55 protein-coding genes (1 of these 55 running past the window's edge) are annotated in these 57,671 nt (G+C 54.2%); 26 read left to right on the top strand and 29 right to left on the bottom strand.

Annotated features, from left to right (window positions below; genetic code table 11):
- From purL to HOL66_07235, 8 genes are all read right to left on the bottom strand, one after another.
- On the bottom strand, nucleotides 1-818 hold the 5' end (the start) of the coding sequence (purL, locus tag HOL66_07270; protein MBT5244028.1) for a phosphoribosylformylglycinamidine synthase subunit PurL. 1,366 nt of this gene lie to the left of the window's left edge; 818 of the gene's 2,184 nt are visible here — the first part of the coding sequence; it begins with the start codon at nucleotides 816-818; the stop codon falls past the left edge of the window.
- Between the two features lie 78 nt (nucleotides 819-896).
- A complete protein-coding gene (locus HOL66_07265; protein ID MBT5244027.1) occupies nucleotides 897-2,969 on the bottom strand; it encodes a molybdopterin-dependent oxidoreductase in 2,073 nt (690 codons plus the stop codon).
- Nucleotides 2,966-3,790 carry a rhomboid family intramembrane serine protease gene (locus HOL66_07260; protein ID MBT5244026.1) on the bottom strand — a complete coding sequence of 275 codons (825 nt, stop codon included), beginning with the start codon at nucleotides 3,788-3,790 and terminating at the stop codon, nucleotides 2,966-2,968. The genes HOL66_07265 and HOL66_07260 overlap by 4 nt, the downstream gene beginning before the upstream one ends.
- A gap of 39 nt (nucleotides 3,791-3,829) precedes the next feature.
- A complete protein-coding gene (locus HOL66_07255; protein ID MBT5244025.1) occupies nucleotides 3,830-5,320 on the bottom strand; it encodes a hypothetical protein in 1,491 nt (496 codons plus the stop codon).
- A gap of 43 nt (nucleotides 5,321-5,363) precedes the next feature.
- Nucleotides 5,364-6,056, bottom strand: coding sequence for a phosphoribosylformylglycinamidine synthase subunit PurQ (purQ, locus tag HOL66_07250; protein ID MBT5244024.1), 693 nt, complete (start codon nucleotides 6,054-6,056; stop codon nucleotides 5,364-5,366).
- Nucleotides 6,057-6,061: 5 nt separating this feature from the next.
- Complete coding sequence (purS, locus tag HOL66_07245) at nucleotides 6,062-6,304, bottom strand: phosphoribosylformylglycinamidine synthase subunit PurS (GenBank protein MBT5244023.1); 243 nt, start codon at nucleotides 6,302-6,304, stop codon at nucleotides 6,062-6,064.
- Nucleotides 6,301-7,065 carry a phosphoribosylaminoimidazolesuccinocarboxamide synthase gene (locus tag HOL66_07240; protein MBT5244022.1) on the bottom strand — a complete coding sequence of 255 codons (765 nt, stop codon included), beginning with the start codon at nucleotides 7,063-7,065 and terminating at the stop codon, nucleotides 6,301-6,303. The genes purS and HOL66_07240 overlap by 4 nt, the downstream gene beginning before the upstream one ends.
- An 89-nt stretch (nucleotides 7,066-7,154) precedes the next feature.
- On the bottom strand, nucleotides 7,155-7,913 hold the full coding sequence (locus HOL66_07235) for a hypothetical protein (protein MBT5244021.1): 759 nt from the start codon (nucleotides 7,911-7,913) through the stop codon (nucleotides 7,155-7,157).
- Between the two features lie 137 nt (nucleotides 7,914-8,050).
- On the opposite strand from HOL66_07235, the gene HOL66_07230 reads away from it, so the two are divergent.
- On the top strand, nucleotides 8,051-8,416 hold the full coding sequence (locus HOL66_07230; GenBank protein ID MBT5244020.1) for a DUF1476 domain-containing protein: 366 nt from the start codon (nucleotides 8,051-8,053) through the stop codon (nucleotides 8,414-8,416).
- Nucleotides 8,417-8,421: 5 nt separating this feature from the next.
- On the opposite strand, the gene HOL66_07225 is transcribed toward HOL66_07230, so the two are convergent.
- From HOL66_07225 to HOL66_07195, 7 genes are all read right to left on the bottom strand, one after another.
- On the bottom strand, nucleotides 8,422-9,813 hold the full coding sequence (locus tag HOL66_07225) for an adenylosuccinate lyase (GenBank protein MBT5244019.1): 1,392 nt from the start codon (nucleotides 9,811-9,813) through the stop codon (nucleotides 8,422-8,424).
- A 78-nt stretch (nucleotides 9,814-9,891) separates the two neighbouring features.
- Nucleotides 9,892-11,127 carry an MFS transporter gene (locus HOL66_07220; protein MBT5244018.1) on the bottom strand — a complete coding sequence of 412 codons (1,236 nt, stop codon included), beginning with the start codon at nucleotides 11,125-11,127 and terminating at the stop codon, nucleotides 9,892-9,894.
- Between the two features lie 18 nt (nucleotides 11,128-11,145).
- Nucleotides 11,146-11,826 carry a DNA repair protein RadC gene (radC, locus tag HOL66_07215; protein MBT5244017.1) on the bottom strand — a complete coding sequence of 227 codons (681 nt, stop codon included), beginning with the start codon at nucleotides 11,824-11,826 and terminating at the stop codon, nucleotides 11,146-11,148.
- The gene (gene map, locus HOL66_07210; GenBank protein ID MBT5244016.1) at nucleotides 11,826-12,650 is read right to left on the bottom strand and encodes a type I methionyl aminopeptidase; all 825 of its coding nucleotides are present in this window, start codon (nucleotides 12,648-12,650) and stop codon (nucleotides 11,826-11,828) included. The genes radC and map overlap by 1 nt, the downstream gene beginning before the upstream one ends.
- 16 nt (nucleotides 12,651-12,666) lie before the next feature.
- A complete protein-coding gene (gene sfsA, locus HOL66_07205) occupies nucleotides 12,667-13,377 on the bottom strand; it encodes a DNA/RNA nuclease SfsA (protein ID MBT5244015.1) in 711 nt (236 codons plus the stop codon).
- 19 nt (nucleotides 13,378-13,396) lie between these two features.
- A complete protein-coding gene (locus HOL66_07200; protein MBT5244014.1) occupies nucleotides 13,397-13,576 on the bottom strand; it encodes a DUF3012 domain-containing protein in 180 nt (59 codons plus the stop codon).
- A gap of 27 nt (nucleotides 13,577-13,603) precedes the next feature.
- Complete coding sequence (locus HOL66_07195; protein MBT5244013.1) at nucleotides 13,604-14,416, bottom strand: methyltransferase domain-containing protein; 813 nt, start codon at nucleotides 14,414-14,416, stop codon at nucleotides 13,604-13,606.
- 21 nt (nucleotides 14,417-14,437) lie between these two features.
- On the opposite strand from HOL66_07195, the gene HOL66_07190 reads away from it, so the two are divergent.
- Nucleotides 14,438-15,229, top strand: a complete 792-nt coding sequence (locus HOL66_07190) for a ComF family protein (GenBank protein ID MBT5244012.1) — start codon at nucleotides 14,438-14,440, stop codon at nucleotides 15,227-15,229.
- Nucleotides 15,230-15,232: 3 nt separating this feature from the next.
- Here HOL66_07190 and HOL66_07185 read toward each other — a convergent pair whose 3' ends face one another.
- Complete coding sequence (locus HOL66_07185; GenBank protein ID MBT5244011.1) at nucleotides 15,233-16,597, bottom strand: FAD-binding oxidoreductase; 1,365 nt, start codon at nucleotides 16,595-16,597, stop codon at nucleotides 15,233-15,235.
- Between the two features lie 239 nt (nucleotides 16,598-16,836).
- On the opposite strand from HOL66_07185, the gene HOL66_07180 reads away from it, so the two are divergent.
- The 3 genes from HOL66_07180 to HOL66_07170 all read left to right on the top strand — a co-directional run bounded on the left by HOL66_07180 (nucleotide 16,837) and on the right by HOL66_07170 (nucleotide 19,692).
- The gene (locus HOL66_07180) at nucleotides 16,837-18,399 is read left to right on the top strand and encodes a hypothetical protein (GenBank protein ID MBT5244010.1); all 1,563 of its coding nucleotides are present in this window, start codon (nucleotides 16,837-16,839) and stop codon (nucleotides 18,397-18,399) included.
- Between the two features lie 199 nt (nucleotides 18,400-18,598).
- Nucleotides 18,599-18,862, top strand: a complete 264-nt coding sequence (gene grxC, locus HOL66_07175) for a glutaredoxin 3 (protein MBT5244009.1) — start codon at nucleotides 18,599-18,601, stop codon at nucleotides 18,860-18,862.
- A complete protein-coding gene (locus HOL66_07170; protein MBT5244008.1) occupies nucleotides 18,859-19,692 on the top strand; it encodes a carbon-nitrogen hydrolase family protein in 834 nt (277 codons plus the stop codon). The genes grxC and HOL66_07170 overlap by 4 nt, the downstream gene beginning before the upstream one ends.
- Here the strand turns inward: HOL66_07170 and HOL66_07165 are convergent.
- Nucleotides 19,689-20,327, bottom strand: coding sequence for a class I SAM-dependent methyltransferase (locus tag HOL66_07165; protein ID MBT5244007.1), 639 nt, complete (start codon nucleotides 20,325-20,327; stop codon nucleotides 19,689-19,691). The two genes, HOL66_07170 and HOL66_07165, sit on opposite strands and share 4 nt — an antisense overlap.
- A gap of 80 nt (nucleotides 20,328-20,407) precedes the next feature.
- Between HOL66_07165 and HOL66_07160 the strand changes: the two genes are divergently transcribed.
- Nucleotides 20,408-20,848: a DUF1178 family protein gene (locus tag HOL66_07160; GenBank protein MBT5244006.1), complete on the top strand. Its 441-nt coding sequence runs from the start codon at nucleotides 20,408-20,410 to the stop codon at nucleotides 20,846-20,848.
- A gap of 17 nt (nucleotides 20,849-20,865) precedes the next feature.
- On the opposite strand, the gene HOL66_07155 is transcribed toward HOL66_07160, so the two are convergent.
- Nucleotides 20,866-21,354, bottom strand: a complete 489-nt coding sequence (locus HOL66_07155; protein MBT5244005.1) for a hypothetical protein — start codon at nucleotides 21,352-21,354, stop codon at nucleotides 20,866-20,868.
- 28 nt (nucleotides 21,355-21,382) lie between these two features.
- Nucleotides 21,383-22,132, bottom strand: coding sequence for a bifunctional 2-polyprenyl-6-hydroxyphenol methylase/3-demethylubiquinol 3-O-methyltransferase UbiG (gene ubiG / locus HOL66_07150; protein MBT5244004.1), 750 nt, complete (start codon nucleotides 22,130-22,132; stop codon nucleotides 21,383-21,385).
- A gap of 137 nt (nucleotides 22,133-22,269) precedes the next feature.
- Here ubiG and HOL66_07145 point away from each other — a divergent pair, with 137 nt between their 5' ends.
- The 10 genes from HOL66_07145 (at nucleotide 22,270) to HOL66_07100 (ending at nucleotide 35,028) form a co-directional block, all read left to right on the top strand.
- Nucleotides 22,270-23,490: an aspartate kinase gene (locus HOL66_07145; protein ID MBT5244003.1), complete on the top strand. Its 1,221-nt coding sequence runs from the start codon at nucleotides 22,270-22,272 to the stop codon at nucleotides 23,488-23,490.
- Nucleotides 23,491-23,494: 4 nt separating this feature from the next.
- The gene (locus HOL66_07140; GenBank protein MBT5244002.1) at nucleotides 23,495-24,520 is read left to right on the top strand and encodes a 2-nitropropane dioxygenase; all 1,026 of its coding nucleotides are present in this window, start codon (nucleotides 23,495-23,497) and stop codon (nucleotides 24,518-24,520) included.
- Nucleotides 24,521-24,595: 75 nt separating this feature from the next.
- Entirely contained in the window at nucleotides 24,596-26,869 is a 2,274-nt protein-coding gene (gene ptsP / locus HOL66_07135; GenBank protein MBT5244001.1) for a phosphoenolpyruvate--protein phosphotransferase, read from the top strand.
- A gap of 166 nt (nucleotides 26,870-27,035) precedes the next feature.
- Complete coding sequence (locus HOL66_07130) at nucleotides 27,036-28,424, top strand: DUF4115 domain-containing protein (protein ID MBT5244000.1); 1,389 nt, start codon at nucleotides 27,036-27,038, stop codon at nucleotides 28,422-28,424.
- Nucleotides 28,425-28,444: 20 nt separating this feature from the next.
- Nucleotides 28,445-29,677, top strand: a complete 1,233-nt coding sequence (gene ispG, locus HOL66_07125) for a flavodoxin-dependent (E)-4-hydroxy-3-methylbut-2-enyl-diphosphate synthase (protein MBT5243999.1) — start codon at nucleotides 28,445-28,447, stop codon at nucleotides 29,675-29,677.
- 17 nt (nucleotides 29,678-29,694) lie between these two features.
- On the top strand, nucleotides 29,695-30,939 hold the full coding sequence (locus HOL66_07120) for a histidine--tRNA ligase (GenBank protein ID MBT5243998.1): 1,245 nt from the start codon (nucleotides 29,695-29,697) through the stop codon (nucleotides 30,937-30,939).
- Between the two features lie 7 nt (nucleotides 30,940-30,946).
- Nucleotides 30,947-32,248 (top strand): glutamyl-tRNA reductase, encoded by a 1,302-nt coding sequence (locus HOL66_07115; GenBank protein MBT5243997.1) that lies wholly within the window; start codon nucleotides 30,947-30,949, stop codon nucleotides 32,246-32,248.
- A gap of 13 nt (nucleotides 32,249-32,261) precedes the next feature.
- Nucleotides 32,262-33,335, top strand: coding sequence for a peptide chain release factor 1 (gene prfA / locus HOL66_07110; GenBank protein MBT5243996.1), 1,074 nt, complete (start codon nucleotides 32,262-32,264; stop codon nucleotides 33,333-33,335).
- Entirely contained in the window at nucleotides 33,332-34,183 is an 852-nt protein-coding gene (gene prmC, locus HOL66_07105; protein MBT5243995.1) for a peptide chain release factor N(5)-glutamine methyltransferase, read from the top strand. The genes prfA and prmC overlap by 4 nt, the downstream gene beginning before the upstream one ends.
- Before the next feature lie 287 nt (nucleotides 34,184-34,470).
- Entirely contained in the window at nucleotides 34,471-35,028 is a 558-nt protein-coding gene (locus tag HOL66_07100; protein ID MBT5243994.1) for a DUF4167 domain-containing protein, read from the top strand.
- On the opposite strand, the gene HOL66_07095 is transcribed toward HOL66_07100, so the two are convergent.
- Nucleotides 35,025-35,789 (bottom strand): MOSC domain-containing protein, encoded by a 765-nt coding sequence (locus tag HOL66_07095; protein MBT5243993.1) that lies wholly within the window; start codon nucleotides 35,787-35,789, stop codon nucleotides 35,025-35,027. The genes HOL66_07100 and HOL66_07095 overlap by 4 nt on opposite strands.
- 159 nt (nucleotides 35,790-35,948) lie before the next feature.
- Between HOL66_07095 and clpB the strand changes: the two genes are divergently transcribed.
- The 3 genes from clpB to flaF all read left to right on the top strand — a co-directional run bounded on the left by clpB (nucleotide 35,949) and on the right by flaF (nucleotide 39,812).
- Nucleotides 35,949-38,540, top strand: coding sequence for an ATP-dependent chaperone ClpB (gene clpB / locus HOL66_07090; protein ID MBT5243992.1), 2,592 nt, complete (start codon nucleotides 35,949-35,951; stop codon nucleotides 38,538-38,540).
- Between the two features lie 78 nt (nucleotides 38,541-38,618).
- Nucleotides 38,619-39,440 (top strand): hypothetical protein, encoded by an 822-nt coding sequence (locus HOL66_07085; GenBank protein MBT5243991.1) that lies wholly within the window; start codon nucleotides 38,619-38,621, stop codon nucleotides 39,438-39,440.
- A complete protein-coding gene (flaF, locus tag HOL66_07080) occupies nucleotides 39,441-39,812 on the top strand; it encodes a flagellar biosynthesis regulator FlaF (GenBank protein MBT5243990.1) in 372 nt (123 codons plus the stop codon).
- Here flaF and HOL66_07075 read toward each other — a convergent pair whose 3' ends face one another.
- The 8 genes from HOL66_07075 to HOL66_07040 all read right to left on the bottom strand — a co-directional run bounded on the left by HOL66_07075 (nucleotide 39,813) and on the right by HOL66_07040 (nucleotide 49,316).
- Complete coding sequence (locus HOL66_07075; protein ID MBT5243989.1) at nucleotides 39,813-41,288, bottom strand: peptidoglycan DD-metalloendopeptidase family protein; 1,476 nt, start codon at nucleotides 41,286-41,288, stop codon at nucleotides 39,813-39,815.
- A 73-nt stretch (nucleotides 41,289-41,361) separates the two neighbouring features.
- Nucleotides 41,362-43,140 carry an SLC13 family permease gene (locus tag HOL66_07070; GenBank protein ID MBT5243988.1) on the bottom strand — a complete coding sequence of 593 codons (1,779 nt, stop codon included), beginning with the start codon at nucleotides 43,138-43,140 and terminating at the stop codon, nucleotides 41,362-41,364.
- Nucleotides 43,141-43,228: 88 nt separating this feature from the next.
- Nucleotides 43,229-44,653: a hypothetical protein gene (locus HOL66_07065; GenBank protein MBT5243987.1), complete on the bottom strand. Its 1,425-nt coding sequence runs from the start codon at nucleotides 44,651-44,653 to the stop codon at nucleotides 43,229-43,231.
- Between the two features lie 5 nt (nucleotides 44,654-44,658).
- Complete coding sequence (locus HOL66_07060; protein MBT5243986.1) at nucleotides 44,659-45,090, bottom strand: DUF420 domain-containing protein; 432 nt, start codon at nucleotides 45,088-45,090, stop codon at nucleotides 44,659-44,661.
- A 244-nt stretch (nucleotides 45,091-45,334) separates the two neighbouring features.
- Nucleotides 45,335-46,942, bottom strand: coding sequence for a cytochrome C oxidase subunit I (locus tag HOL66_07055; protein MBT5243985.1), 1,608 nt, complete (start codon nucleotides 46,940-46,942; stop codon nucleotides 45,335-45,337).
- A 28-nt stretch (nucleotides 46,943-46,970) separates the two neighbouring features.
- Complete coding sequence (gene coxB / locus HOL66_07050) at nucleotides 46,971-47,666, bottom strand: cytochrome c oxidase subunit II (protein ID MBT5243984.1); 696 nt, start codon at nucleotides 47,664-47,666, stop codon at nucleotides 46,971-46,973.
- Entirely contained in the window at nucleotides 47,656-48,495 is an 840-nt protein-coding gene (locus HOL66_07045) for an SCO family protein (protein ID MBT5243983.1), read from the bottom strand. Before HOL66_07045 ends, coxB begins: the two co-directional genes overlap by 11 nt.
- Nucleotides 48,496-48,521: 26 nt before the next feature.
- Complete coding sequence (locus HOL66_07040; GenBank protein ID MBT5243982.1) at nucleotides 48,522-49,316, bottom strand: heme-copper oxidase subunit III; 795 nt, start codon at nucleotides 49,314-49,316, stop codon at nucleotides 48,522-48,524.
- A gap of 613 nt (nucleotides 49,317-49,929) precedes the next feature.
- Between HOL66_07040 and phaC the strand changes: the two genes are divergently transcribed.
- The 7 genes from phaC (at nucleotide 49,930) to HOL66_07005 (ending at nucleotide 57,091) form a co-directional block, all read left to right on the top strand.
- Nucleotides 49,930-51,672, top strand: coding sequence for a class I poly(R)-hydroxyalkanoic acid synthase (phaC, locus tag HOL66_07035; GenBank protein ID MBT5243981.1), 1,743 nt, complete (start codon nucleotides 49,930-49,932; stop codon nucleotides 51,670-51,672).
- A gap of 73 nt (nucleotides 51,673-51,745) precedes the next feature.
- The gene (locus HOL66_07030) at nucleotides 51,746-53,491 is read left to right on the top strand and encodes a SpoIIE family protein phosphatase (protein MBT5243980.1); all 1,746 of its coding nucleotides are present in this window, start codon (nucleotides 51,746-51,748) and stop codon (nucleotides 53,489-53,491) included.
- A gap of 17 nt (nucleotides 53,492-53,508) precedes the next feature.
- Nucleotides 53,509-53,838 carry an STAS domain-containing protein gene (locus HOL66_07025; GenBank protein MBT5243979.1) on the top strand — a complete coding sequence of 110 codons (330 nt, stop codon included), beginning with the start codon at nucleotides 53,509-53,511 and terminating at the stop codon, nucleotides 53,836-53,838.
- Nucleotides 53,839-53,841: 3 nt separating this feature from the next.
- Nucleotides 53,842-54,657, top strand: coding sequence for an ABC transporter permease (locus HOL66_07020; protein ID MBT5243978.1), 816 nt, complete (start codon nucleotides 53,842-53,844; stop codon nucleotides 54,655-54,657).
- A 3-nt stretch (nucleotides 54,658-54,660) separates the two neighbouring features.
- On the top strand, nucleotides 54,661-55,485 hold the full coding sequence (locus HOL66_07015; protein ID MBT5243977.1) for an ATP-binding cassette domain-containing protein: 825 nt from the start codon (nucleotides 54,661-54,663) through the stop codon (nucleotides 55,483-55,485).
- Entirely contained in the window at nucleotides 55,482-56,480 is a 999-nt protein-coding gene (locus tag HOL66_07010) for an MCE family protein (GenBank protein MBT5243976.1), read from the top strand. The genes HOL66_07015 and HOL66_07010 overlap by 4 nt, the downstream gene beginning before the upstream one ends.
- Nucleotides 56,481-56,494: 14 nt before the next feature.
- Nucleotides 56,495-57,091 (top strand): hypothetical protein, encoded by a 597-nt coding sequence (locus HOL66_07005; protein ID MBT5243975.1) that lies wholly within the window; start codon nucleotides 56,495-56,497, stop codon nucleotides 57,089-57,091.
- A gap of 130 nt (nucleotides 57,092-57,221) precedes the next feature.
- Here the strand turns inward: HOL66_07005 and HOL66_07000 are convergent, their stop codons facing one another.
- Nucleotides 57,222-57,644: a hypothetical protein gene (locus HOL66_07000; GenBank protein ID MBT5243974.1), complete on the bottom strand. Its 423-nt coding sequence runs from the start codon at nucleotides 57,642-57,644 to the stop codon at nucleotides 57,222-57,224.
- Between the last annotated feature and the right edge of the window lie 27 nt (nucleotides 57,645-57,671).

Below are 57,671 nucleotides of genomic sequence, written 5' to 3'. Positions count from 1 at the left end.
GAAGATGTCAATCCCGCAGCGCCCATGTCCTGAATGGCGACAATGGCGTCGGTCGCCATCAGTTCCAGGCAGGCCTCAAGCAGCAGTTTTTCAGTGAACGGATCGCCGACCTGGACAGTCGGGCGTTTGGCGTCGGAATCTTCGGAAAATTCGGTCGAGGCCATGGTCGCGCCGTGGATGCCGTCACGGCCGGTCTTGGAGCCAACGTAGACCACCGGGTTACCGATGCCTGCGGCGGCGGAATAGAAAATGTTGTCGGTGTCGGCAAGACCAATGGTCATGGCGTTTACCAGAATGTTGCCATCGTACGAGGTGTGGAATTCACACTCACCGCCGACGGTCGGAACCCCCATGCAGTTGCCGTATCCCGCGATCCCGGCGACGACACCTGAAACCAGATGTTTGGTCTTGGGATGATCGGTTCTGCCGAAACGAAGCGCATTCAGGTTGGCAATCGGCCTGGCGCCCATGGTGAAGACATCACGCATGATGCCGCCAACACCTGTCGTCGCCCCCTGATAAGGTTCAATGAACGATGGGTGGTTGTGGCTTTCCATCTTGAAGATGATGGCGTGGTTGTCCCCGATATCGATGATGCCGGCATTCTCGCCGGGTCCGCAAATCACCCATGGAGCCTCTGTCGGTAAGGTTTTCAGCCATTTTTTTGATGATTTGTAGGAGCAATGCTCGGACCACATGACCGAAAAAATGCCCAGCTCCGTCAGGTTCGGCTCGCGTCCCATGATCTCCAGGACCTGGCTGTATTCATCTTTACTGAGGCCATGGCTGGCGACGATTTCAGGGGTAATTTCGCTCATGATTTCCGTTTTTGACTGATCCGTTGATGATGGGGGTTTTCATACCCGATTCTTCGGGTCAATACCAAGGAATAGGAGCTAAATTTTACGAATCCAAATGGCGTTGTCATGGAAGGGTACCCCGCCGTTAGGTGCTGTCGGGTCGGCCCCGGTCAGGGCGTTGACACCGATGCCTTCCTCGAAGGCGGCGTTGGGCCAGACGCTTTCAACAACAACGACACCCGGGACAGCGCCTTCTTCAAGTTTTGCCTTGACGACAATGGTGCCGCGTTCGTTACCAAGGCGGACCCTGTCCCCGTCGGAAATGGCAAGTGTACCAGCATCTTGGGCGCTGATTTTGACGTGCGGTTCACCTTCCTTCTTTATCGAGGTTTTGGTCTCGGTGAAGGTGGAATTCAGGTAATTCCTGGCCGGTGCGGTGACCAGTTTATAGGGCATTTCGTCACTGGTTTGTTCGATAACCGCCCAGTGGTCGGGCAGGGCGGGCATGGTCTCCATAAGCTTTGCGGGTCCAAACCCCTGACGTCCCGCTTTTGCCCAGTCGGCCTTGAAATGGAATTTCCCGTCGGGGTGGGCAAAACCATTCCGGTAATGGGATGTATCAAAGTCCGGTTGAACATCAATCCAGCAATCTTTCTTAATCGCGTCGGTATCGGGATATTCTGATTTTTTAAGACAGTCGTTGATCAGCTGCAACGGCGTCATCTCGAAGCCTGGGTGACTGGCCCCCAGTCGCTTGGCCAGTTCGCAAATAACAAAGTGGTTGGTTCGGCAGCCTTCGGGGGCATCGATGACTTTTGGCCCCAGTGATAAATGTTGGTGACCGCCACCCCGGTACAGGTCGTCATGTTCCATGAACATCGTCGCCGGCAGGACGATGTCGGCCATCTTCGCCGTTTCGGTCATGAATTGCTCGTGCACACAAACGAACAGGTCTTCGCGGGCAAAACCCTGACGGACCTTGTTCAGGTCGGGGGCGACGTTCATGGGGTTGGTGTTTTGAATCAGCATGGCGGTGATCGGCGGGCCATCGCCCAGATCCTGCGGGTCACCGATCAGGGCTGGGCCAATGCGCGACATGTCGATAACCCGAACGGTGGGATCGCGCACATCGAGCCCTTCGATCATCGTTTTGTTGAGTTTGAAAATATCGCCATTGCTGTGAAAAGCGCCGCCGCCTGCGTGCGCCCACGCGCCGCAAACGGTGGCGACGCAAAAGGCAGAATGCATGGCGACCGCGCCGTTGCGGTTACGGGTGAAGCCAAAACCCAAACGGAAATAGGTTTTTGCTGTGGCCCCGATCATCGCCGCCAGTTCTTCAATGCGGGCAGCCGGAACGCCGCTGATGGCTTCAGCCCACTCAGGCGTTTTGTCTTTCAGGTGGGCTTCCAGTTGATCCGGCGCGTCGGCGTATTGGTGCATAAATTCCCGGTCCGCCAAGTCATCGCGGAACAGCACATGCATCAGGGCGCAAGCCAGCGCACCGTCGGTGCCCGGACGTACACAAATAAAATTGTCGGCCTGTTTGGCGGTTGGTGTGTTGTAGGTGTCGATGACGATGATTTTAGTACCGCGGTTTTTGCGCGCTTTAATGGCGTGGGTCATGACGTTGACCTGGGTCGAAACCGGGTTGGTGCCCCAGATGATAACCAGGTCCGAAACAGCCATTTCGCGCGGGTCCGGCCCCATCGTCTTGCCGGTTCCGGCGCGCGAGGCGATGTTTGCGACCATGCTGCACAGGGTCGAATGCTGGCCACTGTATTTTTTGACGTGGCGAAGCCGATTGATGCCGTCGCGCATGACCTGTCCCATTGTCCCGGCATAGAAGTACGGCCAGACGGTTTCGGGGCCGTATTGTTCTTCTGCCTTCAGAAAGGTTTCTGCAGTGGTATCAAGCGCCTCTTCCCATGATATTTCTTCAAATCCTCCCGAACCCTTCTTGCCGGTTCGGCGCAGCGGCGCAGTCAACCGGTCCGGATGATGCACCCGTTCAGCATAGCGGGCGACCTTGGCGCAGATGACGCCGTCCGTATAGGTGTTGCTCTTGGAGCCGTGCACGCGACCGATCTCGGTAGGGCTCAGGACCTCCACCTCAAGCGAACAGGCGGACGGACAATCGTGGGGGCAGGTGGTTTTGGCGAAGTGAGTCATTTGTTTCCTGAGTCTGGAATAAAAGAGCGTCTTGCGCGTCGTTTCTTATGGTCCTTGGCTTGCCCGAGAGTCAACCGTCCCCATGGGCCGCTCGGTGGGGCCTCCTCGGGTTCGGGTTCAACAGTATTTTTTCCGAAGCCTGCGAGCAGCGGCACTGATTTGTGGCGCATGGGCGCGATCAGGATGCATCCTGCAATCAGGCCGCCAATATGGGCCCACCAGGCAACACCCCCGCCGCCTGTGTTCGTCGCCATGGAGACATTGATAACCTGCATGGCGATCCAGATCCCCAACATGATGTAGGCCGGGATGTGGATGAAAAAGCGGAAGGCCAGAGTCAGGATTTGCGCCTTCGGGTGCAAAATCAGGTAGGCCCCGATGACACCCGATATAGCGCCGCTGGCGCCGATCATCGGGGTCGTCGAATCCGGGTCGAGCCCGGCGTGGGTCAGGGCGGCGGCGATACCGCACAAAATATAGAAGACAATAAACCGGCGATGGCCCATGGCGTCTTCAACATTGTCGCCCAGCACCCATAAGAACAACATGTTGCCAATCAGGTGCATCCAGCCACCATGCATGAACATGGATGTGATCAATGTCAGAGGGGCCGGGATTGTGGCCAGTTCGAGGGGCAGGGTGCGGCTGCCGAACAGGACCGATGGAATAGCACCAAAGCCAAGCACCGCCTTGCGCCCGCCTGCCTCGCCCAACGACAATTGCCACATGAAGACGATCACACACAAGCCGATCAAGGCCACCGTCACGTACTGGTAGGGAATGCGCTTGAGGGGATTATCGTCTTTAAGCGGCAGAAGCATAGCCGGAGTATGGCAAATTCAGGCCGCGTCACAAACCCGTCATTTATCCTGGGCGATACGTTCCTTGGGCAGGGTTACCGTTACCTGTGTGCCGTTACCGACTTCACTTTCAACATCCAGCTTGCCGCCATGCAGATTGACCAACCCCTTGGTCAAAGGAAGCCCCAGGCCCGTGCCTTCGTGTTTTCGATCAAGGCCACTGTCTACCTGACCAAACGTGCTTAAGGCTATTTTCAGGTGGTCTTCATCCATACCGATGCCTGTGTCAGCGATGGCAATACTGAGAGACCCCTGTTCATTCAGCCGGGCGCTTAAGGAAACCTTCCCTCCTTCGGGGGTGAACTTTACGGCATTGCTCAGCAGGTTAAGCAATATTTGTTTCATCCGCCGTTGATCGACAATGATCATTGGGATTTCGGAATCAATAGATTGGCTGATGGTGACATGACCATCTTCCGCCCGGGGCCTGATGAGACGAACCGAGGTATCAACGATTGCGGATAAAGAGACAGTCTCGTCTTGCAATTTGATGGCATCCGCCTCGATTGCAGAAACATCAAGGATGTCATCAATCAATTCAAGAAGATGTTCCCCGGATTGATGGATATCATTGATGTATTCACGATATTTTTCATTGTCCAGTGTACCGAATGTTTCTTCTTTTATGGTTCCTGAGAAGCCGATTATTGCATTGAGAGGGGTACGCAATTCGTGGCTCATGTTCGCCAGCAGGTCAGATTTGGCGTGGCTGGCGACTTTGGCATTTTCTTCTGCCCGTTTACGATCGAGTACTTCCCGGGACAGTTCGCGTGTCCGTTCCTCGACACGACTTTCCAGCTTGTCATGGGCCTGTTGCAAGGCCTGACGCGCCTGTACGCGCTCTGTCACGTCCTGCTGAAAACTGACGACACCTCCGGTGGCGGTTTTTCGGTCGCGGGTTTCCAGAATCCGGCCATCGGCCAGATAGATTGTCAGTATGTCCTTTAATTCGTAGGTGTCATCACGGCGTAAAATATAATCTTCTACCTTGCCGTCGTAGATAACAGTTTTGCGTTCCAGGTCCAGTTTGCCAAGGTCTATTGAAAGGACGCCGGGGGCACAGTCTTCGTCAGAATATTTATAGAAATCCTTGTAGCGGTCATTACAGATGACCAATCTGCCATCGCTGTCAAAAATAACAAAACCTTCTGAAATATTTTTAATGGCATCGTTGAGAATGTTTTCAATGCGCTCGCCGTGGTTGTCACCCTGGCCAGGGGTGGGCTGTGGTCGCTGGATTGTTACGATGACCATCAGCGCAGAAATCAACAGCACCATGAATTCAGCATTGCTTGCCATTTTAACGGCATCGCTTTCCGGCATGTAGTAAAAATGGATGGAACTGAAGGCCGCCATCAGTAGCAGGGATGCCGTAATGAGGGTCCATGAAATGTTGCTGCTTGTTCGCCGCATTAACCGATAGGCGAAAAATGCGGCTGCCAACTGCAGGGCGACTGTAACGGGCAGGACAAAGCTGGTTTCTAAAAACATGCGCAAGATTAACTTATTAGTGTTTTTTTATGGGAAATAAAAGCTAAGCCGCCAGGCTCTCCATCAGGCCGTCGAACATGGCTTTGCCGTCGGTGCCACCTTGCAGGGGATCGACCAGTCTTTCGGGGTGGGGCATCAGCCCTAAGACGGTACGGCTTTCGCTGGTGATACCGGCGATGTTGGCGATGGAGCCATTGGGATTGGCGGTTTTCGATGCGTTGCCCCCTTCGTCGCAATAACGAAAAGCAATCCGGCCATCGTCTTCCAGACGTTTCAGGGTTTCTTCGTCGGTTTCAAAATTACCGTCGTGATGGGCGATGGGGATGCGGATCACCTGGCCCTGGTCATAGCCATGGGTAAACAGGGTGTTGCTGGCTTCGACCTTCAGGTGCACATCCTTGCAGATATATTTCAGGTTGGCGTTACGCATCAGCGTGCCCGGCAACAGTCCGGCTTCTGTTAAAATCTGAAAGCCGTTGCAAATTCCCAGCACCGGCACACCGGCATTGGCGCGGCTGACGACCTCGCGCATGACCGGTGAATGGGCGGCGATGGCTCCCGAACGCAGGTAATCACCGTAAGAAAAGCCACCGGGAATAACAATAAGGTCGGTCTTGGCAAGCGCCGTGTCGCCATGCCAGACCATCTCGGGCTCAACTCCCGTGGACGCTGCAAGGGCGACCTGAACATCGCGGTCACAATTTGATCCGGGAAAGACGATGACGGAGGTTTTCATGCGGCCTATTCCGTAATCTCGATTGAATAATCTTCAATAACCGTATTGGCGAGCAGTTGCTTGCACATGGCCTCGACATTTTCGCGGGCCCTGACGGCGTCGGTTTCGCTCAGGTCGATTTCGATGAACTTGCCCTGGCGGACACCGTCAACACCGGAAAATCCAAGCGAGCCCAGTGCGTGTTGTACGGCCTTGCCCTGGGGGTCAAGGACACCGGGCTTCAGGGTGACGTGGATCAGGGCTTTCATTGCATTAACTCCGGTCCGCGCATGTCAGCGGGGCCACTTTCGGGTAAAATTCCCAAGCGTCGGGCGACTTCCTGATAGGCTTCCTTGACGCCGCCCATATCCTCGCGGAAGCGGTCCTTGTCCATTTTCTCATCGGTTTTGGAATCCCAGAAGCGGCAGTTGTCCGGGCTGATTTCATCTGCCAGCACGATGCGCATCTGGTCTTCTTCCCAAAGTCTGCCGAATTCAAGCCTGAAATCGACCAGACGGATGCCGATGCCCATGAACAGGCCAGACATAAAATCATTGATCCTTAATGTCAGGCTCATGATTTCATCCAGTTCGGGTGGGCTGGCCCAGCCAAAGGCGGTGATGTGCTCTTCATTGACCATGGGATCGCCCAGTTCGCCTGACTTGTAATAATATTCGACGATGGAACGCGGCAGCGTGGCGCCTTCGGTCAGGCCGAAACGCTTGACCAGAGAGCCCGCGACAACATTGCGCACGACCACCTCCAGCGGAATGATTTCGACTTCGCGAACAAGTTGCTCGCGCATGTTCAGGCGGCGCATGAAATGGGTCGGGATACCGATATCGCCGAGTTTCATCATCAGGTGCTCGGAAATCCGGTTGTTGATGACCCCTTTACCGGTAATGGTGCCGGTTTTACGGGCATGGAAGGCCGATGCGTCGTCCTTGAAGTGTTGCACAAGGGTGCCCGGTTCAGGGCCTTCAAAAATGACTTTTGCCTTGCCTTCGAATAACTGTCTGCGTCGGGCCATGGGGCTGGTTTCCAAAAAGAATCGGGCTCGTTTTAAGTTGAAAGCCTGATATAGCAGGAGTCCCTACACAAAACAACGGCCCCGAAAGATCAAAGTTGAACCGCCTCGAACGGGGTCTTGTCGGGGGCGCCGCCTGCGAAAACCCAGCGTGGTTTTTGGGGCGCCAGGGCCATCGAAGGGATCGCGATGATTGATGAGCAAACGGTGCCAAAGCCGTCACCGCCATCAATATTCATGGCTCCCTTTTGGCCCGCGTCTTCTTCAAATTCTTTTCTTGCAAGGATCTCAGTCCAGGTCGACCAGTCGTCTTCTGCCGGTTCGGGTGCCGGTGCTTCATGGAACTGTGGCAGGTAGCGCATGACCCGGTGTGAAAAGGCATCATTAAGGTCGCTGTCAGTTAACATCGAGACGCCTGACGGGATATCACCCAGCCGCATACCCGGCTCACCATATTCATTCAGGGAGGATATCCAGAACGCCTCCTGGGCGTCGCCTACGAACAGATTGAAGGGACGGTAGGCTTTCGGGTCAAGGTCGAACAAGGCTTCGGCGACAGCCACCGCCTCGGCGTGATCAAGTGCCTCAAGGGGCAACTCGCCGCGACTTCTAAATGCCGGATCGGGGCCCAGCGAGCCGGTGCGATTGAGGACCCCGGCGATGACGCCATCATCATTGACGCCCAGCCAGGTGCCGCCTGCCAGTTCGTCCCGACCAGCGATAACGTTACCCCGGTCCGGCCAGTGACGGCCCGGTGGGGCCCAGGGGCGATCAATCTTTTCATCGCGATTGGTGGCGACAATCAATGGCCAATCATGGTCCGGGCGGCGCAGGGTTACCAAAGTGCACATTTGTGCATTATATATAGAAAGTAAGGTAATTTCGTAGCTGTTATCGAAATACCCACAAAAAATGGATAGTAGTCGTTGCGAAACAGGACTTAGGCACGTATTGTCCCGGAAATGACCCAAAATCAAGGACGACACCGATGAACGACAGCTTTAAGAATCGTGGCTCCAGCGAAGAAGCCAAATTTAAGAATGACGCGGAAACCCGGTTCAAGATTGAAGCCAGGCGCGACAAGATGCTTGGGTTCTGGGCAGCGGAAAAACTGGGCCTAAGCGGTGACGATATCGAGGCTTTTGCCAAGAAAGTCGTGGTTTCCGACCTTGAAGAGGCTGGCCACGAAGATGTCGTGCGCATGGTATCGAAAAGCTTTAGCGATGGTGGTGTGGACATCGACGATGATGTTATCCGTGCCGAAATCAAGCGCCTGCAAGTGATCGCTGAAAAAGAAGTCACCGAAGGCTATTCCGAACCGCTGGGCAGTGATCACGGTCGCGTCGGCGGCTGAATTTCTTAAGATCCGAAAACCCGGGCGAAGATCGCGTCGGCGTTTTTCGTGTGGAAGGCCGTCGAGTCGACGTCAAACAGTTCTTTCAAGCCGCTTTCCCCAAGTGCTTCGGCGACGTCGGCGTCTTTTGACAGGAAATAGAAGAAACGATTTCCGTGCTCTTCGGCCTGCTTGTCTTCCGCAGATGCTTCAACCGTACCTTCCGGATTATCCGGATCGATACCGTAACTGCGCCATACCTTCATGGCATTGCGTTGTACGATGACGTAGGCGTCCTCGCGACTGACCCCGTGTTGGGTCAGGGTCAGTAAAACCCGTTGCGAGTCATGCAAACCACCGAACTGCATCAGGTTTTCCATCATCGTCTTTGGATAAACCACCAGCTTGTCCATCATGCCGGTCAGGCGGCCCAGGGCGAAATCCAGTGTTACCGTTGCGTCGGGTCCGAACATGCGCTCGACGGACGAATGGGAAATGTCGCGTTCATGCCAAAGGGTGATGTTTTCCATTGCCGGGATGACGGCGGCGCGAACGATGCGGGCCAGACCCGTCAGGTTCTCAGATAAAATCGGGTTGCGCTTGTGCGGCATGGCGCTTGAGCCTTTTTGGCCCGGCGCAAAGTATTCCTGGGCCTCGCGGACTTCCGAACGCTGAAGATGCCTGACTTCCGTCGCCAGTCGCTCTATGGCCCCGGCGATAATACCCATCGCCGCAAAATAGGCGGCGTGGCGGTCGCGCGGGATAACTTGTGTCGATACCGGTTCCGGCCTCAGGCCCAGTTTGGCGGCGACATGTTCCTCGACCTTCGGGTCGATGTTGGCAAAGGTGCCGACAGCCCCTGAAATGGCGCAGGTGGCGACGTCTTCGCGGGCCATGGCCATGCGATCGCGGCCACGTTTGAATTCGGCGTAATGACCGGCCAGTTTAATGCCAAAGGATGTCGGTTCGGCATGGATGCCATGGGACCTGCCAATGCAGACATCATCCTTATGTTCGCGGGCGCGGGCCTCCAGAACAACCAGCAAGGCGTCCATATCTTCAAGAATAAGATCGGCAGCTTGGGTCATCTGCACACTCAGGCAGGTATCAAGAACATCGGAGGATGTCATGCCCTGATGGATAAAGCGCGCCTCATCACCGACATGCTCGGCCAGTTCGCTCAAGAAAGCGATGACGTCGTGGTGGGTTTCGCGTTCGATCTCATCGATGCGATCAATACGATCCTGGGTGTACGGCTTGTCGCCTTTTTCCCAGACAGTCTTTGCCGCCTGCGCCGGAATAACGCCAAGATCGGCCTGTGCGTCGCACGCGTGGGCCTCGATCTCAAACCAGATACGGAACTTGTTTGCAGGTTCCCATATGGCGGTCATCTTGGGGCGGCTGTAGCGGGGTATCATTGCGGGGCTTCCTATTAAAAGCAAAATCCATAGGTGGGGTATAGCGAAACAGGGCCGGAATGAAAAGTAGTGATCGTATCAAATGTCCTGTTGAGCTATCGCAAATTCGCGGCGGCCCTTGCCGAAAACGATTAACCACAGAAGTCCCAGAACCTGAAATCCGATAATAACACCGAAAGCGGCCTGGTAGCCTGCCGGGTCGTAGCCACCGACTGCGGTTTTTGGCCACAGGCCGATAATGGCGCCGGTTGCCCACTGGGTGGCGAAGGCGCTGACGAAGACGAGAAGGTTGAGCCCGGTGGTGACCCGGCCGGACAAATGCAGGGGAAATTTTTGTGATAAGGCGGCATAAGGCAGGATGCCTGTGGTGCCGAAAAATCCAAACATCATCCACAACGGCAGCGCCGCGTCGACAAGACGGAAGGTAATCAGGCACTGAACAATAATGAAAATACTTATGCCAGCGACGGCGATGGATAACGGCTTGATGCCGAAACGCCGCAAGCGGTCTGTGATAACGCCCGAAGAGGCGAATCCGGCAACCATGGAAGCTGCGACCAGCAACAAGTGACTGGCGACCTGATCGCGCTCCAGGCCGCCAACATCATGCAGCCAGGGGCCCGCCCATAGACTTTGAGTAGCCAGAAACGCCGCTTGCGAGGCGACGGTGAAGGGTGCGACCCACCAGAACATGGGACTGGTGAAGACAGTGATGACGCCGTTTAACTGACTTTTCATACCGCCCGATGTTTCTTTGATCTCGCTCTCGTTCCTCTTGGGTACGATAATAAAGATGACCGCCGACGCCAACACCGTGAGCGAACCCAGAAACAGGAAAACCCCGCGCCAGTCCGTATATGACAGCGCCGCTTCGACCGGTACGGTACCGCTCAGTGCACCCAGTCCCCCTACGGCCATATGGAAACCGTTAATCAGCGGCAGGCGTTCCCTTGATACCCATATGGAATAAGCCTTGAACGCCGCCATCAGGCAGGATGACACCCCCAGCCCGATCAGGGCCCGACCGGCAATAAGGCCTAAGGCGCTGGTCGAGCCTGCGAAAACGAAAGCGCCGGTGGCCGCGAACAACAGCAAGATTGCCTCAGTCTTTCGCGGCCCGTAGTGATCGAGAAGCATCCCAAGGGGCAATTGAAACAGTGCGAAAGTTAGAAAATAGGCGCTCGTCATCAAGCCCAGGTCCGATGCCCCCAAGCCCATTTCGGATATCAGATCAGGTGCGATCACCGCGTTGACCACCCTGTACAGATAGGACAGGAAGTAACCCAGCGCGAAAGGAACAAAAACCCGGATCAGGGAAAACGGCTGGCTCAATTAAAGCAATCCCATGGTTTTAAATGAGTTATTGCCGCTTTTGGAAACAATCACATGATCGTGCAACATGATTCCCAGTCTCTCGCCTGCTTCCTTCACTTCCATGGTCATCTCGATGTCGGCCTTTGAGGGCGATGCATCACCGCTGGGGTGGTTGTGGACCATGATGATCGCCGTTGCCCCAAGCTCGAGTGCGCGCTTGACCACTTCGCGCGGATAAACCGGGGTATGGTCGACGGTGCCTTGTTGTTGAACTTCATCGGCGATCAGGACATTTTTTTTGTTGAGAAACAAAATGCGGAAATGTTCCGACTTTTCGTAAGCCATGCTGGCCCGGCAGTATTTCATCAGTTTATCCCATGATGTCAGAACCGGGCGGTCCATGATTTCACCTTGAGAAAGTTTAAGGGCCGCCGCCTGAACTGTTTTCAAGGCGACCACAGCGGCCTCGCCAATGCCGTCAATGCTGCGAAGTTCCCGGGGCTCAGCACTGATCACTTCAGCAAATGAACCAAATTTCTTGAGCAGGGCTTTCGCCAGCGGCTTGGTGTCACGTCTGGGCAAAGCCGGAAACAAAACCAGCTCAAGCAGTTCATAGTCGGCAAGACTGTCCCGACCACTTTTCATAAAGCGCCCACGAAGGCGCTCACGATGGCCGCTATGATCTGGTTTTTTTGTCATTATGTCCCGTAGGGCGGGCAGTTTAAACCGGCGGGGGAGCGGGTGAAGACTTCAAAACCATCATCGGTGACGGCGATTGAATGTTCAAACTGGGCCGAAAGGGAGCGATCCTTGGTAACGGCTGTCCAGCCATCGGATTTAACCTTCACATCGTAGCCACCAATATTGATCATTGGCTCGATGGTAAAGAACATACCCGTCTTCAGGGTCGTGCCGACGCCGGGTTTGCCGAAATGCATGATGTTGGGGGCGTCATGGAAAACCCGGCCCAGGCCATGGCCGCAAAAATCGCGTACAACCGAATAACGTTTGGCTTCGGCAAATTCCTGAATGGCGTAGCCGATGTCACCGGTGGTGGCGCCGGGGCGAACAACATTGATGCCGCGCCACAGGGCTTCATAAGTGGTTTCCACCAGCTTCTGCGCCTTGATCCCCACATCGCCAACATAAAACATGCGGCTGGTGTCGCCAAACCAGCCATCAAGAATGGTGGTGACGTCGATGTTGACGACATCCCCCTCATTTAACTTTTTATCGCCGGGAATTCCGTGGCAGACAACGTGGTTGATCGACGTGCAGACGGATTTGGGAAAACCACGATAACCCAACGGCGCCGGTGTGCCACCGTGATCAAGGGTGTAGTTGTGGACAAGGGTATTGATTTCTTCGGTCTTCATGCCGGGTTTGACCAGGGGAACGAGCATGTCGAGCGTTTCGGCGGCCAGACGGCCGGCCTTGCGCATACCTTCAAAATCACGCGCCGTGTGAATCTTTATGGAGCGCTCTTCAGGATAGACAGCATCTTTGTGTAACTGATCGTTCATTCTTAAACTCTTAAACTTAAAGGGCCAGTTTTAGGGGTTTCGAGACTTTAATCCCCTTGGTGTTCAGGGCGCATTGATAACACAATACCTCAACACCCGCCGCTATTGCCGTATCGAGCCCGGCTTTATAGTCGGGGTCGATATCCCCGGCAATGGTGAAAGTATCCCCATCCTGACGCTGGACCAGATACATCATAACCGAACGGTGGCCCTGTTTCACCATATCGGCCAGTTCAACCAGATGTTTTGCTCCCCGTGTCGTCACAGAATCGGGGAATTCAACCGGGTCACCCTTTTTCAATCCGCGTCTTAAGGTAACATTTTTGACCTCGACATAACATATGGGGCGCGCCGGGTCCTCGAGCAACAGGTCAATGCGCGAGTTCTTGCCGTATTTAACTTCCCGGCGCAGACTTGCGTAACCGGCGAGTTCGGGGATTTTATTTTCTTTGATGGCTTCTTCGACAATGCCATTTGGCAGGGCGGTGTTGATGCCGACAAAGGTTTTGCCGATTTTTATCAACTCCCATGTGTAGCGCAACTTGCGTTCCGGATTTCTGGCCGGTGACAACCAGACTTCCGAACCCGGCTCCTTAACACTCAACATGGAGCCGGAATTGGCGCAATGGGCGGTGACAATTGTACCGTCTTCAAGTTCCACATCGGCAAGAAAGCGCTTGTAGCGCTTGACCAGGCGGCCAGCGATCAGGGGGTCAGGAAATTTCATTGTTGTGTTTTAAAGCACGCTAGAAAACACAATTTTTAGCAAAGTCGGCTGCTTCATTGCTGGACCAGTCACCTTTTGGCTTTTCTTTTAAATCCTCACACCACTCTTTAGAGCCAACTTCCGGCGAGCAGGCGGTGAGGGCGGCAATGGCGAGAATGCCACTGAAGGTGACGATCACTTTTTTGATGTTAAAAAACATTGGTTGTTCCTCCCTGTTGATTGTTAGCTAAACACTATCATTATTCTTATCTTCGGCCCAAGCGCTCAGGGTGATGACCTGAAAGGTTGCCGGGATGCGTTCGTCATCTGTAGCAAAGTCTTCACTGTAATATCGGGCCGCTTCCATCATCATGGTCCGGCTGGTCAGGCCCTTGCGGGCCTCCATGACGGCGTTGCCTTCACCCATGCCGCGAAGGTCGGCCATCAGTTTGAAGGGGTCAGGGTAGGAAACAGTGATGGCTTCCTGATCGGCGACAGGAATGGTGAAACCGGCCCGTGCGAGAAGGTTACCGGCATCCTTGACGTCGGCGAAGGGTGAAATGCGGGGACTTAAGCCACCATCGATGGCGGCTTCGGCTTTGGCCAGGGACTGGCGCAGCTCGCTTAAGGTATCGCCGCCCAGCATCGTGGCCAGGAACAAACCGCCCGGCTTCAGGCAGCGACGGATCTGGGTCAGGGCGCCGGGCAAATCGTTGACCCAGTGCAAGCTGAGGTTGCTCAAAATCAAATCGAAGGCCTTGGGTGCAAAGGGCAGATATTCCTCGTCGGCAACAACTCCCCGGGGGCCGGCACGCTCGGTCATAGGTTGTGAAAGATCGCAGACAATGAGCTCCTCAATGCCGCCACGCCCGGCCAGCGTGCGACCCAGGGTGCCGGTTCTGCATCCCAGATCGAGGGCGACCGGGAATTTCCTGTGAACATCGTCGAGACGATCACACAAACGCTCGCCTGTTTCCTGAAACAGGAAATCGTGGTCGTCCAGGGTTGCTGCTGCCCGGTCGCGGTGGCGGGCGACAAGCTGGCGATTGAACACGGTCATGGATTCAGACATGATCACTTTATGACACAGGCAGAGCCCCGGACAAAAGCCACATTCACAGCACCCCTGCGCCATTTTGGCAGGCGGGCCCTGGACGTGCTTTTGCCGCCGCAATGTTTAAGTTGTGGAACCCTGGTCGAAGAACAGGGCGCATTGTGTCTGGATTGCTGGCAGGATGTCACCTTTATCAGTCAGCCCCATTGTGCAATCTGTGGTCTGCCATTTGAATTCGCCGCACAGGGGAACGATTATTCTGATGGTCATCTTTGTGGTTCCTGTGTCAGGAAGCGGCCGGTTTTCGAGCGGGCCCGTGCAGTGCTCGCTTACGATGATGCCTCAAGCCCATTTATCCTGACTTTCAAGCACGCAGACAGGACCGAAGCCGCCTCCGCCTTTGCCCGCTGGATGGCAAGGGCAGGGGCTGACGTATTGGAAAATGCCGATTTGATCACCCCCGTGCCGCTGCATTGGAGCCGCCTGTTCAAGCGGCGCTATAATCAGGCGGCGTTGCTGGGTCAGCGTCTCAGCCAGATAAGCGCTGTTCCAGCCATCCCCGATTTACTGGTTCGCAAGCGGGCGACGCCATCACAAGGGCGGTTCAGTCCGTCGGCAAGAAAACGCAATGTACGGGGCGCTTTTCAGGTTCGCGAAAAATATATACCCAATATTTCGGGCAAGCGGGTTGTCCTTGTTGATGATGTGCTGACGACGGGGGCGACGGCGTCCGCCGTGACCCGCGCTCTGCTGGGGGCCGGGGCAGAGGCCGTTGATGTGTTGACGTTGGGCCGGGTTTTAAGGCCGTTCCCCTTATAAGACCTACAACAAACCGCGGTCTTGTCGGGCGTTCAGTTCGGCCATCAGCGGGGCATCCTGATAGCGGCGCAGGCTGAGCTGTTCGGCGTAGGCGGGCAAGTCGCCATCCAGAACCCAATCAGCGCAAAGCTCGCCGCTGGCGCAGGCGGTCATTGTCCCGAAGCCGGACATGGCACCGACCACATAGGTGCCCTCGACACCCATCGGTCCGATCAATGGCCAGTTTTCCCGGGTCATTGTGTAGTAGCCGCCGTAATGAGTGCGGTTGCGCGGCAGGCGCTCGAAATAGGATTTCAGTGACGGGTTGAGCCGTGAAGCACCGCGCAGCACAAGTTCCGGAAAATGATCATCGAACTGTGGCTCGAAATGCGCCTGCGTCGGTGTTTCGTTATAGGCCCAACCCAGTTTGACCCAGTTACCTTTTTCCCCGCCATCGGGTCGACAGTGGATGGCTCCCGGCATTTCCCGGGCCATCCAGGCATGATCAGGGTCGGCAAGCAGAAGCTCTCGCTCCTCCTCACCCCAATCGATTGATTGGCTGTCCAGGTCGATGGAAAACGGCATTTGCCGGGGGATGGCGCCAGCGACATCTTCAAAGGCAATTTTCTGTTGCAGGACATTGTGGACGGGTAAGTCTACCCCGAAAAGATTGGCAACATCGTTGAGGAACGGCCCGGTCGCATTGACGGCCTTGGCGGTATGAAGTTTTTCTTCGCCATCATTAAAAATCAGGATAAATCCCCGTTTTACTTCAACCCCTGTCAGTTGGGCCTGGATGCGCTTTCCACCCCACTGGCGAAATTGCTCAAGCATGAACTGGCCCATTTGCTGACTGTCAATCATGCCGGCGCGGCGGATGTGGACAAGGGTACGCAAATCAGCGCCATACCAGGGGTAATGTTTCTTGATCAGGGCTTCCCCGCACAGCATATCGACGCCGGATGGTGCGGCTTGCCACTGTTCAAAACCAGCCGGTGCGTAGGTTGCCGAGGTGCTGTCATAATGAATGCGGATATTGTTGTCGGGATCGTCGCCATATCCGGCAAACAGTGCACTTGCCAGACTGTCAACATCCAGCATCCGGGTCGCCAACACGTAACCGCTACGGGTCATATTAATGCGGTTATCTGTTTCCCCGGCAATGGCCTCCATCAAATCGATGCTGTGGTCGGTGAAACGCTTGATCAGCGGATGTGGCCACCAGTTACGATAGTTTTCGCCCGATTGCGCGGACGTAAAGGCCATCGGTTGTCCCTGATCGATGAGGGTCACTTTCAGGCGGGGATCTGCTTTTTTAAGAAAATAGGCCGTCGCAATGCCAATTATTCCAGCGCCGATTACGGCAATATCGGTATCGTGTTCGGTCATTTTAGTCCCATAAATTCCGCAACATTGGCATTCTACGTTCGCTGAGTAGTCCAAACCTGGTGGTGTTATTACCGTCGGTTCATTGCCGTTTCCAGACCTTAGCTGTTAATCAGAAATCACAACCATGTGAACTTCATATCTCACTGTTTCACTTGTGGGCAATCCGTGCCGATAGTAAGGTCAAATAATAACTGAACGAGCGTTCCAAACTAATTTTAATGTTAAGAGACAAAGGCATAGTGGTGAAACTTTTTGCACGTATGATGGATACATCTCCAAAAAAAATACTGTTTATCAACGACGTTTGGGATCACTTGAGAAGCGCCTTTGGATGCCGCCTCTGTAAAAGGATTACCGTTGCGGTATTTTTTTCGATCCTCGTGATCGAAGGCGGAATCCTGTTTTTCTCGGTAAAGAACTACGAAAGAGACCGTCTCCTGGAAGTGGAAAGGGAAGCCGTGGTGGTGATGCGGTCGATCCTCAGGTCCGTTGATTCCAAAGGCACCCTGGATACACAATTTTCCGACATCTTTAAATCGCTGCGGGATGGGTCGGTTTTGGTTGGCGCAAGGATATTTGATCAAACTGGAAAGGAACTAACCAGATTCGGAGAATCTCCCGGTTTATTTGATAAGGCAATCGAAAATCCCAGCCAGTCAATCCGGCGAAGATCAAATGACAATACCCGATTGGATGTTCTTTGGCCGACACAGCGCGTTCAAACGCCCTATCTGGTTTTATCCAGAATTGACACAAGTGAAATCGACGCTCAAATCGTAGCCTTTGTGTGGCGGATTGCAGGCCTTGTTCTTCTGATTTCTGTCTTTGTAACGTTCGTAACGATGCTCGTTCTGAATCGGATGGTCTTCACACCACTCATTAGCCTTGGTGTTCGATTGAGGGCCGTCGGTTCCGATCCAAACAACCCCGAAAATTACTATCTAGAATCACAAAGATCCGATGAGTGGGGGGATGTCATTCGAGCCTTTAACCGGATGCTTCAATGGGCTTGTGTAAATTTGGAAATGATCAAGAGAAAAGAGAATGAACTGCAGGTTAGCAAGGAAGAAGCCGAAAAGGCGAACATGGCCAAGTCCGAATTCCTGTCTTCCATGAGCCATGAACTGCGGACGCCAATGAACGCTGTTCTCGGCTTCGCTCAAATGCTGAAGTACAACCCCAAAGAGCCACTTAGCAAATCGCAAGAAGAGAGCGTCGGTCATATCCTCACGGGCGGCCAGCACTTGCTCAAACTGATCGACGATGTTCTCGATCTGGCTAAGATCGAGGCTGGCAAGGTGGAACTTGTCATCGAGGATTTTTCACCAACGGAAATTCTCAACGAATGTCTGCTGCTGATAACAACACTGGCCGAGGAACATGGCATCAATGTTTCCGTGCCTGAAGAGGCAATGGAAGTACCCATGGTTCGCGCCGATCACACCCGCTTCAAGCAGGTGCTGCTCAATCTGATGTCCAACGCCGTCAAGTACAACCGGAAGAACGGTACGGTATCCATCACTATCGAAAAAGTCGCCGACAAAATGTTGCGCATCGCAGTGACCGACACAGGCGAAGGAATCCACGAGGACAAGCAAAAGGAACTGTTTAAACCTTTCAGTCGCCTGGGAGCCGAGACTTCTGGGGTCGAAGGAACCGGCATCGGTCTGGTTGTTAGCAAAGACCTGATAGAGCGTATGAGCGGCGCGATCGGTGTGGAAAGCGAAGTGGGCAAGGGAGCCACATTCTGGATTGAACTCCCCCTGGTGGACCTGGTTATCGACAAAGCCACAGCAGCGTAGGGCTAGGGGGTGTTTTAAATGTTTCAATCGGGTCATTCTCTTGATAACGGACATCGTTAGGTTTGCTGTTGGCGTAGTCGGCGTAGTCCTTGGCGGGCAAGGGTTACAGCGGTCTTTATGGCGACCTTGTATTGGGCGGGAGATGTCATATATAAGGGTTTAACAAATTGACCAGATAGTATGACGGAGATTAAGAAACGTGGCCGAAGTTGAAATTTATACGTCCGCTCTTTGCGGTTACTCGCACCGCGCCAAGCACCTGCTGGGCAATAAGGGCGTCAAGTTTGTCGAGTACGATGTTACTTTTGACCGGGCAAAACGCACGGAGATGACCGAGCGCGCCGGTGGCAAGACCTCGGTGCCGCAGGTTTTTATCGACGGTAAATGCGTCGGCGGCAGTGACGATCTGATCGAACTGGATCTTGATGACGAACTCGATCCAATGCTCGGCATTGCTTCGTGAGCAACCCATTCAAGGTCGCCTGTATTCAAACCAATTCAGGTTCCGACGTGACCGCCAATCTGGCTACCGCGATCGACCTTGCCCGACAAGCCAGCGCCGCCGGTGCCGATCTGATCGCGCTGCCTGAAACCGTTAATATCATGGCCCCGGACCGGGCCTTTCTAAAAGCCAACATCCAGCCCGAAGAAGGCAATCAGGCATTGTTGGCCTTTGCCGATCTGGCCCGTGAAACCGGAGCCTGGGTGCTGATTGGATCAATACTGGTCGATGTGCCCGGCAGCGAAAAGATGGCCAATCGCTCGTTGCTTCTTGACGCGGACGGGGCCGTGCGCGCCCGTTATGACAAAGTCCACATGTTTGACGTTAATTTGGGCGGCGCTGAAACCCACCGGGAATCCAATCATTATAATGCCGGTGGGGAGTCTGTCCTGGCCGAAACGCCCTGGGCGCCGCTCGGCATGACGATTTGTTACGATTTGCGCTTTGCCTATTTGTACCGCGCCCTGGCCCAGGCCGGTGCGGCGATGATTTCGGTACCTTCCGCCTTTACCCGGGTCAGCGGCGAAGCCCATTGGCATGTCTTGCTTAGGGCCCGCGCCATCGAGACAGGCTGCTACATTATCGCCCCGGCGCAATGCGGGGATCATCCCGGCGAGCGGAAGACCTTTGGCCATTCGCTGATTATCGATCCTTGGGGGCAGGTACTGGCCGATGGTGGCGAGGAAACGGGCTTTATTATCGCCGACATTGATCTTGCCAGGGTGGATGAGGCGCGCAGTAAAATCCCGGCTCTTACCCATGACCGGGATGTTTCTGTAAGCAAAAGTTAGTCGGCAGTTTCAGGATGCACGCGCAGGGGTTCGGGTTCTGCATCATCACGGTGGCTTGGCCCACAGGCCTTGACCGCGCACAACCGCTGGATGACCCCTGGCAACGGCCCCTTTTCGACAATGCCGTGCTCATAAGCGACGACCTGAAGAGCACCTTCGGTCAACGCCAGCAATTCACCACTTTTCAAAAGATGATCGGGATTGCGTGGACGGGTGAAGCGTTCATTTCCACGGGCGAAGGTTTCGTATATCAGGACCCCACCGGGGGCCAATGCCTCAAGCAGAGATGCCAGCAACGGTCGGTACAAGTAATTGACGACAATAACGCCATCAAACGTGCGCCCGGCTAACTCTCCGGGCTTCTGGAAAACCGGGGCATCCTGTTCAAGGTCAGCGTTGATAATCTGACAATCCGGATTTCCAGCCAGATCCTCCAGTGCTTCGGTCGAACGATCAAGGGCCACCACTTTATGGCCAAGGCCCAGCAGGTGTCGTGTATGACGACCACCGCCGCAGGCCAGGTCGAGGGCGGTGCCGCCGACCTTGATAAGCGGTGCAAAGCGGACAACCCAGGGCGACGGGTCGGTTATGCGCAGGTGGCGCGGTGGGCCAGAGGGATCAGAATTATTTGCCATTTGTTAAGTGGTCTTCCTCTATTGTCTTGTTGAGGGTACTATGGTTCCCGAACAATATCCTTTTATGGGCGGCAAGATAAATGATTCACTTTCAGCTTAAATGCTCACGCAAGCATGAATTCGAGGCCTGGTTTCGTTCCAGTGCTTCGTTTGACGAGCAGTGCAAGCGTGGTGATGTGGATTGCCCGGTGTGCGGCGATATCGAAATTACCAAGGCACTGATGGCGCCCAATATCTCGACTACTGATAAACCTTCCGGAAATGATCCCGAAAAGCGGGCCAGGGAAGTGGCCGAGCAAATTCTCAATGCGGCCGGTAAATTGCGCGATGTGATCGAAGAAAACAGTGAATTCGTCGGTGAAGAATTCGCCGATGAGGCACGCGCCATTCATTACGGCGATGCCGAGGAACGCGACATCTACGGCACCACCACCGACCAGGAAGCCGAAGAACTTGACGAAGAAGGCATAGAATTCTCCCGCCTGCCCTTTCGCCCGCGCCGCCCGCGCCGCAACGACTAATACCTTATTGCGAATTTTCAGGCGCGAAGGATGAAGTAGCGGTCTTCGAGAACCCCTTCGGGCAGAGGCTGGATTGACCAGCCATCCAGTTCAAGCACCTGGTCAGAGACGATCACTCCACCCGGGGCCATCAGTTTCTGCAAGACCTGTGACAGGAAGGCCGATGTCGCCTTGTTGACGGCCTCATCGCCGGTGGAGCCAAAGTCGGCATGGGCAAGGGCTGCCGGGGCTCCCATAAAACTTAATGCGTTGGGAAGCGTGCTGGAAAAATCACCGAGTATTAAATGGTCGTCGTCGGGCGTGCTTTTTGGATGCGCCGTAACCTGGGCATCGAAGGCGAATATTTCACGCTCTGGCAGAATCTCGCGCAGATGGTCATAGGTCCGCCCGTTGCCCAGCCCAAGCTCAAGCACCGGGCCGGGAACAGAGGCGATCAAATCGGCGACATGACCCAGGCAAATGCGTTGGGCGGTGAGGCGGCGAATAACGCTATCGAGGCGGCTCATGAAATTTCTGCCAGTGCGCAATATGTGATCATAAGCGCTTCGCGGCACTAACCAGATAATTGACATCCAGGTCTTTGGACAAGGACCAAGTGTCCTGAAACGGGCTGTAAACCATACCTTGAATATCACTGACCTCGACACCGTTGGTCTTGAGACCCCGGGCCAGTTCTGACGGCTTCACAAACTTGCGCCAGTCGTGGGTGCCTGTGGGTAGCCAGCGCATAATGTATTCAGCACCGACCTTGGCCAGTGCAAAGGCTTTCAGGGTTCGGTTCAGGGTTGATAGCACCATCACCCCGCCCGGCTTGACCAGGGCGGCGCTTGCCGCGAGGAAAGCATCGACGTCGGCGACGTGCTCGATAACTTCCATGTTGAGAACCACATCAAAGGTTTTCCCGGATTTTACAAGCTCTTCGGGCAATTGCTGACGGTAATTGATGTCCAGATCGCCTTGCTGCGCATGGAGGCTGGCAATGGCGATGTTTTTGTCGCCGGCGTCAATGCCGCTGACGTTGGCACCCAACCGGGCCATGGGTTCGCAAAGCAGACCGCCACCGCAGCCAATATCGATTAGTTCCAGCCCCTTAAACGGCTCTTTTTCCATGGGGTCACGGTTGAAATGGGCGCAAACAAAATCGCGGATATAGGCAATCCTCACCGGGTTGATCTGGTGCAGGGGCCTAAACTTGCCGTTTGCATCCCACCAGGTTTCAGCCATGGCGGTAAAACGTGCGACTTCCTCGGGCGATGCGGTCGTTGATTTGCTGTCAGTTTCCATAGTCACTTGTTACGTGGCAGGGTTGCTTCAATTTGGCGATTTAGAGTATGTATACGCGCCCGTCGCCTCTGGGCAAGTCCCTTGATCATTTTAGCAGATTTTCGGCGGCGTTTCGGCGGTTAATTTTGAAGGTTGATATGGCGCGTCTGGTTTTAAAATTTGGTGGTACATCTGTCGGCGACCTTGATCGTATCAAGGCGGTTGCCGTACGCGTCAAAGCCGAAGCCTCCGCCGGTAATGAAATCGCGGTGGTGGTCTCGGCAATGTCGGGGGTGACCAACCGTCTGGTTGGCTATGTTGAGGAAATATCCCCCCTTTATGACGCCCGTGAATACGACGTGGTGGTTTCATCGGGCGAGCAGGTAACCTCGGGCTTGCTGGCGCTTGCCTTGCAGGAACTGGGTGTTAAGGCCCGTTCGTGGCAGGGTTGGCAAATCCCCGTCCATACCGATAGCGCCCACGCCAAGGCGCGCATATCATCGATTGAAGGCGGTGATCTGATTGCCTGTATGAAACAGGGTGAGGTTGTCATTGTCCCCGGTTTTCAGGGCGTCGCCCCTGATGGCCGCATTTCGACACTGGGACGCGGCGGCTCCGATACCTCCGCCGTTGGTCTGGCCGCAGCACTTGAGGCTGACCGCTGCGATATCTACACCGATGTTGAAGGCATCTATACAGCAGATCCCAGAATTGTCGCCAAGGCCCACAAACTGGATAAAATCACTTACGAAGAAATGTTGGAGATGGCATCGGTCGGGGCCAAAGTGCTGCAAACCCGTGCCGTCGAAATGGCGATGAAACATGCCGTGCGCCTGCAGGTGCTGTCATCGTTTACCAATAAACCCGGAACACTTGTCGTTGATGAGGATGAAGTCGTGGAACATGAATTAGTCAGCGGAATTGCCTACTCTCGTGACGAGGCCAAGATCACCCTCGTCAAAGTCGCCGATCGTCCCGGCGTTGCCGCCCGCATTTTTGGCCCCCTGGCTGACGCGAGCGTCAACGTGGATATGATCGTCCAGAACGTATCGGACGATGGCAAGGCGACGGACTTGACCTTTACCGTCACCCGCAGCGATCTTGAACGCGCCGTCGACATAATAAAGCAAAATAAAGACGACCTGGGTTATCAGGATCTGGCCAGTGATTCTGATGTGGTCAAGGTTTCGGTGATCGGTGTCGGCATGCGCTCTCACGCCGGTGTTGCCCAGCGCATGTTCAAGTCGCTGGCCGATGAAGGCATCAACATTCAGGTCATTTCGACATCGGAAATCAAGGTCAGTGTCCTGATCGCCGAAGAGTTCACCGAACGCGCCGTTCGTGCTCTGCATACGGTTTATGGCCTGGATGCCGAGTAATCTGATGTCAGTGAAAACCCCCGATCAAAAGCTTAAAGCCCTGTGGGCGCGCGGAACGGAATTTCTTGGCTGCCCCCATGCCATTATGGGCGGCGCCATGTCGTGGTTGTCAGAACGTAATCTGGTTTCGGCGATTTCCAACGCTGGTGGTTTTGGCGTTATTGCTTGTGGCGCCATGACTCCTGACTTGCTGGGCCCGGAAATTGCGGCGACACAGGAAATGACTGACAAGCCTTTTGGCGTCAACCTGATCACCATGCATCCTGAACTTGATGGGCTTATTGATGTTTGTATCGAGGGGGGCGTTTCTCATGTCGTGCTGGCCGGTGGTTTGCCTGCTGCCGCGTCCATTGCCAAGTTGAAGGAAGCGGGTATCAAGGTCATTTGCTTTGCCCCGGCCCTGGCGATTGCCAAAAGGTTGATAAGAAACGGCGCTGACGCACTGGTTATTGAAGGTGCAGAGGCCGGTGGCCATATCGGCCCCGTTGCAACAAGTGTTCTGGCCCAGGAAATCCTTCCCCATATTGCCGATGTTCCGGTCTTTATCGCCGGTGGTATCGGCCGCGGCGAGGCTATTGTCTCTTATCTTGAAATGGGCGCTTCCGGATGCCAGTTGGGCACCCGCTTCGTTTGTGCTGAAGAGTGTGTTGCCCATGCGGATTTCAAGAAAGCCTTTATCCGCGCCAACGCCCGTGACGCGCTGACCACCGTTCAGGTCGATCCAAAATTCCCTGTGATCCCGGTTCGTGCCCTGATCAACGAAGGCACCAAGCGTTTCAACGAAGCCCAGCGTGAAGCTGCCGCGCGGGTTGAGAAGGGCGAGGTTGAATTGAAAGATGCGCAGTTGGAAATTGAGCATTTCTGGGCCGGTGCCCTTAAACGCGCCGCCATTGACGGCGATGTTGAAAACGGCTCCATGATGGCGGGTCAAAGCGTCGGCATGGTTTCGGAAGAACAATCGACCCGGCAAATTATTCAGGACTTGGTCGCGCAAGCCGTTCATTGCCTGGAAGCAAGGGAAAGCAAATAAGGGCATCCCTTTGAAGTTTAAAGGTTGCTGCCTTATCTCTTTGTTATGACAACACCACAAAACCCAGGTTCCCAGATGTCGCCAGTGTCGCGCCGCTTGCTGTCGCGGGTGCGCGATGTCATGGCCGGTTCGGGTGCGGCGCAGCAACAACTCGATGAAATTGTCCTGATTATCGCCGCGGACATGGTCGCCGAGGTGTGTTCGGTTTACGTCATGCGCGCCGGTGAAGTGCTGGAACTGTTCGGCACCAAGGGCCTCAATGCCTCTGCTGTGCATAACACCCGGCTTCGCGTCGGTGAGGGCCTGATCGGTCTGATCGCCGCTCAGGCCCGCCCGTTTGCCCTTGCCGATGCCCAAACCCATTCTGACTTTGTTTTCCGCCCGGAAACTGGCGAGGAACTGTACCATTCCCTAATGGGTGTGCCGATTTTACGTGGTGGCCGGGTTGTTGGTGTCATTGCTGTACAGAACCGGACCCGCCGTAATTACAGTGACGAGGAAGTCGAAATCCTGCAAACCGTCGCGATGGTGCTGGCCGAACTGGTTGGTGGCGGTGACCTGATCAGTCGCGATGAGTTAATGCCTGCCGATGGTAATGCCTTGTTGCCACTGCGTCTTGAGGGCATCACCCTGAACCCCGGTCTTGGCGTTGGTGTCGCCGTCTTGCACGAGCCGCAGTTTCATATCAGTCAAATGGTCGCCGAAGATGTCGACCATGAACATCAACGCCTGCGCAATGCCGTTTCGGAAATGCATGGCGCCCTGGATGACATGATGGAGCATTCCGATCTGGCAGGTGCGGGGGAACACCGTGAAATTCTTGAATCTTACCGGATGATTGCCGAGGACGCCGGTTGGTTCGCCCGTATTGATGAGGCTGTTTCAAGTGGTCTGACGGCGGAGGCGGCGGTTCAGAAAGTCCACAACGACATCCGCGCCAAAATGAACCAGGTTACCGATCCTTATTTGCGTGAAAGGGTCCATGATCTGGAAGACCTGGGGACCCGTCTGCTCCAGCATTTAGTCGGCGCAAATGGCAGCAATGGGGCCATGCCTGATGATGAAACTGTGAAGAATGCCGACAGCGTTATCCTGATCGCCCGTAATATGGGACCGGCGCAACTGCTCGACTATGACAGATCAAAGCTGGATGGACTGGTGCTCGAGGAAGGTTCTGCGACGGCCCATGTGTCGATTGTCGCCCGCGCCCTTGATATTCCGGTCGTCGGTCAGGCGCGCGGTGTCCTCGATATGATCGAAACCGGCGAACCGGTTATCGTCGATGGCACCAATGCCCAGGTTTTTGTTCGCCCCGGCGAAGAAGTGCGCCAGCGCTTTAAAAACAGCGCCCGGGTACGGGCTGAACGCAAGGCGTCCTATGCTCAGCTACGTGACCTGGAAAGTGTTACCCGCGATGGGGTGCGCATCAACCTGAACATCAATGCCGGGCTTCTGATTGATTTACCGCATCTGCATGACATGGGGGCTGACGGGGTCGGGCTTTACCGCACGGAAGTGCCGTTCATGGTCAGATCGGATTTTCCCGGCGTTGACGATCAGCGCAATATTTACGCCAAGGTGCTTGAACAAACCGATGGTAAACCGGTTGTCTTCCGCACCCTGGATGTGGGGGGCGATAAAATACTACCCTATTGGGATGCCCAGGACGAAGAAAACCCAGCCATGGGTTGGCGGGCCATTCGGATTTCTTTTGATCGGCCTATGTTGCTACGCCAGCAGTTGCGCGCGCTTATTCAGGCAGCAAGTGGAAGGGATCTGTCGGTGATGTTCCCGATGATTGCCGAAGTACCCGAATTTGATCAGGCACGGGCCCTGCTCGATCTTGAACTGGAACGCGAAAAAGAACATGGCGCCGAGATGCCGACCTCGATCAGTGCCGGGGTGATGCTGGAAGTGCCCTCGCTTTTATTCCAGTTGCCGTCTTTGCTGGAACGAGTCGACTTTATTTCGGTTGGCAGCAACGATTTATACCAGTTTCTGTTTGCCGCCGATCGGGGTAATTCCCGCCTGTCTGAACGTTACGACATGCTTTCCCCACCGGTGATGTCGCTGTTGCAAGACGTGGTTTTCCGCTGCAATGAAGCCCAGGTGCCTTTAAGCCTGTGTGGGGAAATGGCGGCCAGCCCCCTTGATGCCATGGCGTTAATCGGTATCGGGTTTCGCAATATTTCCATGCAGCCAAACGCCATTGGGCCGGTTAAGGCGATGATCCGAAGCCTGGAGGTGGAGCCCCTATCGCAATACATGGATACCCTGTACAACTTGTCCCAACACAGTCTTCGCGGCAATCTTCGCGCCTTTGCCAAGGATCATGGCATTACTGTTTAGCGCTTGAAAATTCTCAATATTTCGTCAGAATACGTTTAATTCCGCCGCTTTCATTTACGGCATCGGTTGGACGGATAATCAAGGCTGGGCATCCACAATCCTTTTTCGTTTCCAGCATCGCAAGAATTCAGGAAAGCCCATTACAGGCTTTCTTTGGGAATTGGAAATGGCCTCTACGGAACCTAACAACGAAACTCAGGAAGACGACAGAGATAACATTGGCGGTGTTGGCGCTCTTTTGAAGGCATCACGGCTCAGGCTGGGCGATGATCTGCGTTACGTCGCTGAAACCCTTCATATCCGCTTTATTTACCTTGAAGCCATTGAGGCCAGTCGTTACGAGGAATTACCGGGCCCTGCCTATGCGATTGGGTTTATTCGTTCCTACGCCGACTATATGGGCCTCGACAGTGATGAGGTGGTTCGCCGCTACAAGGTTGAAAGTACCGGCGAGGCGGGAGACACCAAACTTGTATTCCCGGTGCCGATCCCTGAATCGAGCATTCCCGGCGGCGCCATTGTCTTCGTTGGTGTTGTCATCGCCCTTTTGACCTACGGCGTTTGGTATGTGAGCACGGCCAAAGATGGCTTCCTGGCCGGTCTGGTGACGCAGGTTCCCGACCGCTTAAGCGAACAAAAACAGGCAGAAGAGCCAGAAATAAAGGTTGAACCCGTCGAACCTGTCCCTGAAGTGGCCCAGACGGAAGAACCTGCCGAGGCTGCCGAACAACCACCCGAGGAAACCGATAAAGAAGCTCCTGAAATTGCCGAGGTTTCGAGTACACCGGTTGAGGAAGCACAACCTGAACCCGTTTCCGAACCCGCAACTGAAGCAAGCGAAGCAAGCGAAACAAGCGAAACAACTGAAGCAACTGAAGCAACTGAAGCAACTGAAGCAACTGAAGCAAGCGATGTAAGCGAAGAAACCGAACAATCTGTTCAGGTTGTTGAGGAGGTTGAAGAGGTTCAACAAGCGGCTGTTGCTGAAGTCGAGACTGACTTTGAGAACGTTGAGACGGTGGTTAGATCGGCGCCGACAGAGCCCACTTCCGGTGAAACAGTTCAGGCTGTCGTTCTTGAAACGACGGAAGCAACTGAGGTCGTTCAGGCTGTCGCCGAAGCAACCCCCGAACCCAGTACCGAGGCGGTAGAGGAAGAAACGGCTGCAGAGCCTGAGCCTGAACCTGATCCGGAACCAACACCTGCGGTAACAGAAACCGCCAGTGCACCAACCCAGACACCAACGACGCCAGATGCCCAGGTCTACGGCGAAGAGAACGGCAATTCCCGGATTCTCGTCAAGGCCCATAAGAACAGCTGGATTCAGGTTCGCGATAATAATGCCAATCGCCTGTTGTTGACCCGTTTGCTCAGGGCTGGTGACAGCTACCGGGTGCCTGATCAACAGGGCCTGGTCCTGTTAACGGGCAATGCCGGCGCATTGGAAATTTATGTAGATGGTGAAAAGGTGCCGGATTTGGGCGAAGCCGGTAAAGTTCGGCGTAATGTGACCCTGGACCCGGATTTATTGCGCCAGGGTTCCGCCGCAAATTAGTGGTTACAGGGATTTAACAGGTGTCTAACGTTCTCCAACCGTCCAGACGCGCCAGCGTTGCGGTACCAATTGGTTCTCTTACTGTCGGTGGCGAGGCCCCCATCATCGTCCAGTCGATGACCAACACGGACACTGCCGATATAGACGCTACGGTTAGCCAGATCGCGGCATTGGCCGAAGCCGGATCGGAATTGGTGCGTCTTACCGTAGACCGCGACGAAGCCGCCAAGGCTGTTCCCCATATTCGCGACAAGCTTGATGCACGGGGCGTCTCAGTACCGTTGATTGGCGATTTTCACTACATCGGCCACACCTTGCTGGATGACAATCCGGGTTGCGCGGAAGCCTTGTCCAAGTACCGTATCAACCCGGGAAATGTCGGGTTCAAAGGGAAAAAAGACAGCCAGTTCTCATCAATGATCGAAACAGCCCTGACATATGACCGACCGATCCGCATCGGCGTCAACTGGGGCAGTCTGGATCAGGATCTGGTCGTCGCCCTGATGGATGAAAACAGCAAGCGGACGCAACCGCTGGAGGCTGCCCTGGTAACCCGCGAAGCGCTTGTCCGCTCCGCCCTTGATAGTGCTGAACGTGCCGGAACATTGGGCATGGGGGCTGATAAAATTATTTTGTCGTGCAAGGTCAGCGGCGTACAGGACTTGATCGCCGTGTATACCGAGTTGGCCGGGCGCTGCGACTACGCCCTGCATTTGGGTTTGACGGAAGCGGGCATGGGCTCCAAGGGCATCGTTGCCTCAAGCGCCGCCATGGGTATTTTGCTGCAAAATGGGATCGGCGATACCATTCGCGTATCCCTGACCCCTGAACCGGGCGGTGAGCGCACACAGGAGGTCATCGTCGCACAGGAAATGCTTCAAACCATGGGATTGCGCTCCTTTTCACCCATGGTTATTGCGTGCCCCGGCTGCGGTCGCACCACCAGCACGGTATTTCAGGAACTGACTCAACAAATTCAGGACCATGTTCGGACTTCCATGCCCGAGTGGCGAAAGGCGTATAGTGGCGTTGAAGATTTGAACCTTGCCGTAATGGGCTGTATCGTGAACGGCCCGGGGGAAAGCAAACATGCCGATATTGGTATCAGTCTGCCAGGAACGGGTGAGGAGCCTGCGGCCCCTGTATTTATTGACGGCAAAAAGGAAATGACCCTGCGTGGCCCTGCCATAGCCGAAGATTTCAAGAAAATCATCGACGATTACATAACAAGCCGCTACAAGCCCAAAAGTTAAGGAGTTTCGAGAATAAGATGTCGACGTTGCAGCCGGTTCGCGGCACCCACGATCTGTTAGCTGAAGACAGCTTACGCCATCGTAAGGTCATCGATACCGTGCGCGACATTTCCGGTCGCTACGGTTTTGATGAAATCGAGACGCCGATTTTTGAACGTACGGAAGTTTTCGCCCGCACCCTCGGCGACACCTCCGACATTGTGACCAAGGAAATGTACACCTTTGAAGACAAGGGTGGAGATTCGCTGACCCTGCGGCCTGAAAACACGGCCGGTGTGGCGCGCGCCTTTATCTCCGGCGGGTTGGCCCAGTCACTGCCTCTGAAATTTACCTATCAGGGATCCATGTTCCGCTATGAGCGCCCCCAGAAAGGCCGCCTGCGTCAGTTTCATCAAACCGGCGCGGAAATTCTCGGCGTTGAAGGGCCGCTGGCCGATATCGAAATTATCGCCCTGGGTTCTCACTATCTTGAAGCCCTCGGGGTCAGGGATAAAACGCTGCTTGAACTGAATTCCCTTGGCGATACCGAAAGCCGTACCGCTTATCGAGACATGCTTGTCGATTACTTTCGCAGTCATTTTGATGAACTTTCCGAAGACAGCCGTGACCGCCTTGAGCGCAACCCCTTGCGTATCCTCGACTCAAAGGATCAGGGTGATCGGGCGATTATCGAAAATGCGCCGTTGATCAGCGACAGCTTTAATGATTATTCCCGTGATTTTTTCGAGACAGTCAAGCAGGGCCTCGATGTGGCCCGGGTTGAATACACCCTAAACCCCAGGCTGGTTCGTGGCCTGGATTATTATTGTCATACGGCTTTTGAATTCACCACCACCGAACTGGGTGCCCAGGGCGCGCTGGTTGCGGGGGGGCGTTATGACGGCCTGATCAAGCAGATGGGTGGACCGCCAACGCCGGGTGTTGGCTGGGCTGCCGGTGTCGAACGTCTGGCCATGATGATTGATGATCCGGAAGGCCGCGCCCGTCCCATCGCTATGGTTCCCCTTGGCGCAGAAGCCGAGATCAAGGCCCTGGGCCTGACCCAACGTTTGCGCCAGGGTGGCTTCAGCATCGAACTGGGTTATTCAGGAAATATGAAAAAACGCATGAAGCGGGCAAATAGCGTGGGTGCGGCGGCCTGTGTTATTTTGGGCGAAGACGAACTGGCCAAGGACGTCGCCACCGTCCGAAATATGGAAACAGGTGATCAGGTAGAGGTGCCTCTGGCTTCGTTGGAGGACCACCTGGCCGGCTATCGTTAGCGACGCCATGACAGATAACCCAACCCCACCTCTTTTGCTGGATGGTCGTGCGCTCGTTGTTGGCGCCAATCATCGTTCCAGTTCGATGATTATGCGTGACCGGCTGTTTGTCGAAGACACGGCTGCGCCCTTTATACTTGAGCGTCTGAAAAATGCCGGGATCGAACAAGCCCTGGTGCTCTCGACGTGTGACCGGGTCGAGGTCCAGGCGTTTTGCAAAGCCCCGGTTATTAGTGAAGAACAAACAGCCCGCCTGATCATCGAAATTCTGGCCGAACACGGCGAACTGGGCCCGTCGGAAATGGACGGACAGACCTATGTTCACTGGGATCAGGATGCGGTACGGCAAATCTTTGCCGTGACCTCATCTCTCGACAGCCTGATTATTGGCGAGCCGCAGGTGCTGGGACAGGTCAAGGCGGCCCATCGTATCGCCAAGAAGGTCGGGATGGCCTCAGGCGGTCTTGAATCAATCCTGCAGGCGGCATACAGCACAGCCAAAAAAGTGCGTAACGAAACAGCTATAGGCGAGCGGCCGGTTTCGATTGCGGCGGCGGCGACACAGCTTGCCGGTGATCTGCATGGCGATCTTGATAAATGCACGGTGGTGTTGGTTGGCGGCGGTGAAATGGGCGAGCTTATCGCAACCGATATGATGGCGGTGGGCTTGAGCAAACTTGTCGCCACCCATCCAACGCAGCGCCGTGCTGAGGAAGCAGCTCAGCGTCTGGATTGCCACACCAGCCTGTTTGAAGATCTTGCGACGCTTTTGGCCGAGGCTGATATTGTGCTGACGGCGCTGGGGCGGCGACGCCAGGCGATCACGGCTGAAATGGTCGATAACGCCATATCAGCACGCCGTCACAAACCGATCTTTCTGATTGATACGGCCATTCCAGGTGATATCGACCCCCAGGTCGAGCGCATTGAAGACGCTTTCCTTTACAGTCTGGATGACCTTGAACGCGTTGCAATGGAAGGCAGGGCCGGGCGCGAAAATGAATCCGGTGCGGCGTGGGACATCATCGATGCTGATGTTGATGTCTTCGTGCGGGGTCACGCCGAACGAACAGCAGTTCCGGCGTTAAGCAAACTGCGTTCCCACTTCGAGGGGATGCGCGAACAGGCCCTTGCAGATGGTGGTGGAGACGCAGAAAAGGCGACCCGGTTATTGATAAACCGGTTGCTGCACGGTCCCTCTGAACAATTGCGTCAAGTAGCGGGGGATGGACCAGATTCCGCCTCATTGCAGGAAATTGAAGAGATTATCGACCGGCTGTTCAGCCTTGATGACGATGAAGAAATTTAGGAGTTAGCGTAAAGTGAGTCTGAACGAGAGTTTGCAAAAAGTTGTTGCTCGTCATGAAGAGTTGAGGGAATTGATGTTAGCCCCCGATGTTGCTTCTTCGTCCGATTTTGTCGACATGTCCAAAGAATATGCGGAACTGACCCCTATCGTTGAGGCCATCGCCAATCTGGATTCGGCGCAGGGGGAAGCTGCCGATCTTGCGACCATGCTGGCCGATCCGGAAACCGACCCTGAAATGCGCGAAATGGCGGAAATGGAATTTCAGGAATTAAAGGAAACAATACCGGCCCTGGAAAAAAATATTCAGATCCATTTGCTGCCCAAGGACGAAGCCGACGCCAAGAATGCGATCCTTGAAGTTCGCGCCGGTACCGGTGGCGAAGAAGCGGCGCTGTTTGCCGCTGACCTGTTTCGCATGTATCAGCGCTATAGCGAAACCCAGGGCTGGAAATTTGAAATTATGGCCATGAGCGAAACAGGGATCGGCGGCTGCAAGGAAGCCGTGGCTTCCGTCACCGGTCGTGGTGTGTTTGCCAAATTGAAATTCGAATCAGGCGTTCACCGCGTTCAGCGTGTTCCAGCGACAGAATCGGGGGGGCGTATTCACACATCGGCTGCGACCGTCGCGGTGATGCCCGAAGCCGAAGATGTGGACGTCCAGATCGAAGATAAAGATTTGCGCATTGATATTTTCCGGGCCAGTGGTCCGGGTGGGCAGTCGGTCAATACCACGGACAGCGCCATCCGCATTACGCATCTACCGACGGGTCTGGTTGTTATCCAGCAGGATGAAAAATCGCAGCATAAAAACAAAGCCAAGGCGATGCGGGTGTTGCGTTCCAGGCTTTATGATCATGAGCGTCAATTGGTCGATGCAGAACGGGCGGCTGAGCGTAAGAGTCAGGTTGGATCGGGTGACCGTTCCGAACGTATCCGGACCTATAACTTTCCCCAAGGGCGGGTCACCGATCACCGTATCAATCTGACCTTGCACAAACTTGATCGCATCATGGACGGTGAACTGGATGAAGCCATTGACGCCCTGACGTCAGAAGATCAGGCGAGCAGATTGGCAGAAATTTCGTGACAACCACGGGTGAGGCGCTTGAGGAAGCCGTTGGGGCCCTTACCAGAGCCGGTGTCGACGATCCACGCCTCGATGCCCGTCTGCTTGCGGCTTTCGCCCTTAATCGTGCGCCTGAGCACATCTTCGGGTTTCCAGAAGTTGAGCTTGAAGCTGATGAACGCGACCATCTGCGCGATCTGGTAGCCCGGCGGGTAGCCCGCGAACCGTTGGCCCTGATCACCGGCGAAAAAGAATTCTGGAGTCTTCGTTTCGCCGTTAGCCCCGCGACCCTGATCCCCAGGCCGGATTCTGAAACACTGATAGAGGCGGTTCTTGGAACTTTCCCCGATAAGACGGCACCGGTAAAAATTCTTGATCTTGGCACCGGCTCGGGCTGCCTGCTTTTGTCTTTGTTGCATGAATATGAAAACGCCAGGGGTATTGGAACCGATATCAGTGAGCAGGCATTGCAGGTTGCTCGCGCCAATTCAGAAAATCTCCAATTTGCGGGTCGGGCAGATTTTATCCTCGCCGATTGGAACGATGGCACGGGTGACTTTACCGACTTCCATATCGTTCTCTGCAATCCTCCATACATACCGGTGGGCGACAGGGATTCATTGCAGCCGGAAGTCAGTCAGTACGAACCCGGTGGCGCTTTGTTTGCCGGGCGTGACGGCCTGTCGGAATATTCCACTCTAGTCGCTTTGTTACCCGGCCTTCTTAAGGAAGGGGGTTGGGTGTTTTTTGAAGTAGGGGCCGGTCAAGCCGAAGCCGTTGCTCAAATGTTGCGCGGGACGGGAATGCACAGTCTCGACATTTCTCCTGATCTTGCCGGTATCGGGCGTTGCGTAAGGGCAAAATTATAAATCTTCGATTTTTTAAATTAACTGTTGGAATATGGGGTCATCCAGACTAGTTTCTTAACTGAAGGTGGTCAGGAGTTGACCACGGGGACCGGACGCTTGGGGCGTCTTGAAAGGTCCCATTCCCCACGTTACAGCCGATCCGTTAGTTATTTTCGAGATGGATATTGGTGGTGCGGGCTTGCGGAAACGAAATGCCGTGCACGTTGGTGGAATTTACTCAGACAATACATTAATGATCGCAGTTGGCTGTCGTTGATCGCCAAACTGTCAATAGAGATACAGGTTCCATGAAACAAACGACAAATTCTCGTCGCGGGCGCGGTCGTAATAACGGCAAGCGTAATTCCAATCAAAATTCCCGGGGTAGGAATTATGATGGCGGCGGTTCTGATACCAAAATTCGCGGTTCGGCTCAGCAGGTCCTTGATAAGTATCTGGCGCTTGCTCGCGATGCCGCAGTCGCCGGGGACAGGATAGCCGCAGAGGGTTTCCATCAACATGCTGAGCATTATTTCCGGGTTCTTAATCCTGAGCAGGGCGACGATGGGGGACAGAACGCAAATCAGCAAGACCACAAGCCGCGTCATCAAAATAAACCAAGACAGCAGTCCGAAAATCAAGTCAAGCCTGTGGATGCCAATGTGACACCATCAGAGCCTGTGGCTGAATTGACCCAGGTTGTCGAAGTCGCCGAAGTCGCGGATGTAACGCCGCCAGAACCTGTTCCTCCCGTCGCCGAGCTGACGTCTACCGAAATGGTGGAAAGTGTGGAAGAGGTTGCCGAAGAAAAACCACGTCGTCGTGGCCGCCCGCGCAAAGCTGAAGCTGCTGAACCTGCTGCTTAATCAGTAACGTTGAGTGTATCATCGACAGCGAAGGTGCCGGCCTCCGTCACTTTCGCAAAAATTCCCATATCCGTATGACCGAAACCCTCGTGAAGGGTTTTAACGAGGTTTTCATCGCGCTCGCCGCTCATCGGATTGACGTTGATGGCAGGACACCTGCCTGTCCGTTCTTCGACGATCAATCCGGCGCTGCCGCAGGTGACGTTTTTGCCGATCCAGTTGAATTCCGACCACGCCTCAATACCGTCAATCATGATATTGGCGCGAAACCGGGTTGGCTCTATTGGTTTACCGAGAACTCTTTCCAGGTCACGGACCGAGGCCAGATTGATGATCGAAATCATTTTTCGTTTCTGATCGCTAAAGGCGGTCTCGCCCTTGGCTTCAACCAGCCGCGGTTTGCCGTGCGCCTCTTCTTTCATATAGGCAGAAAAGAAATCCTCGACCATGGCCCGACCGACAGGGTCCGTCAGCTTGCCGCGGGCGACCTGTTTGCCGCCGCGCAGAATTCTCAGGTCATTATCTGCTTCGTCAAAAATTGTTTCCAGTGCGGCCAGTTTTTCATTTTTCATGAGCATCAGGAAACTGTTTTTTGGCAGCCAGTGTGGTGTTGCGCTATCGAACAGGGTTGACGACAGGGCCAGTGCAAAGCGCCGGTCTCCTGGTATGGCATTTGCCGCCTCGACCTGGGTTTTGTTTAATCTTTCCGGGCTAAGGCCTTTAACAGGGAAGCGCCAGATACTGGAAATTTTTGCGATCATTGATCAACAATCCGCGTAACCTATTGAATTGTCAATCAAGTTGAATATTCTTAAAGCAATCACGGCTACCCTTGCGATGGCGGGTATTTAGTCCATATTAATCTTAACCAATGACAATATGATGTTCCGGCATTATCAATTAGAAAGGTTTCGGATCGAATGGATTTCGAAAAATATACGGAACGCTCGCGTGGGTTTATCCAGTCGGCGCAGACTTTGGCCGCACGCACGGGTCATCAGCAACTGACGCCGTTGCATATTTTAAAGGTTCTTCTTGATGATAAAGAAGGCCTGGCCAGCAACCTGATTGGCGCCGCAGGAGCGGACCCGGTAAAGGCGTTCAGCGCTGTTGAAGCGGAGCTGGCAAAATTGCCCAAGGTCGAAGGCAGTGGCGCCGGACAGGTTTACCTGTCCCAGGAAACCGGCAAACTTCTTGAGCAGGCCGAGCAAATTGCTGAAAAAGCCGGTGACAGTTACGTTACCGCCGAACGCTTGCTGCTGGCCCTTGTCCTGGCGACCGGGACGGCTGCGGCCAAGGCGCTGGGCGATGCAGGTCTTACCCCCCAGAATCTTAACAAGGCTATTGAAGACGTGCGCAAGGGCCGCACTGCCGACAGCGCCAACGCTGAAGACACCTACGACGCCTTAAACAAATACGCGCGCGATTTAACCGCCGCCGCCGCAGAAGGAAAGATCGATCCGGTTATTGGCCGCGACGAGGAAATTCGTCGCACAATCCAGGTCTTGTCTAGGCGAACCAAGAACAACCCGGTCTTGATCGGTGAGCCCGGGGTTGGCAAGACGGCGATTATTGAGGGATTGGCCCAGCGCATTGTCAATGGTGATGTCCCTGAAACCCTGAAAGATAAAAAACTGATGGTGCTTGACCTGGGGGCGTTGGTCGCCGGGGCCAAGTTCCGCGGCGAGTTCGAGGAACGCCTGAAAGCAGTGCTCAATGAAGTCACCCAGGCGGCCGGCGAGATCGTCCTGTTTATTGATGAAATGCATACTCTTGTCGGTGCCGGTGCATCAGAAGGCTCCATGGATGCATCGAACCTGATTAAACCGGCCTTGGCGCGCGGTGAACTGCACTGTGTCGGGGCGACGACACTGAACGAGTATCGTAAGTATGTGGAAAAGGACGCCGCCCTGGCGCGGCGCTTCCAGCCGGTTTTCGTTTCCGAGCCAACGGTCGAGGATACAGTATCGATCTTGCGCGGCATTAAGGAAAAGTATGAATTACACCACGGTGTGCGCATTGCCGACGGGGCCCTGGTTTCGGCGGCAACCCTTTCCAATCGTTATATTTCAGACCGGTTTCTGCCCGATAAGGCGATTGACCTGGTTGACGAGGCAGCCTCGCGATTACGCATGGAGGTTGACAGCAAGCCCGAAGAAATCGACGAGCTGGATCGCCGCATCATTCAGTTGAAAATTGAACGCGAGGCCCTGAAAAAAGAAAACGACGATGCTTCAAAGGATCGCCTGATCAAGTTGGAGGATGAACTGCTTGAGCTTGAAGCCCGCTCGGCAGTGCTGACGCAAAGCTGGATGTCGGAAAAAACGGCGCTTGCCGATGCAACCAAATTGAAAGAAAAGCTCGAACAGGCCCGTATTGCCTATGATAGGACCTTGCGTGAAGGGGAGCACGAGAAGGCGGGTGAGCTTCAGTACGATCTTATTCCGCGCCTGGAAAGCCAGTTACGTGAAGCCGAGGCGGCTGAAGATAATTCCATGCTTGAAGAATCCGTAACCCCGGAACATATCGCCGCCATCGTCTCGCGCTGGACCGGCATCCCTGTCGATAAAATGTTGCAGGGTGAACGTGACAAATTGTTGGGCATGGAAGATAACCTCCGCCTGCGGGTTATCGGTCAGGAGGAAGCCCTTGGTGCTGTCTCCAACGCTGTCAGGCGGGCCCGCGCCGGATTGCAGGATGCCAGCCGACCCATCGGTTCTTTCCTGTTTTTGGGACCAACCGGTGTTGGTAAAACGGAGTTGACCAAGGCATTGGCGGAATTCTTGTTTGATGACGAACAAGCCTTACTGCGTATCGATATGTCCGAATACATGGAAAAACACGCCGTTGCGCGCCTGATCGGCGCCCCGCCGGGCTATGTTGGCTATGACGAAGGCGGTGCCCTTACCGAGGCTGTCAGGCGCAGACCTTTCCAGGTTATTCTGTTTGATGAGGTCGAAAAGGCCCATCCCGATGTTTTCAATGTTCTATTGCAAGTCCTTGACGATGGTCGGCTCACCGATGGCCAGGGCCGCACCGTCGATTTCACCAACACCATGATCGTGCTGACCAGTAATCTGGGCGGTGACATTCTGGCGGCCCAGGACGAAGGCCATGACAGTGAAGAAGTTCGCACTCAGGTGATGGAGGTAGTCCGCGCCGCATTCCGGCCGGAATTCCTGAACCGTCTGGACGAGGTCATCCTCTTCCACCGCCTGTTCCGCAGCCACATGGACGCAATTGTCGATATTCAGCTTGCCGGTTTGGAAAAGCTGCTTGAAGACAGGGGCATCATCCTTGAACTGGACAGTGCGGCACGTGCCTGGTTGGCAGACACCGGATACGATGCTGTTTACGGGGCCAGGCCGTTGAAACGGGTCATCCAGCGCAGTCTGCAGAATTCTCTGGCAGGATTGATACTGGACGGCAGTATCAAGGATGGTGAGCGGGTCGCGGTATCAGCCGGTGAAGAGGCCCTGACCATCAACGGCAACAAGGCCGTAGCCGCTTAAAATCACTGAAAATAGGTCTTTATGGCCTCTGTGATGCCCGTCACTGGCATCGCTTTGGCGAGCTGTCATAATGGTCGGATGATTAATAGCGTAAACCTGACCGCCGGAACCCGCCAGGTGTTGCTTAGCCAGCAGCAGACAGCGACCCTGACCGAGCAGACGAGCCGTAATATTTCCACCGGTCGCAAGGTCAATTCCATCAACGACAACCCGGCAGCCTATTTTCAGGCCCGCAGCTTAAGCAACCGTGCCGGCGACCTGTTGGCCGTAAAGGACAGTATCGGTCAGAGCCTGCATACCGTCGAGACGGCGTCAGTCGGCCTTCACGCCCAGGGCGACACCGTCGCGCAAATCCGCGCCATTGCATCAAACGCCAAAGGCGGCAGCGTCGCCGAACGTCAGGCAGCGGCACAACTCTTTGACCGGGTTGCGGCGCAACTGGATTCCATTGCCTCTGACGCAAGCTATTCCGGTGTTGGCCTGATCAGCGGTTCACCGCAGAATCTTGATGTTGCAGTCAACGAAAAGGGCGAAACCCTGACGATTTCTGGTGCCGCCGCGGATAGGGCCGGGCTGGGCATCGGTTCCGCTGTTAGCGATTATGGAAATCTTGCAACGGACGCTGATATTGATGCAGCCCTGGCTAAGCTAGACGCGGCGATAAATTCTATCCGTGCCCGTGAGCAATCCTTTGCAACCGATGTTTCGGTCATCAGTATCCGTGAGCAATTTAATGAAGATCTTGGCAATACCTTGCAAGTGGGTTCTGATGAACTGACTGCTGCGGACCTGGACGAACAAGCGGCCAATCTTCTTGCCCTTCAGGTTCGTCAGAAGTTGGGTAACGTCTCGCTCAATCTTATTGCCGAAAAGAATAACGCCATCGCCGATCTTTTCTAGATGACGACGGACATCAGCAAGGCTTATGGGAAGGTTCAGAAGTCCGCCACCCATGGCCGCGCTGCAGAGGCAGAAGCCTTTGCCAAATCGGCAAGAAACCTACATCAGGCCGCCTCTGCCCCCTTTGACGCCGCCGCACTCGAAGAAGCCCTGCAAAGCAACCTGAAATTATGGACAGTTCTTCAGGTCAGTTTGCGCAAGGATGAAGATCATCTTCCCGATGATCTGCGCGAGGATATTCTAAAACTCAGTATTTTTGTTGATAAGCAGACCCTGAAGGCGCGGGCCGCCCCGTCATTGGAAAACGTCGTGCCGCTTGTTGATATCAATCGCAATATAGCTGCCGGGTTATTTCAGAAACCGGAACATTAATTACCGGGATGCCACGTTGACCGGTTGCGCTTGTTCGGCGTACTGGCGGTCAATGGTTGCGCGAACCGCCTGAAATTCTTCCAGTTCCTTACCCTTAAGTTTGCGACCGGAAGGCATTTTGACGCGGAAAGGATTGACCTGACGGCCTGAACGGCGGATTTCATAATGCAGGTGCGGCCCTGTTGAACGCCCAGTGGTGCCTACATAGCCAATAATCTGGCCCTGCTTGACGCGGCGACCCCTGGCCGTGTTGATCCGCTTCATATGGGCGTAGGCGGTGGAGTAATCCGCATTGTGGCGGATCAGGACGAATTTACCGTAAGCGCCTTTGCGACCGGCGTACTTGACGGTGCCACTGCCGGCTGCATAAATCGGGGTGCCGCGCGGGGCGGCGAAATCAAGGCCCTTGTGCATTTTAGTGTAACCGAGAACCGGATGCTTGCGTTTACCGAAACCCGATGACAGGCGTGCCCCGTCGATGGGGGTGCGCATCAGTGCTTTCCTGGCGCTTTGGCCTTTTTCGTCAAAGTAATCGACGCTTCCGTCGGCAAGGGTATGGCGGTAGATGACGTGGCGCTTGCCGCTTAGCTCCAAGGTGGCAAAAATAACGTCACCATTGTGAACGGGTTTACCGTTAGCGTCGCTAAAGCGCTCATACATCAGCTCGAAGCCGTCGCCGGAACGAATATCGCGTTGAAAATCAACATCCCAGGAATACAGGCGGATCAGTTCAGCCAATACAGAATTGGGGACTTGCACCTTGCTTCCGGCCATGTACAGACTATGGGAAATGGTGTTGGTGGCGCGAATAGGTTCGGACATCAGGACGCGCTTTTCGCGACTGGCGCTAAAAGAACCTGCGCCATCTCTGGTCACAACGGCCCTGTGCCGGAAATCCGGAAGCAGGGAAAGACCAAGGAATTCTCCCGCCTTAGCGGTGCTGGTGTCACTCAGGGCCTCGGCATCGGCCTGAAAGGAAATATTGATTTCCTGGCCCTGACGAATACGGGTCGGGTTAAAGACTTTTTTCAGCGCCTGGATGGCCCGATTGGCATCCTGACGGACAACCCCGGCCCGATCCAGAATGGCGCTCATGGTGTCACCGCGACCGACACGGACACGAACCTGATAGGCCGGCGCCTTAGACGGGGTCGCCTGTTCGGATGAATCTTCGTGCTGTTGAACGGGCGCACGGGTTGACAGGGCAGCAGCGGCGGCCGGGTTGCCCAACGAGATCGGGGCCAGCGCCAATGTTGCTTCATTACCGGTATCACCGGGCGCACCGGCATCTGTCTGCTCAAGAACGAAATGAGCCGACGCCAGAACACCCGTGGTTAGAACCACGACAGCAAGGAGGCCTCTTAGGAACATGGTTCCTGCTTTTCTTCTTTCCGTACCCAAGGGGAATTGTCTTTCGTGTTCGCTTTTGTTGGTGGAATTGGTTCGGAAGATGTCAATTCCCAGGGTCTCTGTCAAGTTTCTACGTACCGAATCCATCAACAGAATCAAGACTATTGGGTAAACTGTTAAGAATGTGTTGGTATTTGGCCTAGAGCGGCCAAATCCATATCAGCATCGGCAGGCTGACGGCAACGATCAGGATTTCAAGGGGCAGGCCAAGCCGCCAGTAATCACCGAAGGAATAGCCACCCGGACCCATGATCAGGGTATTGTTCTGGTGTCCTATCGGGGTCAGGAAAGCACAGGACGCGCCAATGGCGACAGCCATAATGAAAGGGTCGGTGTTGACCCCAAGTTGCTGGGCCATGTTGGCCGCTACCGGGGCCATGACGACGGCGGTGGCGGCGTTATTCATGATGTCCGACAGGGTCATTGTCAGCACCAGTACGATGGTAAGGGCAAAAATTGGCGGAAAACCTGTCGATAAATCCAGTATGGTTGCGGCGATCAAGTGGGTGACGCCGGTTGTCTCCATAGCCTGACCGATGGGAATCATAGCCCCCAGAAGCACGATCACCGGCCAGTCGACACTGTCATAGATATCGCGTGGCGGGACGATATTGAGCACCACCATCAGCCCCGCCGCCAGTGCCAGGGCCATAGGCAACGCGACCAGCCCAAAGGTCGCAAGCGCTATGGCCGTTGCGAACAGGCTGATCGACAGCCACGCCAGATGGTGGCGTGGCGGCTGCAAGCCACGACCGGCCAGGGGCATGCATCCCAGCGAGACGACAACTTCAGCAAGGCGATCTGGATCACCTTCGAGCAGCAGTACGTCACCGACCTTGAACCTGAAGGAGCGCAATCGCCCCCGGAAGGGGCGCCCCTGTCTGGCCACGCCAAGAAGATTAACGGCAAAGCGGCGGGGTAAGCGCAATGCTTCCCCGGTTAGCCCGATGATTCGGGACCCAGGGGCCACCAGCGCTTCGTTCAAGGCCGTGTCCCCGGTTTCGAAAAAGCGGGATTTCTTGCTTTTTCGTGAACCGGCGGGGGACAGTTGCAAGGTTGCCAGAAGCCCACCAAGCTTTTCCGGGCCGATCTCAATAACAAGAAAATCACCCGTTTTGACGACGGTACGGCGACCGCCCAGTCGCTGACCTCGGCGAATAACGGCAAGAATTTCAGCGTCGTGCTCTTGGGCTGCGTCGTCCAGTTCAGCAAGTGTCTTGCCGACTGTTTGGCTCTCCTTGTCGACCTTGGTTTCAGTGACATAGGTTTCGATATCGAAAAGCTCCATCGGTGACAGTCTGGCCTTTTTGCCGACCGGGATCAGTCGCCATCCGACAATTGCGATGAAAAGGATACCACTTAGGGCGACGACGCCGCCAACCGGTGAAAAATCGAACATGGTGAAGGGCGTGCCGGTTAATTCTTCGCGAAACGCGGCGATAATGATGTTTGGCGGTGTCCCGATTAGGGTCACAAGCCCGCCCAGGATAGAACCAAAGGAAAGCGGCATCAGGATATGGGAAGCCGTTCTTTTTGCTTTTTCAGCCGATTGCAGGGCTGCCGGCATCAGCAGCGCCAAGGCGCCGACATTATTCATGATGGCCGATAGCGCCCCGGCCACCGTTGATAGCAGGCCGATGTGATGGACCGGTGATTGCAGGGGCGGCAATAGATGGCGGGCGATCAGGTCGACAGCGCCGGAATTTTGCAAACCTCGGCCAACGATAAAAACCATGGCCACCGTTACTGTTGCCGGATGTCCAAAACCCGAAAACGCCTTTCCCGGTTCAATAATTCCGGCAAGCGTCACCGCCAATAACGCGCCAAAGGCGACGACATCGTAACGCCAGCGCCCCCAGATAAAGAGGACGAGCACGCAGCCCAGTAGAACAAGCAGAAAAAGTTGCTGGTAATCCATCTACGGACACCTTTGAGTGTTATCAAATAGGGCCTTCGCAGACGTTATAGTGAACGTACAAAGTGGATGGAACAAGGAAACTCTGAACTTACTCAGTGCTTGTTCGTGGCGCCCCCAGCAACGATTTTGAGACCATCCAGATGAACATGACGCCACCGATAACGGCGATCAGGGCGCCTATCCCGTTCATATACATGCCGATTTTGGCGCCAATGGCTTCCAGACCCTGGGCCCCGCCGGCGGTCTTGCGCGGGGTGCCGTAGCCACCGGCCAGGAACAACCCGACACTGGCCACAAGCTGGCCGCCGCCAAACATGTAGATTTGCGCGTAAAGCGCTTTGCCGGGCTTTAGATCGCGGTCCAGCAGGGGCAGGAAAAAGCCGTAGAACAGGCCCATGAAGCTCAAATTGATACCGGCGATAATGCCGTGATAATGGGCCGGGGTGCGTGTGTCGCCACCATCAACGAACAAACCAAGAATGCCGCCAACGGCGAAGACAACCGGTGACAGCAGCAGGCACAGCAAGACCGGGTCACGCATTTGCAGGCCCTTGCCGATTTTACGTTGTTGTAAAATGTCGACCAGCATGGGGATGCCAACCAGCATGGCGGGCAGGACCAGGCCGTACTGGAACTTGGTAAACATGGTCCAGTATTTTTCATGGACCGGGGCATATTTCAGGGTGATTGAAATGCCCATACCACTATAAAGCACGAGCGTTGCCATTGCCGTTAGCGTCAGTTGATTGTCTTTCAGGACAATGTCCTTAAGGGTCAGGCGGGCGAGAACGAAAAGCGCCGTAATCAGCATGGCGGTATTGGCGAATTGCAGGATATGACCGCCACCCCAGAACAGACTCTCGTTGAATTCATAGGAGAGCAATTCTTCGGCCAGCACGGCCCAGGCTATGGCGAAACACAACAGGGCGACGCCGAAAATCAAGGCTGTGCTTAAGGTACCAAAGGGCAGGGGTTCTTTCCAGCGGCCCTGGCTGCCTGAAACATTGATCAAAAGCCTGAGCACCATCAGGCCGAGGGCTGCCCCCAGCAACGCGAGGCCAGCGTAATACACCGGGTCGGTGATGGCGGGAATATAATTGTTCAGGGTTGCCTCGCCGTTCTCCATGAAAGCCGGTACGAACAACAGCACGCAACTGGCGTAAGCGCCAAGTAGGGCCAGTTTGCCGAGCCCCTGCAGGCGCGGCGCGCCATCAGCCAGTCTGGATGTTGAAACGTTCAACAGACAGCCAAAGACGGCCTGAAACCAAACCACAAAGGAAAACACCACATGGATGACCAGACCCCGGTCAAAGAAATCCAGTGGCAGGGGCAAGATGTCCTGAATGCCGGGAATACGCGAAACGGCGAGCAGAAGGGCAAATATCCCGGCCATGGCAAGTGACAGCATCGCCAACCCGGCCCAGCCGCGTAATTCGGCGTTCAGGGCGGGGCTGCGATTGACCCTTATCGTGTCCAGGAAACCGGCTTCTTCTGTGGGCTTGTCAGATGTCATTATTGCTAACCGTTAAAGGGATAAAGGTGAATGGCCATAACATAGATAACAACGCCTGATATCGATACATAAAGCCACAAGGGCAAGATCCACCGGGCAAGGCGCTTGTGGGCGTCAAATCGTCCCTTAAAGGCGCGGAAGGCCAGCAAGGGCACCATTGGGGTCAGCGTAATGGCACCCAACACATGGGCGACCAGAATGCTGAAATAAACCGGCCGAATAATCCCCTCGCCACCGAATTTAGCCAGCCCGGAATTGGCGTGGTAGTAGACATAAACAATAAGGAAAATGACGGCGGCGCACAGGGCGGATTTCATCATCGCCATGTGTCGGCCTTGCTGGCCGGTACGAATAAAATAAAATCCCGCAAGCAACAAGGCGACGGTCGCCGAATTCAACCCGGCCAGGATATGGGGGAAAGTGGTGATCGCGATCATGATGCTCAGGGACCGTAATTAATGATCTTGTACATGATAGAGACATACATAAGAACGGCAGTGGCCAGCAGGATTGCGAAGACGAGCCATTTTTTCGATTTAGGTTTTTGAGTGTCGGTCATGGATGGGGTTCCGGCGTTTCGTCAATCAGGATAGACGTGAGGGGAATATAGGTGGGGTCCAGGCAAAAGAAAAGGCGGGAATCGATTTACGATCCCCGCCTTCACATTTTCTAAAAGGAACCCTATTTGTTGTAGTCGTAAGGGGTCCAGTCATCGGCAACAGTTACCGGTTCGGGGAAGTTACCCGGTCCCGGAGGGTTCGGCGCGTGGGTCCATTCCAAAGACTTGGAGTTCCACGGATTTGCCGGTGCTTTCTCGCCTGAGATCGCGCACTTGATCCAGCCGATAACCATGATGGCAACGCCGGCGGCCGTCAGGAAAGCGCCAACCGTGGCGACTTCGTGATAACCCTCGAACTGCGGGAACATTTCGTAGTTCCAGTAGCGACGGGGCATCCCTTGTGGGCCGATGATAAACAGGGGCCAGAAGGTGACGTTGATGCCGATGAAGTTGAGCCAGAAGCCGATCTTCGCCATGCCGGTGTCGGCCATGCGTCCGGTCATCTTCGGGAACCAGTAATAGACGGCGGCGAACACTGCGTACGTCGAGAACAGGCCCATGATGAAGTGGAAGTGGGCATGAATGAACGAGGTTTCCGACAGGTGGACCGTCAGGGATGTCATGGCCAGCGGAATGCCGGTCAAGCCGCCAACCATAATCAGGTACAACATGGCGACGGCATACATCATGGCGACGTTGTAGGAGATAGCGGCTCTCCACAGCGTTCCCCAAAGTGACATCACGATCAGACCAACCGGAACCGAGATCAGCAGGGTTGAAATCATCATGCCGATGCGAATCCAGTCGGGCATGCCGGTGACATACAGGTGATGGATCCACACTTCACCGCCGATGGCGACAACACCGCCAATACCACCATAGACGCAGACCTTGTAATTAAAGATCTGGTTTTTGGCCATGGTGGCGATGATTTCAAACAGGATGCCCACCGCTGGCAGGAAGATAACGTAAACCGCCGGGTGTGAGTAGAACCAGAACAGGTTCTGATACAAAAGCACATCACCGCCCGCAGCCGGGTCGAAGAAGTGGGTGCCAAGATATTTATCAAACAGAAGCAAGGTCACAGCGGCGGCAAGCACCGGAATGAACACCAACTGCAGGACAAATGCGGCCAGGGTGGTCCAGACGAAGATGTTTAGCTGGTTCCAGCCCATGCCCGGGGCACGCATGTAAATCACCGTGACCAGGAAGTTGACGGCGCCCAGGATCGACGAGAAGCCGAGCAAGTGAACCGTAAACACATAGAATGATGTGTTCCCCTCCGTGGTTATCGAATAAGGCGGATAGCCCGTCCACATGATGTCCGGCGTGTCGGGTACGACGACGCTGAGCAATGCCAGGACAATGGCGAAGTAGAACAGCCAGATGCTGAAAGCATTGATCCGCGGGAACGCCACATCGGCGGCGCCAATCATCAAAGGCAGGAAATAGTTGGCCGCGAAACCGGTCAAGCCCGGGATCAGGAAAGCCAGGATCATTGCTGCCCCGTGGAAGTAGAGCCATTCGTTGTAATCGGTTCCTGTTTCAATGAACTGGGCGCCGAGCTGGGATTGTTCCAAACGCATCATCATGGCCATCATGCCGGCAACCGCGAAGGCCGCCATTGAACCGATCAGATACATGACACCGATACGCTTGTGATCAGTGGTGAAAATCCACTCTTTCAGGCTAAAAGCTTCCTGATCGTGGGTTGTTGTTGCAGTACTCATATCAAATTTACTCCTTGGCGCCTGGGCCTCAGCCTTGTTCGGCTAACCATTTTTCAAATTCAGCGGGGGCAATTGCTTCGACGTCGGTAAACATTTCCGAGTGCGAATTACCGCAGAATTCACGGCACGTGACGAGGGATTTAACTTCTTCGATGGGATTAAACCAGATGTAGGTAATCCGCCCCGGCATGACATCTTCGGTCAGGCGATAGTATGGGACACCGAAGGAATGAATGACGTCGTCCGAAGTCATCCGCAGGACAACCGGGGTGCCGACGGGAACTTTCAGCTCGTCGGTGGTTGTGCCGTCTTCATACTCAAACTCCCAGTACCACTGATAGCCGGTGACTTTGACTTCCATGGCGTTCTCGGGAACGGTGCGTTGATGATCCCAGACTGTCCAGCCTTTAGCAGCAAGGTAGAAGTCATCAGCCATGAAGATGGCTGCCGGGATCAAGGCCCAACCGATAGCATTGGCCCTTGATAATTTCGTCGCGGTACCGACCTGTTCGGGGCTGGTCGCCTTGAAGCGAATCAGCATGTAGATAGCGGCGACAATGAAAATGACGCCAATCACGGTAATATCTACCAGGACCTCATGCCAAAGTGCGTCCCAATCGGCCCGCGTGTCAGGGGTGTCCCCGGCTGCGGCAAATGCCGGTGTTGCAAACAGCAAGGCCACAGCCGCACCGTTAAGCACTGATAAAAATCGCTTAAGTTTCAAGTTTCTTCTCCCTCTCTTTCCGCCGGCGTCGGAAAACGAAAACCGAACCGGAAAACGCCGTAACCCCAAAAGTTAATGAGCCCACGGCGACAAATAATGGAATGTTGTATGTGTAACGACCTTCTTTATAGTTGTAGCTATAGCAAAGGCTGGTTGCAAAATTGATGATTTCGTTCGGCCTGAACTTGCCCTGCTTGGCATCGAACACAGCCAGTTCAACGTCTTTGGACTCCACAGTTTGGGAATACAAAACGCGAATGAGCCTTCCTTCTGCCGACAGGAACAGGAATGCTCCGGGATGGAAGAACGTCCGATCAGTGGGTGACCAGAAGTAATTAAAGCCCAGCCTGTCGGTAAAGGGCTTGATTTGTTCAGGATCCTTCAGGGTCGCAAAAGACCATCCTTTTCCAAGCTTCTTTGTTTCTTCCAGATGCTGTTTGAAGACGCCCAGTTTTTCCAAATTGTCCTGCTTGTCGAAAGAAATGGTCAGAACCTCGAAGTCCTCGCCCATCTTAATGTCGGTGACGCCTTCAAGCCGGTCGCGAAGATCGGCGTTGATAATCGAACAGCTGCCATCGCAGGTATAATACGAAAGCACCAAAATCAGGGGCTTGCCCAGTTTATCGCCTAACGTGAACGGTTGGCCGCTTTCATCGATCAGAGCAAGATTTTTGTCGACCTTAACGCCGAGAACTTTTTGTTCGTCGATCTGGAAGGTGCTTGGGTCAATGTAGGATTCCGGCACGCGGTTGTACTGCGCCTTTGCCGTAGAAATGGCAAAGGCGGAACACAAGACAATACCCGTTATTAAGTTACGAACCCTCAGCATGGTCCCAATCCTACCGGTTTTCCGTCTTACCAGAAGTAAATCTGGGAAACGACAAAGAACCAGACAACGTCAACAAAGTGCCAGTAAACCGAGGCACAGGCGACGAAGGAATCGTTGGTTTTACCTTTTAGCGCCGGGATCAGGACCGCGACAAACAACGCCAGGCCAATAAACACATGTGACGCGTGGAAGCCGGTGATCGAGAAGAACGCCGAACTGTACGAGTTGGTGCCGGGCACAAAGCCTGCATGGATCAGATGGTTGTATTCAAAAACGGTGAAGCCCAGGAAAACGGTGCCAAGCACAATGGTGATAATCAGCCACTTGTTGAAACCGCTGTTATCGCCATCATCAAGTTTGATTTCCGCATTGTGCATGGTGAAACTGGATGAAACCAGGATGACGGTCATGATCAGCGGGATCGTGGTGCTGATTTCAGGCGTTCCTTCCGGCGGCCAGTTGATGCCTGCCGACAAACGCATCGTCCAGTAACTGGCGAACAGCCCAAGGAAGATGAAAATTTCAGAAACGATGAAAATGGGAAGGCCGACAATGGAAACCCCTTCAACGAGGTTCTTGTGGCTCATGCCTTCCTGGACCCATTTGGCGACACCGGCCAGGATCATTGGAACACCAAGACCAGCACCGATGATGGTCATCAGTTGGTTTTCGTATACAAAATGTCCGGAAAAGGCGATCGGAACCAAAAAGAATATACCCGCCACCAGCACCAGCGGTGCCCAACTGGTTTCCCAGTGATGTTCGTGTTCGTGATGGTCGTGCGTTATGTCATGAATTTGATGGGTTGCTTCGGTGGACATGGTTTTAGTCTTCCCCTTTAATCGAAAACACTTACCTGAAACGACAAGTACAATAAGTGAGCAACAAAAAACCGCTCAGCAAAGGTTTCTAAGTTACGATACACCCGTTTGTAATGACTCATTGTAATATCGTCAAACGTTCTATGAATTCACCCGATTGGGTGGGAGGCAGTCATTCGTCACAGTAAAAAATCTCTCTATATATAAGCAAAGTTTAATATTAAGAGGTTAGTTATTCTAATAATCAGGCTACTTAACTGAACAGCAACGATTAAACTGATATTAGTAAACAATGGTTTGCAGTCACGGGGTATTCTCTTCCCGTGGCCGGGGTTGCTCTCTTATTTCTATAGTTTATTGAATTACTTCTATTGTTTATCCAAAAAATATTTATTTTTTTCATTAAATAAATGATGTTGATCGCGAGGGCGTGCAAAATATAGAGAATCCGAAGGGCGGGTCGGCCTTTTTGTTGGCCCATGTTGGTGTTTGGTATTAGGGCAAAGGCGCGATATGATCCCGTGCTCTAACGTGCTGAAGTAGACGGAAAATCATGGATACAAAAGTCGAAAAAGAACAACCCTCCATAGACCCTGAGAAATTGTCCCGGGCCATGCAGGATTTTGCCGAACGCGGACAGCGCATCGCCGAGTCTTTCATCAAACAGCAAGAATCAGGTGATGGCTATCAGGTCCCTGATCCGGTCGTTGTCTCCAAGGCTTTCATGGAGCTTGCCCAGCAGTTAATGGCCGATCCGCAGAAGCTGGCTGAGACCCAGGCCAAATTGTGGAACAACTACGCTGAATTATGGCAGACCACGGCCAAGCGCATGAGCGGGGAAGAGGCAGAGGCTGTCGTCGAACCCGAAAGTGGCGACCGGCGCTTTAAGGATGGGGCCTGGAACGATCAAGTGGTTTTCGATTTTATCAAGCAATCCTATCTGTTGACGTCCGATTGGATGCAGCAAACGGTTGGCGACGTCGAGGGTCTTGATCCGAAAACCGCTGAAAAGGTTCGCTTCTACACCCGCCAGTGGGTCGATGCCTTGTCGCCCAGTAACTTTGTCGCCACCAACCCGGTGGTGCTTCGCAAGACGGCGGAAAGTGGTGGTGAAAATTTGCTTGATGGCATGGAAAACCTGCTCGGTGACCTGGAAAAAGGCAAAGGGCGCTTGCGTATTTCCATGACCGACGAAGACGCCTTTACCCTGGGAGAAAACGTCGCGACCTCACCGGGCAAGGTGGTTTTTGAAAATGAACTGATGCAACTCATTCAATACGCGCCGACGACGAAGAAGGTTCGCGCGACGCCGTTGCTGGTGGTGCCACCCTGGATTAACAAGTTTTATGTCCTCGATTTACAGCCGAAGAATTCGTTTATCAAATGGGCGGTTGATCAGGGCAATACCGTGTTTGTTATTTCCTGGGTAAACCCCGATGGCAAGCTGGCTGGCAAATCCTTTGACGATTACATGCTCGAAGGCCCGCTTGCTGCCCTTGACGCCATGCAAAAGGCGACGGGCGAGAAAAAGGCCAATATTGTCGGTTACTGCATCGGCGGTACATTAACGGCCTGCACGCTTGCCTATATGGCCGCCAAAAAAGATAACCGGATCAAATCGGCGACGTTCCTAACCACCATGGTTGATTTCGCCGATCCCGGTGAATTGGGTGTGTTCATTGATGATGAGCAAATCAACCTGATGGAAGAGCACATGAATAAAAAGGGCTATCTCGAAGGCTCTCACATGTCGACGGTGTTCAATATGATGCGCGATAACGACCTGATCTGGTCGTTCATCGTCAACAATTACCTGATGGGCCGCAGGCCCTTGCCGTTTGATTTGCTTTACTGGAATTCGGATTCAACCCGAATGCCGGTGATGATGCACAGCTTTTACCTACGCAACATGTATCTGGAAAACAAACTGGTTGAACCCGGGGCCATATCATTGGCAGGGGTGCCAATTGATCTCGGTAAAATAAAAATCCCGACATATATCCTGTCGACCCGCGACGATCATATCGCACCGTGGCAATCCACATACAGCGCTACAGATTTATATAGTGGGTCCAAACGCTTTGTCCTGTCGGCCTCTGGCCATATCGCCGGCGTCGTCAATCCGCCGGTTAAGGAAAAATATTGTTACTGGACCAATAGCAAAATGCCAAAAGCCGCCGATGCCTGGTTTGAGGGGGCAAAGCGGCAGGAAGGCTCCTGGTGGCCGGATTGGGATAAGTGGCTGAAAAAACATGCCGGGGCCAAGGATGTTACTGCGAGAAAACCGGGTGCCGGAAAATTGAAGCCACTGGAAGATGCGCCGGGGTCATACGTCAAGGTGCGGTTGAAGGAATAACCCGCCCCGGATTTAAATAAGCCCCTTCTTTCAATCGTTTGCCCGGCAAGATAAATAAATGCATAGTATCGCCATGGAAAAAGCGACAGCCCCGTCGAGCACCATCAGCATCTATGAAGAGAGGATTTCCGGCCATCTGGAATTGCTCTCCACCATGGGGCAGGATTTTGCCACCTCGCTTGATATTGATGAAACCCTGCGCCATGGACTGGAGCGGATCACCGATTATGTCGGCGCCGAAGGTGGCGCTCTTTTCCTGCTTGATGAAAAAGGTGAAAAACTGACCTGTACGGCGTGTGTCGGGGAAACCGAAATCACCGGCCTGACCCTGAACAGTGATGAAGGCATCGTCGGGCGTTGTGTTCAGCTTGATGTCGGGGAAATCGTCCGCGATGTATCCACTGATCCCAACTTTCAAAATTCTGTAGACGCCCAAACCGGCTTTACCACCCGATCCATTATGTGCGCCCCAATGAGCGTCAAGGAAGAGCGCATCGGCGCCATTGAACTGGTCAACAAACGCTCCGGTGACGGCCTGTTTGATGAACATGACTTACATCTGCTGCGTTCGCTGTCTTCGTCGGCGGCACTGGCGACAAAGAATGCTCGCATGGCCGAAGCCCTGGTCGAGCAGGAAAGGGTGCGCCGGGAACTTGAACTGGCGGCGGAAATTCAGCGTGGTCTCCTGCCCGATGCCGGTGATGAAAGTTCACCGATCCACGGCGTCAATTGCCCGGCGCGGACAGTCTCAGGTGATTTCTATGATTTCTTCCCGCTTGATGACGGGCGTATCTGCTTCAATCTGGGCGATGTTTCGGGCAAGGGTATGAACGCCGCTTTGCTGATGGCCAAGACAGCCAGCCTGTTTCGGTGCCTTGGTAAAACCATTCATCAGCCTGGGCGTTTGTTGTCGATGATCAATGATGAAATCTGCGAGACCGTAACCCGCGGCATGTTTGTCACGATGGCCGGTGGTATTTATGATCCAAAAACCGGTATCGTCAAACTGGCCAATGCCGGGCATGAACCGCCACTGTTTTATTCAGGTGATGGCTCTTTTGAAGCCATTCAGGCGGAAGCCCCGCCGCTGGGAATTTCACCGTTGTTGTCAGGCGATGATGGCATTCCGGAGATTGAATTCAATCTGAATGGCGGAACTCTTTACATATTTACTGATGGCGTCACCGAAGGTTATCTGGAAGATGGCAGCGAACTTGAGTCCGAAGGCTTGATGAAAATTCTCGTTGATAAGGCAGCCGACCCTGTAATGGCGCGGTTGCAGACGGTGATCGACTGCATATACCGGGAAAATGTTGCCTTGCGTGATGATCTGACATTGCTGGCCATTGATGATGGCCTGAACAAAGCCGAACGCCCTGAACAGGAGAACGATCAGGACGAGGCGGCGCCGGAAAATATATTCCATGTCAATTTTCCCTCCCAACCCGACCGTCTGAAACTGGTGCGCAGCGCCGTCTTCGATACGGCGAAGATGTGCGGATGTTCTGAAACTGTCGCCCGCGATATCGTCATTGCTGTTGATGAGGCGTGTCAGAATGTTATCCGTCATGCCTATAAGGGCTCGCCCGATGGCAAAATCGTTCTTGATATCAGCCGTGATGGCGATAGCATTGTCCTGTCTCTCAGGGATTTTGCAGACCCTGTGGACGTTGACAAGATCAAGCCCCGTGCGCTCGATGATATAAAGCCCGGCGGCCTGGGCACCCATTTCATTCGTGAAATCATGGATGAGGTTGATTTTTTACCCCCTCCGGAAGGCGATGGAAATATACTGAGAATGGTGAAACGAATTGAGTAACGAATTGAGAAACCAAAATGGAACATGAAGTAACCGAACAAGATGGCGCCCTTATTGTCGGTTTTTCAGGCGATGTGGATTTGCAATCCTCCCCTGATGCCCGAAAAATCCTTCTTGAATGCGTGGCCCGAAATATGCCGGTTCTGGTTGATTTGTCAAAGGTCAACTACATCGACAGTTCGGGTATTGCTTCGTTGGTTGAATCCCTGCAAACGGCACGCAAGGGCGGTGGAAATTTGTTGCTGGTGTCGGTCAGCGAAGCGGCGCTCAGGGTGCTGGAACTGGCCCGACTGGACAAGGTCTTTACAATCTGCGGCACCATCGATGAAGGGCTGGCCAGTCTTTAAATTATGAGCTTGAAGAACGCCAAAGAAGGAGCACTTGGGTATACCGAGAGTATCGGTCGCCAGACAGTCGTCGGCGTCGAGGAAATCGGTAACGGCGGATTTTTGTTGCTTGAAAGCATCTACTGGCTGTTCGTCGGTCCGCGCCTTAAACAACCGGTGCGTTTCGGCGCGGTCGTAATGCAAATGATGGAAATCGGCATCAAGGCAATCCCCCTGATCGCCATGATGGCCGGAACCATCGGTGCCATGATGGCCATGCAGAGCATTTACATGTTGCGCATCTTCGGGGCTGAATCACAGGTGACGTACGGTGTCGCCTTTTCAGTTGTCCGTGAATTCGCGCCGCTGATCACCGGCATTCTGGTTGCTGGCCGGTCCGGTTCAGCCCTTGCCGCCAGGCTGGGGACGATGAAAATATCCCAGGAAATAGATGCCCTGAAGGTGATGGGGATCAATCCGGTACGCTTCCTGGTGGTGCCGGCGCTTCTTGGCATGATCGTTATGGTGCCTGCCTTGACCATTCTGAATATGATCGTCGGTATGTTGTGCGCCGGGCTTTACATCAATGCCGACTTAGGCATTTCACTTGCCGCCTATTTTGACCAGGTGATCAATATCCTTGCTGTGGGTGATGTCCTGCACGGGGTTGGCAAAAGCGTCCTGTTCGCCATTCTGATAGCGCTTATCGGGGTCATTAACGGCGCATCGGTAACCGGTGGTGCGGAAGGTGTCGGCAAGGTAACGACACGGGCCGTTGTTCAGGCTATATCGGCAATCATCATTACCGATATGCTGTTTGCATTCATGGCGACGAGGTAAAGGATGAGCACTGAACCCAACACCGTTATCGAAGTTGAAGACCTGGTCACCCATTACGGAACCCGCAAAATTCTTGACGGTGTCTCCATGAACGTCGCCGAAGGCGAGATTATGGTCATCATGGGCGGCAGTGGTTCGGGAAAGAGCACCTTGCTCAGGTTCATGATGGCCCTTGAAAAGCAAACCTCTGGCACGATCAGCTTGCTCGGTCAGGATATCGGTTCGGCCAACCAGCAGGAAATGTTTGATCTGCGCAAGAAAATCGGCGTCGCCTTTCAGGGCGGCGCATTGTTCAGTTCGATGACGGTTGGCGAGAACATCATGCTGCCGCTTTACGAGCACGCCAATCTTGACATGCTAACCATGGAAATTATGGCCCGTATGAAACTGGAAGTCGTTGACCTGGCGGGTTTTGAAGACCTCATGCCGGCCGAACTGTCTGGCGGCATGATCAAACGGGCCGCCTTTGCCAGGGCCGTCATCATGGATCCTAAGCTGTTGTTCTGTGACGAGCCTTCGGCAGGGCTGGACCCGGTTGTTGCGTCTGCCCTGGATGATTTGATCCTGAAGCTCCGCGACGCTTTGCAAATGACCGTCGTCGTCGTCACCCATGAACTGGAAAGCGTTTTTAAAATCGCCGACAGGGTGACGGTGCTTGATCGCGGTCACATTCTTTTTATTGGTACGGTCGACGAACTGCGCAACAATAAGAGCGAGCGCATTCAAAACCTTCTCAACCGCCGTCCCGAAGACGATAACATTGATCCGGACGAATATCTGCGTCGTCTCACCGGTGAAGAAGAAAAAGGGGGAGACGCGACCTTATGAGAAATAACAAACTGAACTATGTGATCGTCGGCAGCTTCGTATTGGCGATGATTTTCGGCCTGATTTTTTCGATCGCCATGTTGACCGGGCGAACCGGGGCGACCGATAAATATTTTGCCGTCTACCGAAACGTCACCGGCGTCAAGTTCGGCACCCAGGTATTGTATGAAGGTTTTCCCATTGGCCAGGTCGAGGAAGTAACCCCGGTCGCCGAAGGCTCGAAAATGAGCTTCCGCGTCGACTTTACAGTCGTTGAAGGCTGGCGCATTCCCGAAGACAGCGTCGCCAAAATCGCTGCCCCCGGATTGCTTTCGGCGATCACTTTGAGCCTGAACGCCGGCAAAAGCGAGAAGATGCTGGAGCCGTCCTCACAGGTAAGCGGTCTGGAAGCGGCCAATGTTTTCGCCGTGGTTTCATCCGTCGCCGACCAAATAAGTATGTTGGCTGAAAAAGATATTCGGCCGTTGCTTAACAACATCAGCCCGCTGCTTGAATCGATTACCAAAACCTCAGATAGTTTCGGTGAAATTCTGGCTGGCGATGGCAGCATTCTCGTATCGGACCTGGTTGATTTGACCGGCGAGTTGGGTGATCGCATCCCCAGAATTGCTGGCGACATTGAACAGATTACCACCCGTATTAATGACAGCACCAAGGAGTTGAGCACCCTGCTAACCGAGAAAAATCGCAAGCAGATCGAAAGTCTGATCGAAAATATGGATACGGCGGCCGCTAACTTCACCGATTTGTCAGGCAATCTTGACGGCCTGATCAAGGATCTCAACAGCGTCGTTACTGACAACAAGTCCAATATCGACGCGTCTGTCGTTGATGTCCGTTACGTTACCGGCGCATTGGCCCGCCATATCGATGCGCTCAATCAGAATATGGAAGCGACGTCGCGCAACATGTACGAATTCAGTCGGCAGATTAGGCTTAATCCGGGATTGCTGCTTGGTGGCACACCGCCGCGTGATGAAGCGAAACCCAAATAAAAAGGCGATGAGGGATGAAAAAAATCTTTAGGAGTCTGGCCCTGGTTTCGGTTGTCTCACTGGCCGCTTGCGCACAACCTGAACTGCCCAAGGACCACTATTACCGCCTGCAGGTCCAGGGGCCGGATAAAGCCATGAATGAACCCCTTTTCAAAGGCACCATCGAGGTTGAGCGTTTCCTTGCCGATGGCCTGACCGCCGGTCGGCCCATCGTTTATTCCGAGGCCGGCAGCGAACATCAATTACTGGAATACCACTATCATTTCTGGACCGAGCCGCCGGTGGTCATGCTGCGTGATCAGTTGATTGATTTTCTGCGCGCCGCCAAGGTTTCCGATATGATTGTCTCGCCTGAAATGCGCTCCCGCCCTGACTACCGCCTGACTGCTAAAATTAAACGTCTGGAAAAAATCGTCGGCCCCAAACCCAGCGCCATTGCCGAACTGCAACTGGGGCTTCAGGACGAGCAGAACGGTGAAATTATCCACCTTGCCAACTACCGGGTCGAAGTCGGCGCCCAGTCGGCAAGTGTCGGCGACGCCGTCATCGCCATGAACAAGGCGTTAACTGAAATCTACTCGCGGTTTGTCGCCAGTCTGGGTAAGCTGTAGGGCGCGAGCTCACTTCACAAGGCAGGGCAAACGTCTGCTTTTAGGCGATTAAAGGACCTTTTTAATTGAAAGAGGTTCAGTCCGATTTTGACCCATAGCCGACATTTTATCGAGTATCAAAAAGAATTGTTTATGGCGTGTGGTTCCCAGCAGGATGGTCTCCACTGAACCGCATCATGAAAAACGATCCTGCCAGAGAAAACAGCGCCAGGACGATGGCATAACTCGTATAAGCACTCCACTCCTCCGACAAATCGATAAAATTAATCAAGCCGCAACTGACCAGCAATATCCAAGGAATCTTGTGTCCAAATAGGCCGCAGGCGCTGCACTCTTCGGAGTCGTTGAGATCACTGTCTATTTCCTCGAACCGACAGAATTTTTCGTAAGCCCAACCACCGGCGATAAGCACGCCGCTACCGATCCAGACAATGTTAGGAAGATACAGGTGGGCTTCTAGATTGGCGGATGCGCTGAGCATGACCAGAAAAGAAATCGCGCTGTATATGAGAGGTTTACGCCTGCAGGCAGGCCCCGCTTCATCTGTTATCATTCCAAAAATCACGAACCTTACTGGCCG

This window comes from Rhodospirillaceae bacterium, assembly GCA_018662005.1.
In the GTDB taxonomy this organism is placed as follows: Bacteria; Pseudomonadota; Alphaproteobacteria; order Rhodospirillales; family JABHCV01; genus JACNJU01.
Note: the sequence above shows the minus strand (reverse complement) of the source record. Positions and strands in the feature narration are given on the sequence as shown.

Coding starts and splice junctions, on each gene's coding strand:
- HOL66_07265 (MBT5244027.1), bottom strand. CDS start 2,969: ATGACTCACTTCGCCAAAACCACCTGCCCCCACGATTGTCCGTCCGCC.
- HOL66_07260 (MBT5244026.1), bottom strand. CDS start 3,790: ATGCTTCTGCCGCTTAAAGACGATAATCCCCTCAAGCGCATTCCCTAC.
- HOL66_07255 (MBT5244025.1), bottom strand. CDS start 5,320: ATGTTTTTAGAAACCAGCTTTGTCCTGCCCGTTACAGTCGCCCTGCAG.
- purQ (MBT5244024.1), bottom strand. CDS start 6,056: ATGAAAACCTCCGTCATCGTCTTTCCCGGATCAAATTGTGACCGCGAT.
- purS (MBT5244023.1), bottom strand. CDS start 6,304: ATGAAAGCCCTGATCCACGTCACCCTGAAGCCCGGTGTCCTTGACCCC.
- HOL66_07240 (MBT5244022.1), bottom strand. CDS start 7,065: ATGGCCCGACGCAGACAGTTATTCGAAGGCAAGGCAAAAGTCATTTTT.
- HOL66_07235 (MBT5244021.1), bottom strand. CDS start 7,913: ATGTGCACTTTGGTAACCCTGCGCCGCCCGGACCATGATTGGCCATTG.
- HOL66_07230 (MBT5244020.1), top strand. CDS start 8,051: ATGAACGACAGCTTTAAGAATCGTGGCTCCAGCGAAGAAGCCAAATTT.
- HOL66_07225 (MBT5244019.1), bottom strand. CDS start 9,813: ATGATACCCCGCTACAGCCGCCCCAAGATGACCGCCATATGGGAACCT.
- radC (MBT5244017.1), bottom strand. CDS start 11,826: ATGACAAAAAAACCAGATCATAGCGGCCATCGTGAGCGCCTTCGTGGG.
- map (MBT5244016.1), bottom strand. CDS start 12,650: ATGAACGATCAGTTACACAAAGATGCTGTCTATCCTGAAGAGCGCTCC.
- sfsA (MBT5244015.1), bottom strand. CDS start 13,377: ATGAAATTTCCTGACCCCCTGATCGCTGGCCGCCTGGTCAAGCGCTAC.
- HOL66_07200 (MBT5244014.1), bottom strand. CDS start 13,576: ATGTTTTTTAACATCAAAAAAGTGATCGTCACCTTCAGTGGCATTCTC.
- HOL66_07195 (MBT5244013.1), bottom strand. CDS start 14,416: ATGACCGTGTTCAATCGCCAGCTTGTCGCCCGCCACCGCGACCGGGCA.
- HOL66_07190 (MBT5244012.1), top strand. CDS start 14,438: ATGACACAGGCAGAGCCCCGGACAAAAGCCACATTCACAGCACCCCTG.
- HOL66_07185 (MBT5244011.1), bottom strand. CDS start 16,597: ATGACCGAACACGATACCGATATTGCCGTAATCGGCGCTGGAATAATT.
- HOL66_07165 (MBT5244007.1), bottom strand. CDS start 20,327: ATGGCAAATAATTCTGATCCCTCTGGCCCACCGCGCCACCTGCGCATA.
- HOL66_07160 (MBT5244006.1), top strand. CDS start 20,408: ATGATTCACTTTCAGCTTAAATGCTCACGCAAGCATGAATTCGAGGCC.
- HOL66_07155 (MBT5244005.1), bottom strand. CDS start 21,354: ATGAGCCGCCTCGATAGCGTTATTCGCCGCCTCACCGCCCAACGCATT.
- ubiG (MBT5244004.1), bottom strand. CDS start 22,132: ATGGAAACTGACAGCAAATCAACGACCGCATCGCCCGAGGAAGTCGCA.
- HOL66_07145 (MBT5244003.1), top strand. CDS start 22,270: ATGGCGCGTCTGGTTTTAAAATTTGGTGGTACATCTGTCGGCGACCTT.
- HOL66_07140 (MBT5244002.1), top strand. CDS start 23,495: ATGTCAGTGAAAACCCCCGATCAAAAGCTTAAAGCCCTGTGGGCGCGC.
- ptsP (MBT5244001.1), top strand. CDS start 24,596: ATGTCGCCAGTGTCGCGCCGCTTGCTGTCGCGGGTGCGCGATGTCATG.
- HOL66_07130 (MBT5244000.1), top strand. CDS start 27,036: ATGGCCTCTACGGAACCTAACAACGAAACTCAGGAAGACGACAGAGAT.
- HOL66_07120 (MBT5243998.1), top strand. CDS start 29,695: ATGTCGACGTTGCAGCCGGTTCGCGGCACCCACGATCTGTTAGCTGAA.
- HOL66_07115 (MBT5243997.1), top strand. CDS start 30,947: ATGACAGATAACCCAACCCCACCTCTTTTGCTGGATGGTCGTGCGCTC.
- HOL66_07100 (MBT5243994.1), top strand. CDS start 34,471: ATGAAACAAACGACAAATTCTCGTCGCGGGCGCGGTCGTAATAACGGC.
- HOL66_07095 (MBT5243993.1), bottom strand. CDS start 35,789: ATGATCGCAAAAATTTCCAGTATCTGGCGCTTCCCTGTTAAAGGCCTT.
- clpB (MBT5243992.1), top strand. CDS start 35,949: ATGGATTTCGAAAAATATACGGAACGCTCGCGTGGGTTTATCCAGTCG.
- HOL66_07085 (MBT5243991.1), top strand. CDS start 38,619: ATGATTAATAGCGTAAACCTGACCGCCGGAACCCGCCAGGTGTTGCTT.
- flaF (MBT5243990.1), top strand. CDS start 39,441: ATGACGACGGACATCAGCAAGGCTTATGGGAAGGTTCAGAAGTCCGCC.
- HOL66_07070 (MBT5243988.1), bottom strand. CDS start 43,140: ATGGATTACCAGCAACTTTTTCTGCTTGTTCTACTGGGCTGCGTGCTC.
- HOL66_07065 (MBT5243987.1), bottom strand. CDS start 44,653: ATGACATCTGACAAGCCCACAGAAGAAGCCGGTTTCCTGGACACGATA.
- HOL66_07060 (MBT5243986.1), bottom strand. CDS start 45,090: ATGATCGCGATCACCACTTTCCCCCATATCCTGGCCGGGTTGAATTCG.
- HOL66_07055 (MBT5243985.1), bottom strand. CDS start 46,942: ATGAGTACTGCAACAACAACCCACGATCAGGAAGCTTTTAGCCTGAAA.
- HOL66_07045 (MBT5243983.1), bottom strand. CDS start 48,495: ATGCTGAGGGTTCGTAACTTAATAACGGGTATTGTCTTGTGTTCCGCC.
- HOL66_07040 (MBT5243982.1), bottom strand. CDS start 49,316: ATGTCCACCGAAGCAACCCATCAAATTCATGACATAACGCACGACCAT.
- phaC (MBT5243981.1), top strand. CDS start 49,930: ATGCAGGATTTTGCCGAACGCGGACAGCGCATCGCCGAGTCTTTCATC.
- HOL66_07030 (MBT5243980.1), top strand. CDS start 51,746: ATGGAAAAAGCGACAGCCCCGTCGAGCACCATCAGCATCTATGAAGAG.
- HOL66_07025 (MBT5243979.1), top strand. CDS start 53,509: ATGGAACATGAAGTAACCGAACAAGATGGCGCCCTTATTGTCGGTTTT.
- HOL66_07020 (MBT5243978.1), top strand. CDS start 53,842: ATGAGCTTGAAGAACGCCAAAGAAGGAGCACTTGGGTATACCGAGAGT.
- HOL66_07015 (MBT5243977.1), top strand. CDS start 54,661: ATGAGCACTGAACCCAACACCGTTATCGAAGTTGAAGACCTGGTCACC.
- HOL66_07010 (MBT5243976.1), top strand. CDS start 55,482: ATGAGAAATAACAAACTGAACTATGTGATCGTCGGCAGCTTCGTATTG.
- HOL66_07005 (MBT5243975.1), top strand. CDS start 56,495: ATGAAAAAAATCTTTAGGAGTCTGGCCCTGGTTTCGGTTGTCTCACTG.
- HOL66_07000 (MBT5243974.1), bottom strand. CDS start 57,644: ATGATAACAGATGAAGCGGGGCCTGCCTGCAGGCGTAAACCTCTCATA.